Raw genomic sequence first — 48447 nt, 5'->3', positions numbered from 1 at the left:
GGCAGTCGTCGAGGCGGCGGGCCGCTTCGGCGGCGGGGATGCCCAGGGCCGCGCAGACCGGACGAGGAACAGCCCGCGTCCGCACTCGTCGTCGGGTGCGGCGGCACGGACGGAGGGACGCCCGGCGCCGGCGTCGTGCACCTCCAGCCGAAGCCGGTCACCGGCGAGGGCGAAGCGGACCTCGATCAGCCGGTCGGCAGGCGCGTCGCCGTGCCGGACGGCATTGGCGAACAGCTCCCCGAGGAGCAGTTCCGCGACGTCGGCGTAGCGCTCTCCGGCGGGGAGCGCGGCGAGGTAGGCCCGGAGCAAGTAGCGGGCCACGGGCGTGGATTCGGTCCGCGAGTCCAGTCGAGCGACGAACGTGCGGGCGCAGTGGACAGTGAGCATGGCAAGTACCCCATGGAAAATGTCGACGAATGAGTGCGGCGTTACGCCACCCATGCCTGAAGGGACGTTGGCCGGCTGCTAGGGCTCGGTCGGGCCACGGAGGGCGGATCCGTCCTTCGGAGCGGTCCTCTCCGGTCCGCCACTGGCACCCTCGGGGCGCAGGTGGTCGGCCCGGACACCGTTTGCGGGTATGTCCGTCCCGACGCCGGCTCTGCCGGGGGCAGTGTCGTAGGCGAGGTCGCCGAGGCGGGGTGCCTGCAGTGGCGCAGGGTCGCGAGGCTTCCCGGGGGCCGCGTGTCGTCCACTCATACACACAGACGGTAGTTGCACGACTACTGTCGAATATGAATCGGCGGAATACTGCCCTATCCGTCCAGGTGGAAGCGGTCGGACATGTAGCGCAGCTTCTCGCGGGTGGCCGAGCGCTCGGCGTAGACGATCTTCCGCAGGGTGGCGCGGGCGATCGGGTGGTTGCGCACGAGCTGCGGGGCGGTCCTCTCCGCCGTCTCCAGGGCCCGAAGTGCCTTGTCGCGGTTGCCCTCCCACAGCCATGCGCGGGCCAGGTCCATGTGGTGGTGGCCCCGCCTGGACGCGGGGAGGGCGGCGACCTTCGCGGGGTCGGCACGCTCGTTGAGGATCAGTGCCTGGGCGTGGTCGCCCATCTCCAACTGGACCGACACTGCGTGGACCTGGACGTTGCCGCTGGAGAAGGTCAGCGAGTGCCGGTCGAAGGGCGGCTCTGCCCGGCTTCCGGCCATCAACTCGGCTGCCGCGTGGGCATGCCGGATGCGGTCCTCGGCCTCCGTCCGTCGGCCGGCACGTGCGGCGGACACGGCGGCGCGCAGGTGCATGGCGCCCCAAGCCCGCACGGCCAGGGGGTCGTTGGCGCGATAGCGGTCCTCGACGAGCCGAAGCGCCTTGTCGGACAGCGCCAGGGCATCGTCCCAGTCCGCAGTGGCCCACATGTCCCACACCCGCATCCAGTCCGCGACCGCTTCCATCACCGGGTCGCCGGACAGCCGGGCCGACCAGGCGGCCCGCTCGCAGGCCATGGCGATGAGTTCGGGGTGGCCGAGGGTGTGTGCGGCAGTGTGCGCGAACTTGCACTCGATCGCGTAGATCGCGAACGCCTCCTCACGCTCGTGGCCGGTGGACACCTCGGCCAGCGTGCGTGCTTCGCGAAGCATGTCCGGGAGCACCTTCAGGACGGCCACGTTGGCGGCCGCGTCCCTGAGCCGGTGCAGGAGCTCGGTTTCGCGCCAGAGCTGGGCCGACGACCGCGGCTCGCCGTCGAACACCGGTGTGAGGTCGTACCGGCGAAGCTCCCGCAGGATCGCGGCTGCCGACACCTGCCACTGGTTCTCCGATGCCTTGCCCGCGACGAAGGGCCTCTCGATGAGGTCGTTGGGGTGGCAGTGGAGCGCCGCCGCGATCTGGTTGATCGTGCCGGCCCGGTCGAGCTCGATCGTGCCCTTCTCGACCTTCGACACCCAGCCCTGCGTCCTGCCGATGGCGGCGGCCAAATCGGCCTGGGTCATCCCCAGCCGCAGCCGCGCCCGCCGCACCCGCTTGCCGATCGACTCCCGCTCCTCCAGCACAGCAACCCTCCCGCGCTCGCGCCCACCTGCCCGATCCGTGAGCCAGCGGTGCTACCAGGAAGCTACCTCGTTCCGGCGGGCCACGTCCCAGGCCGCAATCGGACGATCCCCATCCGCCCCCGCACCTTCGACCTGTCGCCGGCCTGCGATCGACTCCGACCCGACGCCGTGCCAGGCTGTGCCGTGGAGTGTCATCGTTCCCGGGATCAGCCAGGTGAAGGGACTCGGTATGAGTGAGAACGTCGGCCTGACGGATGCGTCCTGGCTCAAGTCCTCGTACTCAAACAACGGCGGTGACTGCGTCGAGGTGGCTCCCGGATTCCCCGGTGTGGCGCCCGTCCGCGATTCCAAGGACCCTCAGGGCCCGGCTCTCGTCTTCCCCGCCGAGGCCTGGGTGTCGTTCGTCGCCGCCGTCCGCAGCGGCGAGTTCGGCGACGTCTGAGCGAAAGCCCGGAACTCGCAGGCTCGGACCTGCGCGGTCCGGCCGGCGGCCCGGGCTTGGGCACAGGGACTGGTGGGTAGAGAAACCCGAAGCGATCAACTCCAGCCCGTGGGGGGCATCGTCCCCGCGGTCAGCCAGGCGGGAACGGACTCAGCATGAACGAGAACGTCGACTTGACGGACGCCTCCTGGGTCAAGTCCAGCTACAGCAACAACGGCGGTGACTGCGTCGAGGTGGCTCCCGGATTCCCCGGTGTGGCGCCCGTCCGCGATTCCAAGGACCCTCATGGCCCGGCTCTCGTCTTCCCCGCCGAGGCCTGGACGTCGTTCGTCGCCGCCGTCCGCTCCGGCGAGTTCGGCGACGTCTGAGCCGAAGCCGGAACCGCGTGCCTCGGCAGGCCGCCTGACGGGGCCGAGCCGCCGGGGAACGGGCGGCTCGGTGTCCTCGCGATCCCCTGCGGCCCGACCCGCAGCCGCAGCCGCAGCCGGTGCGCCCATGCCACCTGGAGGACCCCGCGTGACCGTCGACCTGCGCCACCACACCGCCCTGGCCGCCGAGGCCAGGCAGGATCTGCTGGCCGTCTACGCCGAGGTGCGCGCCCCGCTGCTGCACCTGCCGAACTACAGCGTCGCCACCTTCGCCGAACGCCTCGACCGGTACGCCGCCGAGCCCGGCTTCGCACTGGTCCTCGCCCACGACGGCCGGGTACCGGTCGGCTACGCCTACGGCAACACCGTCGAGCCCGGCGACCGGTACTGGACGCGCTTGGCCGAACCCCTGCCCGAGGGCTTCGCCGACACCCCGGCGCTGGCCCTCAGGGAGATCGGCGTCCGCGCCCCGTGGCGCGGCACCGGCACCGCCCGCCGCATCCACGACGCGCTGCTGGCCGGCCGTACCGAGGGCCGGGCCGTGCTGATGGTGAACCCGCTGGCCGGGGACGGGAAGGTCCAGCGCCTCTACGGGACTTGGGGATACCGGGCGTTCAACGCGCAGGAGGCCTCACCGGATTCGCCCCGCCTGACCGCGATGGTCCGCCCCGCCGCCCGCTGACCCCCGCCCGCTGACCCCGCCCGCTGTCGAACGCGCTCGGCGACGGCCACGCCGCGTGGGAAGTCGGCGGGATCGACTTCCCACGCGCGTCCGGGGGTTGGGCCAGGCCGTGCCGCTACGGGAGGGGGACCGTGCCCGGCTTCTGCTTCAGGCTCTGCAGGCACAGGGTGTACTTGTCGCCGCCCCGCTTGTAGGTGAAGTAGCCGTCGGCGGCGGGGAAGGACGTGCGGCACACGTTCTCGCCGTCGCTGGTGTCGTCCTTGCGGCCCAGGACGCGGGCCTCGGCCTTCGGGTCGGAGCAGGGCACCACCTGGACGTCGGGGTTGTTGTCGATCGCGCCGGGCAGGACGATCGGGTTGCTGTTGTGGATGCAGTCGCCGGCCTTGGCGAACTCGGGGTCGTCCTTCTCCACGAGGACGATCAGCGAGACCAGGACCGCCGGGATGAGCACGCCGAGGATCGTGGGCCGCAGGTACACCGGCTTGCCGGGGTCCGCCGGCGGGCGGGGTGATCCGGGCAGCGGCTGCGGCAGCTTGTTGACCTTCAGGCGCTGCGGGATGTTGAGCAGCATGACGATCGGGTTGACGATCATCGAGGGGATGCCCCACCAGCCCTGCCAGAGGCTGTCGGAGGTCATGTCGCGGTGCGCGGCGATGCCGCAGCTGCGGCAGAACGGCCCCCGGCGCTTGAGGTACCTGAGGACCACGATGAAGCCCTGGTGTCCGCGGAAGGTCGCGTCGACGGCCGGGACGGAGCCGCAGTTCTGGCAGCTGAGCTGCTCCTCGCCGGGGACGGGCAGGTCCGGGGCGGCGGCATGGGAGGCGGGCGCGGCGTCGGAAGCGAGCGCGGCGTCGGAAGCAGGCGCGGTGGGAGCGGGCGCGGCGGGCTGAGTGGAAATGGTGGATCCCCCGTGACGATCAAGAGTGTGTGCGCCCGAAAACCTACCGTTGCCCGAACGCCAGGACGGGCGGTCGGAGCCCCCGGCGGTCGAAAGGTCGCCAAACCGTGATCACGCCCCGGTCGCCCGCCGCCGGGGCCCATCGCCGGGGCCCCGACGGGCGCGGAGAAAATGTGGACCGGGGCTCTCGGGTCCGCCCGCAACGGCCCCGTACGCGCCCTGGGCGGGGGCGTGGCCGTGCTGCGGCGGCGGTCGCGGCCGGCTGGGGCGGCGGCCTTCGGGCGGGCGCTCACGCACCCGTCCACGCCGTCGCCACATAGGCTCTGACCTGGTGTTATGGCGAAATTCGCCTAGGCTGTGGAGCTCTGCCGGCCATTTTCGGAGGGGACACCGTGAGCCAGGAATCCACCGCGTACGACGCCGCCCGCATCCAGGTGTTGGAGGGGCGGGAAGCCGTGCGCAGGCGGCCCGGGATGTACATCGGCTCGACCGGTGAACGCGGTCTGAGCCACCTGGTGTTCGAGGTCGCCGACCGGGCGGTGAACGAGGTCCTGGCCGGTGTCGGGAGCCGCGTCGACGTCACTCTCCTGCTCGACGGCGGTGTTCGTGTCGCCGACGACGGCGCGGGCGTCCCCCTCCACGAGGCGCGGGGCGGCGGTCCCGCCCTGGAAGCCCTCCTGACCCGCACGTGGGCCGGGGTCGGTCCCGGCGGCCGCCACGATGTGGCGCTGGGCGGCGTCGGGCTCTCCGTCGTCAACGCCCTGTCGGGCCGGATGACGGCCGAGGTCCGGCGTGAGGGGGCCCGCTGGGTCCAGGAGTACGCGCGCGGCGTGGCCCTCACCCCGCTCACCGAGGCGGGGCCGGCGGCCGCGAGCGGGACCACCCTCACCTTCTGGCGCGACACCGACATCTTCCCGACTGCCGGGTACTCGTTCGACGCGCTGGCGGAGCGGTTCAGGGAACTGGCCCTGCTGAACCGTGGCTTGGAGATCTCGTTGACCGACGAGCGCCGCCCGGGCGACCGCCGGTCCGTTCGCTTCCGCTTCCCCGGCGGGACGCGGGACTTCGTCGCCCTCCTCGACGCCCGGGATCCGGCGCCCGCGGCCACGGCCGTCATCGGCGTCGAGGGCGAGGACCCGCGGATGGCGGGGACGGTGGAGGTGGCGCTGCGCTGGCGCGACGCCGGTGAGGAGCGGATCCGCAGCTTCGCCAACAGTCGGCCCACCGCCGGCGGCACGCACGTGGTCGGCTTCCGGGACGGGGTGGCGGCCGCGGTCACCGCCTACGCGAGGAAGCGGCTCCTGCCGGGCGCGACGGACCCCGGCCTCACCGCCGAGCAGGTCGGCGCGGGCCTGACGGCGGTGGTGTCGGTGAAGCTCGACGACCCCGAGTTCGAGGGCTGCATCCGCGACCTGCTGGGCAACACCGCCGTGCGCGCGTGCGTCGCCCGGGCCGTCCGGGACCGCCTGGGCGCCTGGCTGGAGGGGCACCCCGAGCAGGCCGCCGCCATCGTCGGCCGCCTCGTGCGGGGCGCCTGAGCAACCCCGGCCCCGGCCCCGGCCCGGCCCGCCCCCGCCCCCGCCGGTTACAGCTTCGCCGCCGCGAAGGTGTCGCACTGGCCGAGGTCGCCGCTGCGGTAGCCGGTGGTGAACCAGGCCTTGCGCTGCTCGGAGGAGCCGTGCGTCCACGCCTCCGGGTTGGTCCGGCCGGTGGCCTGCTTCTGGATGCGGTCGTCGCCGACGGCCGCGGCCGCGTCCAGGCCCTGGGCGATGTCCTGGTCGGTGAGGGAGGCGATCAGCGGGCGGCCGGTGGAGGGCTGCGGGGTGGTGGTGGCGTGGTGCGCCCACACCCCGGCGTAGCAGTCGGCCTGCAGTTCCAGGCGCACCGAGCCACTGCTCGCACCCTGGCGGTCGTTGCCGACCTTCTGCATGGCCCCGGTGAGGGTCTGGATGTGGTGGCCGTACTCGTGCGCGACGACGTACGACTCGGCGAACGGGCCGCCCTTGGCGCCGAAGCGGGAGGAGAGTTCGTCGAAGAAGCCGAGGTCGACGTAGGCCTTCTTGTCGCCGGGGCAGTAGAACGGGCCCACCGCCGAGGTCGCGGACCCGCAGGCGGTGGAGACCTGGCCGGTGAACAGCACCGTCTCGGCGTTCTTGTACGGGAGGTTGGTGCGGCGCGGCAGTTCGGTGCGCCAGAACTCCTGCAGGCTGTTGGTGACCGCCACGATCCGGCAGTCCTGGCGCTTGTTGGCGTCCGCGCCGGTCTTGCAGGCCTGCTGCGCCTGGCCGGCGGTGCGCGCGCCGGAGGAGGAGGCGGAGCCGCTGCCGGAGGACAGGCCCAGCAGTTGCGGGTCGACGCCGAGGACGACGGCGAACAGCACCGCGATCAGGCCCACGGCCCCGCCGCCGATGGCGACCTTCCCGCCGGGGATGCCGCGCCGGTCGTCCACCTGTGAGGTGTCGAGGTCGCCCTGGTCGTCGAACTGCATGGCCCCTGCCTGCCCGTTTCTGTCGCTCGGTCGGTCGGTTTTGTCCGCCTGGTGGCGGTCTGTGCCGCGGCGGCCCGCCCAGCCTACGGGCAGCGGCGCCTGCAGCACCGCAGCAGGGGCCCGGGCACCGGCGGGGCCGGGCCGGCGCCGGGCCGGTGCCTCGAAGGGGCCGGTGCGCCTACGGCGTCGCGAAGCGCAGGACCGGCGCGGACCAGCCGTCGTCGCCCACTCCGGCGTCCAGCGCGGCGCCGATGGCCCGTTCCTCGTACGCGAAGTGGGAGTCCATGATGGCGGCCAGGCCGTCGAGTTCGCGGCCGATCGCCGCCAGGTCGGCCGGGCCGGGCGGGCCGGTGTCGGACGATCCGGCGGCCGGTGCGGCACGCGCGGCGAGGTCGGCGAGTTCGGCGAGTTCGCGCACCCGGGCGAGGATGGCGGAGATGAACCCGTGGTCCTCGACGAGTTTGGCGACGGTGGGTGCCAAGTCCGGTCGTTCGAGGAGGAGTTGGGCGAAGAGCCCGTCGTCCTCGCCCTGGTGGTGGTTGGTCAGGGCGGTGCAGAAGGCCAGGCAGTGGGTGAGGAGCGTGTCGTCGTGCGGGCGCCGGCGGCCGAGGTTCGTGCGGACGTCGGCGAGGCGGCGGCGCAAGTCCTGGTGCGCGCGGGAGAGTTGAAGGCTGAGGGCGGCCGTACGGCCGTTGTCGCGGGAGGCCACGGAGGCGGTCCCTTCGGTCGTGCACCTCCATGCCTGACGCAGTCCGCCACCGGCACGCGATGCCGGCGCCATCCGATCACGCGCCCCGGCCGGCGGGCAAGCGCGCACCGGCGGCGGCCCCGGCGACGGCGGTGCCGGTAGCGGCGGTGCCGGTAGCGGCAGGCCCGGGACCGGGGCCGGGCCCGGGCTCGGCTGCCCGGCCGCGTGGCCGCCCGAGGAGGATCCCGGCGGCCACCAGGGCCAGCCCCGCGCCCTGCCGCGCCCCGAACGCGTCGCCGTCCAGCGCGGTGCCCAGCAGCACCCCGGCCAGCGGGTTGAGCAGCCCGAGCAGGCCCACCGTCCCGGCGGGCAGGTGGCGCAGCCCGGCGAACCAGCAGGTGAAGGCGAGGGCGGTGGCGATCAGGGTGACGTAGCCGAAGGCGAGCAGGGTGGGGGTGTCCATCGGCGGGGGCGCGCCTTCGGCGGCGGCGGCCAGGGGCAGGAGCATCAGGCCGCCGGCGGTCAGCTGCCAGGAGGTGGCGGCCAGCGGGTCGGCGCCCTCGCGCCAGCGGACGGCGAGCACGTAGCCGACGGAGGAGACCAGCATCGCCGCCGCCGAGGCCGTCAGGCCGGTCCAGCCGATGCCCTCTCCCGTCCCGAGCAGGGTCAGTGCGACCCCGGCCAGGCCGACCACGGCGCCGGCCAGGTGGGCGGGGGGCGGGCGCCGGCCGGCCAGGGCCCAGGCGGTGAGCAGCATGGTGAGCGGGGAGGCGGCCATGACGGTGGCGGCGGCGCTGGTGGGCAGCAGTTGGGAGGCGAGGTAGAGCAGGACGAAGAAGACGGCGGTGTTGAGCAGGCCGAGCAGGGCGCTGCGCCACCACCAGGCGCCGTGGGGGCGGCGGCGGGCGAGGGCGAGCAGGAGCAGTCCGGCGGGCAGGGCGCGCAGGGCGGCGCCCCACAGGGGGCGGTCGGCGGGCAGGTAGGCGTGGGTGACGTGGTAGTTGGCGCCCCAGGCGAGCGGGGCGAGGGCGGTGGGCAGGACCCAGCGCGCGTTGGCTTCCATGGAAGACAATATAGCTTCCCGGGAAGCTACCGTGGGTAGGATGGCCGCATGGAGCACGCCGATCACCAGCCGGGCCGCCAGGCGGCGCAGCGCCCGGGGCCGCACGTGGCGCAGCGGCCGGGGCAGCACCCGGACCGCCGTCCCGGGCAGCCCGCCGACCACGTCGCGCAGATCCAGGCCGAGTGGCGGCGCGAGCGCCCCGACCTCGACGTGTCCCCGCAGGCCGTCATCGGCCGCCTGCACCGCCTCGCCGCCCGCCTGACCGCCGAACTCACCCTGGTCTACCAGCGCTACGGCCTCGGCGAGGGCGAGTTCGACGTGCTCGCCGCACTGCGCCGGGCCGGCGCCCCGTACGAGCGGGCCCCGGGCGAGCTGGCCGCGCACACCATGGTCACCACCGGCGCGATGACCAAGCGGATCGACCGCCTGGAGCGCGCCGGGCTGGTCACCCGCCGCCCCGCCGAGGACGACCGGCGCGGGCGGGTGGTCGCCCTCACCGACGCGGGGCGGCGCCTGATCGACGAGGCGTTCACCGCGCACATGCGCAACGAGCACCGCCTGCTCGCCCACCTCGCCCCCGAGGAGGCCGCTGCCCTGCAGACCCTGCTCGCCGCCTGGCAGGACCGCCTGGACGGCGCCGGGCCCGAGCCCTCCCCACGCCCCGGACGCCCCTAGCCGTCGTCCGGGCACCCGGCCCCCTGCCTCCGGGCCCGGGCGCCGGGCGCCGGGCCGCCACAATGTGACCCATGACCAGCGCGCCTCCCCCGCCCTCCCCGCCGCCCTCCCCCGCGTCCCCGCCCGGCTGGGAGAACCCGGCCGTGCGGGCCGACCGGCGCCTGGTGGAGCTGCTGCAGGAGCTGCGGGTGCTGCAGACCGGCGTGCAGATCGTCTTCGCCTTCCTCCTCGGCGTCGCCTTCACCCCGCGCTTTTCCGGACTCACCGACGCCCAGCAGGACATCTACGTCGCCACCCTGCTGCTGACCGTCATCGCCGCGGCCGTTCTCGCCACCCCCGTCGCCCTGCACCGCGGCCTGTACCGCCACCCCGGGAAGGAGCGGATCGTCACCGTCTCCGCCCGCATCGCCCAGGCCGGCCTGCTGCTGCTCGCCACCGCGCTGACCGGCGCCGTGCTGCTGGTCCTGGACGTCGTCCTGGGGGCGGCGGTGGCGGTGGCGATCACCTGCGTCGTCGCGCTGGTCTTCACCGCGCTGTGGTTCGTCCTGCCCTGGGCGGTACGCCGCGCCACCACGGGCGACCGGTCCTGACCCGCACGGCCGGTCAGGCCGGCCCCGGCGGCGCGGGAGGGGGCCCCGGCCTGACCGCCGCCCGCTTCTCCGCCGCCCGCACCGCGCGGTGCGGGCGGCGGACCCGCGGACCGGGCCTTGGGCCGGCTGCCGACGCCGGGGGCCGGGCCGGAAGGCGGGCCTCGGCCGCCTCCCCACCCCGCAGAGCCCACCGGCGCCCCGGACCGCTTACCAGCCGGACCGCCGCTTACCGCCCGGACCGCTCACCACCCGGACCGCTTACCGCCCGGGCCGCTCACCGCGCCCACCACCCGATCCGCGGACCGCCCGCGCCGCCCCGGCCGCTCACCGCCCCCGCCCGTCCGGTCGCCCGCCCCGGCGCCTACCGTGCCCGTATGCACACCGACGACAGCCCGTGGGACGTCCTGCTGATCGGCGGCGCCTCCGGCCTCGGCAAGAGCCGCGCCGCCGCCCGCCTCGCCGCCCGGCACGGGGCGTTCACGGTGGAGTTCGACGACGTGGTCGCCGCCCTGCGGGCCGCCACCACCGCGGCCACCCACCCCGGCCTGCACCACTTCGGCACCCCGGGCCCCGCCGCGAGCGCCGACCGCGTCCTGGAACTGCAGATCGCCACCGCCCACGCCCTGGACGACGCCCTGCTCGGCGTCGTCCGCAACCGGCTCACCGTGGACGTGCCCGCCATCGTCGAGGGCGACTACCTCACCCCGCGCGCCGCCGCCCGCGCCGCCGCCGAAGCCGCCGCGCAGGGCCGGCGCGTACGCGCGGTCTTCCTCCACGAGGGCGATCCGGCGCGCATCGCCGCCAACTACGCCGACCGCGAACCCGCCGACGGCCCGCAGCCCGAGCGCGCCGCCGTCAGCGCCCGCTACTCCGCCTGGCTCGCCGACCGGGCCGCCGCCCACGCCCTGCCCGTCCTCGACTGCCGCCCGTACGCCACCCTGCCCGCGCGCCTGGCCGCCGCCCTCGCCTGACCCGGGCCGGGGCGGCGACGTCCTTCCCGCCGCCCACCCGCCCCTCCCGCCCCTCCCGCCGTCCGCGAGGGGACGCCCTTCGTTCACGGGGCGTTCGAATCACCGGTAGCCTGCCGACCCATGACGCGCCGTCCGTGGATGCTGCCGCTCCTGTTCGTGCTGATCGGCTCGGTCGCCGCGGCCGGCCTCGCCGCCCGGGGCGGACCCGTGCCGGCCGCGGTGTTCCTGCTGATGTTCGTCCTGCTCGCCCTCGTGAACTCGCCTCTGCCGTTCCCGAAATCCGTCGGCGCGGCCGAGGCGCGGCGCCGCAGCGCGGCCGACGGGCGGCCGGTCGTCTACTGGCGGCCGGGCTGCAAGTACTGCCTGCGGCTGCGCCTGCGACTGGGCCGTGACGCCCGCCTGGTGCACTGGGTCGACATCTGGCGCGACCCGGAGGGCGCGGCCGCGGTGCGGGCGGTGAACGACGGCAACGAGACCGTGCCGACGATGCTCGCCCCCGGCCCCGGCGGCGAGCAGACGGCCACGACGAACCCGTCCGTTGCCCAGGTGAAGAGCGCCCTGGCGCTCTGACTCCCCCACCCGCCCGGGCGCACCCCGCCCGGCTGCCGAGCGGGGAGCCGGCCACGTCCGCCCGGCCGTCTCGCCATCGGCGACGGCCACGGCGACGGCGACGGCCACGGCCGCTCCCGCTCGCCGCCCCGGCCACCACCGCCCGCGCGGCGCGGCCCGTCCACACCCTGCGCAACGTTCGCACCCGGACCCGCCTGCACCACGCCGACGGGACCAGCCAGGTGAGCCTCGAAGTGGGCGGGCCGGTCGCCGGGCAACGCTGGGAGCTACGGTCGGAGGGCACGACCACCAACCTCGCCGGGCCCAGGACCCGGACGGCGGCTTCACCGGCTGCGTGACCGTCGGCGACTTCTGGAACGCCCGCCTGGGCCAGTGCCGCACCAGCGAGGAGGCCTGGACCGTCACCCCCGGCGCGCACGCCCGGATCATGTCCGAGTCCGGCCTCAACGGCAACGACCTCTACCTGACGGAGGCCCAGCCCGGCCGCGACGCCGCCGCTCCGGACCGGACGGTGATGCCCTGAGCCCTCCTGAGCCGTCCGGGGCTGGGGCACGCAGAACGCCCGGCCGGGAAACCCCGGCCGGGTGTTCGTACGAACCGTGCCCGGACCGTCCTACAGGTGACGGCAGCCGGTCCAGTTGCCGATGTAGTCGTACACGTTCCACAGCATGGCGCTGCGCGTGGCCGGACCGTAGATACCGTCCGGGGACAGGTTGTGCCCCTGCTGGAACGTCCGGACGGCGCTCTCCGTGTCACCGCCGTACTCGCCGTCCGCGCCCCACCGGCCCACGCTGATGCCGTTGCACTCGGCGAGGCTCCGCTGGAGCTGCACCACGTCGTCCCCGCTGGAGCCGTTCTCCATGAGGCACGAGGTCGAACCGCCGCTCGTGCTGGGAATCAGCGAACGACCGATCCCGTACGGGACCGAGACGGCCGTGCTGCAGTAGCCGTCCGCCGCGGAGGCGGCGGGAGCGAAAGTGATGAGCCCGGCGACAGTGGCTGCCGCTGCTCCGAAGGCCGCGAGTTGGCGCTTCAAGAAATCCCCCTAGATGAACTGCGGACACACCCGTGTGAGGTGGCCCGGCCAAGCGACGTTGATCCTAGGAGGAGATCGAGGCGGCGAGCAAGATCACACCGGGTCGGGCCCGGTTCGTCGGCACCAGGGATTGAGGGCGCGCCCGCCTGCTTCCGTCGGGGAGTTGAACGTCGAATCCCGAAAAACCGCGTACGGCGGCCGGCAGGAACCGTACGCCCGGTGACTGCTGTCTTTCATTCGGTGAACTCCTGGGAACGCCCCGGGGTGTGATCTGATGCCGCATCAGGCAACGTTTGTCCCGTCGTGGGGTGAGGCCCGCGCCGGGGGTGAGGCCCGCGCCGGGTCAGGGCGCAGGGCGGAAGCCGAGGTCGTGCTCGACGCCGGCCAGGGCGCAGCTGGCGTCCCAGAGTCGGGCGGCGACCTCGGTGTCGGTGAGCCGGCTGTAGAGGGGTTCCGGGCGTGGTTTGCCCCGCAGGCCGAGGACCCGGGGCCCCAGGAACTGTCCGCCCTGGACCTGCGGGTCGAGGACGGCCCGCACGGCGGGCCATGCTCCGGCGTACTTGCCCTGGACGAGGAGGCCGGCGGGCAGTCCGGTCAGTCGCTCGCCGGCGGTCGTCTCGTGGACGGCGGGGCGGGCGGGGGTGAGGGAGTCGAGGGCGCCGCCGGGGTGGGCCACGACGCTGATCACGGTGCTGCCGGCGGCCCGCAGGCGGCGGTCGAGTTCGAAGCCGAAGTACATCTGGGCCAGTTTCGAGCGGCCGTAGGTGCGCTTGGGCCGGTAGTCGTGGGTCGACTGCAGGTCGTCCAGGTCCAGGTGCTCGGTCTTCGCCGCGAAGCTGCCGACCGTCACGATGCGGGCGGCCGGCGCGGCGGACAGCAGGGGCGCCAGCCACCGGGTCAGCGCGAAGTGGCCGAGGTGGTTGGTCCCGAACATGAGCTCGTGGCCGTCCTTGGTTTCGCGGCGCGGCGGCTCGTCGAGCGCGACGCCGGCGTTGTGGACCACCGCGTCGAGGCGGTCGAGGTCCAGGGCGTCCACGGAGGTCCTCAGGGACGGCAGGTCGGCGAGGTCGAGCCGGAGGTGGCGCAGGCGCGCGCCGGGGACGCGGGAGCGGATCGAGGCCATGGCGGCCCGGGCCTTCGCGGGGTCGCGGCTGCCGAGGACGATGTCGGCCCCGGTTTCGGCGAGTTGTTCCGCGATGAAGTAGCCGATTCCCGCGTTGGCGCCGGTGACCAGGAAGGCCTTGCCCTCGGCGCGTGGCAGGCGGTGGACGTCCCATCGCTGGGGCTGGGGTCGGGGGGTCATCGGCGGCAGGCTCCTCGTGCGGGGGCGGCTGGACGGGTGCGGGCGGGCCGGAGCGCTCGTGCGTGGCGGCGCGCCCACACCTCAAGATCGCAGCCGCCACCTGCAGGCCGCCGACACCTCGCTGTCACCCCACCGGCAGCGGACGGCAGACGGCTGCGAACGGTGAAACGGCGGACGGCAGCGGACGGCTGCGGATGGGGCGCTCGGCCGGCCCGGGCCTGGTGCTTGACCGCGTGCAGGTCACGCCCGGGTGGGCGGGTTCGGCGGCCGTGGCCTCGTCCTGGCCGGCCGGCGGAGGGGCGCCGCCGGCCGGGGCGCCGCGCGGCCCGGGGGCTCAGGCCGGGGTGGTGGCGGCGAGGAGGGCGTCGGTGTCGGTGACGGTGACGCCCAGGTCGCGGAAGGCCTGGAGGGCGGCGGTGTGGGCCGGGGCGGCGAGGGCGGTGACGGCGTCCTCGACGACGGTGGTGGGGTAGCCGAGGGTGACGGCGGTGCGCACGCTCTCGCCGACGCCGTACTCGGTGGTGATGCCCGCGACGACCAGGGCGGTGGCGCCGAGGCGGCGCAGGCGGTCGGCGAGGTCGGTGCCGTCGAAGGCGTCGATGCCGTACTTGGTGACGACCTCGTTGCCGGGGCGGGCGGCCACGTCGGGCGCGAAGCGGTTGAACGCGGAGTCGGGGCCGCCGTCGCTGCCGTCCGTCCGGGCGTAGCGGACGAGGACGACGGGCAGGCCGGCGCTCTCGAAGGCGTCCTTCAGCCGGGCGGCGGAGCGGACCACGGCGGCGCCGGTGAGCGGCGCGGAGGGGCGGTTGACGATCCAGTGCTGGAGGTCGACCAGCACCAGGGCGGTGCCGGGGGCGAGGGCGGCGGGGGTCTCGGTCATCGAAGGGCTCCGTGGGTGGTGGGGACGGCCGGGGAGGGTGGGTTGCCCGGCGGGTGCGTCCCGCGGGTGCTGCGGTCGCTCGCCGGTGCCGGTCGCGTCCCCGGCCGCCCCCCTGGGGCCTGGGATTTTCCGGGCCTGACGCTACCTCAGTGCCGCTGGCGCCCTGCCGGGCGGGGAGCCGCCAGGCAGGGCGGCGCCGCCGGACCGCGTGCGAGGATGGGCCGATGGGACCGGAACTGCCGTTCGGGGAGATGCTGCGGGCCGGACTCGGCGCGCCTCGGGGGCCCGCCTGCTGGACAGCAGTCCGCGGTCGCGGGTGTGGCGGGTGGAGCTGTCGGGTGCGCCGGCGGTGGTCAAGCAGCTGGTCGACGGCCCGGAGGCCGCCGAGCGGTACGCCCGGGAGGTGACGGCGCTGCGGCTCGCCTCCCGGGTCGAGCCGGCCGTGGTGCCGCGGCTGCTGGGCACCGATCCCGCCGAGCGGGTCCTGGTCCTCGAACACCTCGACCACCGGCCGCCCGGCGAGGACTGGCTGGTCGACTACGCCTCGGCGCTGGCCCGCCTCCATGCGGCCACCGGCGCGGGCGACGCGGGGGCGCTGCCCGTCTGGCGGGGCCCGACGGCGGGTGACGTCGACTCCTTCCTGGCCTTCGCCGGCGCCGTCGGGGCGAGCGTCGCGCCGGGTGTGCGGGGCGAGTTGGAGGCCCTGGTGGAGCGGCTGCGCGCGTTGCCGGGGCACGCCCTGCTGCACGGCGACCCGTGCCCCGGCAACGACATGCACACCCGTGGCGGGGTGCGGTTCATCGACTTCGAGCAGGCGTCGCTGGGCAGCGGGCTGGTCGAACTCGCCTACCTGCGCATCGGTTTCCCGACGTGCTGGTGTTCCACCGCCCCGCCCGCCGCGCTGCTGGACGCGGCGGAGGCCGCCTACCGGGCGGCGTGGCGCGCGGCGACGGGCGCGCAGGTGGGGGGCGGTGTCGCCGATGCGTGCGCGGGCTGGCTGCTGCGGGGGGACGCGCTGGTCCAGCGGGCCGAGCGCGGCGGGGTCGACCACCTGGCCAGGGTCCGGGAGCAGGACTGGACGTGGGGGACGGCGACGGCCCGCCAGCGGCTGGTCCACCGCCTGGGCGTCGTCGCCTCGACGGCCGACGAGGACGGCGGCCTGCCGGGTCTGGGGCGGTTGGCCGCGCAGGTGCGCGGGGGCATGCTCGCGCGGTGGCCCGGGCTGCGGCCGCTGCCCGCGCGCCGGCCGTAGGCGCTCGCCCGTCGCGGGCTCCTGGGCCGATTCGGTGGCAGCGGCGGCCCGCGGGCGGCGAGACTGCACGGATGGACACTCCCGTACCGGACCTGCGCGTCCGTGATGTCGTGCCCGACTACGCGGCCATGCACCCCCTGGTCGCCGACCTGGTGCTGCCCGAGGGCGCGCCGATGCCCGTCATGAGCGCGTTGGAGACCTCCCGCGAGCTCATCCGGCATTCCTACTACCGGTACGAGTTCGCCACCGTCGCCGTCGCCCATGCCCTGTGCGCCGTGGAGCAGGTCCTCGCCGAGCGGCTGGCCGTCGAGGCCCCGCTGGAGGAGCTGATCGGGCGCGCGAGCGGGGCGGGGCTCGTCTCGGCTTACCTGGCGGGCGAGTTGGAGCGGGGGGTACGGCTGCGCGAGCGGCTCGCGCGGGGCACGGCGACCAGTGCCGCCGTCAATCCGGTCAGGGCCGTGGACCTGGTGCGCGCCGTGTTCGACACCGTCGACCTGGTCCTGCACCCGCCCGCGGCGGCCGGGGCCGCACCGGCACCGGCACAGGACGGGCCGGGCGGGCCGCAGGAGCGGCTCGCCCGGCTGTGGGAGGAGCACCGGCGTGCCCCGTTCCCCGCGAGCTTTCGCGGCGTGGGCATCGAGGGCGCGGACCTGGTCGCCCTGGACGCCGACGTCGCCGGCCTCGTCCGGCGGGAGCTGGACGGCGGGCTCGACGCCGACGGCGTCGCCGACCTGTGGGCGTGCGTCGCCGGCCTCGGGCGGGTCGTGCCCCTGCTCGCCGAGGAGTACTGCGCCGCCTACTTCACCCGGCTGCGCACGCTCGCCGAGCTCGCGGCGGCACGCCACCTGCCCGACGCGACCTGACCGCCGGCCGGCCCGGCGCAGCCGGCGCCCGTGCCCGACGTGCCCGACGTGCCCGACGTGCCCGCCATAGCGTTCACCTCGCTCCATTGCAATGAACCGTACGTCCTGACGTTGCGTTACCGTCAGGGCGGTTGCAACATTTTACCGGCCATGGCCAGCGCAGATACCGAAATGACGCAACATCATCGTTGCCCACAATCAGAAAGCAACGTAGCGTTTCCAATGTCAGAAACAACGACCGAACGCCGGAGAGCGCCATGCAGACCTTCGCCACCCCCGCCCCGATCACCGCCGTCCTGACCGTGCCCGCCGGCCGGGTCGAGTTCGTCGCCGCCGACCGCGCCGACACCGCCGTCGAGGTCCGCCCCGCCGACCCCGCGAAGAAGCGCGACGTGCGCACCGCCGGGCAGACCGCCGTCTCCTACGCCGACGGCATCCTGCGGGTCCAGGTGCCCGAGCCCGCCAACCCGCTCCTCGGCTCCCACGGCGCCGTGGAGGTCACCGTCCGGCTGCCCGCCGGCTCGAACGTCGAAGCCACCGCCGCCGCCTGCGAACTGCGCGCCGTCGGCCGCCTGGGCGACCTCGCCTTCGACGGCGCCTACCGCCGCATCAGCGTCGACGAGGCCGCGTCGGTGCGCCTGAGCGCCGTCGACGGCGACATCGAGGTCGGCCGCCTCGACGGCCCCGCCGACATCGCCACCACCCGGGGCGACATCCGCATCACCCGGGCCCGGCGGGGCGCGGTGCGCCTGCGCACCCAGTGCGGCGACATCACCGTCGGCGCCGCCACCGGCGCCTCCGCCGCCCTGGACGCCTCCACCGCCTACGGCCGCATCAGCAACGCCCTGCGCAACGACGGCTCCACCGGCCTGGACATCCGCGCCACCACCTCCCGCGGCGACATCACCGCCCGCAGCCTCTGACGGCCCCGGCCCCGGCCCTGGCGCCGGCCCTGGCCCCGGCCTCGGTGTCCGGGCCGGGCCGGGCCGGGCCGGGCCGGGCCGCAGGAGAGCACCCCGCGCGGGACGCCGGCCCCCGCCACCGCCGCCCCGATGCGCACCGGCTCCTTCGTCCTGATCGGCAGCGAGACTTCGCGCCGGACCACGTCTACGACGGGTCGGTCGTCACGCTAGACGGCGCCAACCGCCGGTTGCCGGGGCGCCGGCCGCTAGGCGCGTACCTGCGGGCGGGGTGGGCCGGCTTGCAGGCCGCCCTGCGGGGTGTCGGCCCGCTCGCCCCGCGGGGCCGCCGCCCGCCGGTAGGCCGCGTACAGCAGCACCGCGACGGCTGCGCCCTTCACCGCGCCGCCCGCCAGCGCCGCGGCCTGCAGCAGCGGGTAGGAGGAGGGCCTGGGGTACACGCCCGCGGCGGTCAGCGGCAGGGAGGTCAGCACTGCGGACGCCAGGGCGTCGAGCACCACGACCGGCAGCACCCAGGCGACCGTGCGCCACGAACCGTGAGTCAGCCGCCAGGCCCGCCGCACGCCCCGGCCCTCCAGCAGCACCGCCATCGGCAGCAGCGCGGCGGCGAACACCAGGTACGCGCAGGACAGGGCGACCGCCTTCCACACGGGCGAGAAGACCAGCCCGGCGAAGGCGTCGACGTCGATGTCGGCGATCAACCCCAGCACGCCCGTCACGTTCAGCAGCACCAGCCAGCCCCCCAGGCGCGCCACCCGCGCGACGTCCGGGCGCAGTGCCGACGCCAGGCCCGTGCCGCCGTCCAGGATTCGCAGTCCGGCGCTCCAGCACCAGGCGGCGGCAAGGCCGTGGACGGCCAGTGCGGCGATGTCGCGGGTGTGCCACAGTCCGGCTTCGCCGAGCCGCTCCCACAGTTTCAGCTCGCCCCAGCCGACCGCCGCGAACACCAGGTGCACGGCCAGCAGCCGCCACCCGCACTGCGCGGTCTTCCCCCGTACCAGGGCCCACCCTCGGGTGTCGGCCCCGTCCCTCAGTTCAGTGGTCATCGCCGGGGACTCTAGTTCACCGTGTCCGCGCGGCCGGCGGGGGCGGGGACGGGGGCCGGACGGGGAAACCTGGTGCGGGTGGCGTGCGCGGCGGGCACACTGTGCCGATGCTCGTCGACCACTGGCCCCTGATCGGGCTGCGCGTGACCACCCCCCGCCTGGAGTTGCGGCTGCCCGTCGAGGAGGAGCTGGGCGAGGTGGCCGACCTCGCCGCCCGCGGCGTCCACCCGCCGCAGGTGCGTCCCTTCCTCGTCCCGTGGGGCGAGCTGCCGGCCGCCGAGCGGGCGCGGCACGTGCTGCAGATGCACTGGCGGCGCCGGGGGCGGTGGACGCCGCAGGACTGGGCGCTGGACCTGGCCGCCTTCCACGAGGGCCGTCCGGTGGGCGTGCAGGACATGCGGGCCACGGATTTCGGTGTGCGCCGCGAGATCGTCTCCGGGTCGTGGGTGGGCCTGGAGCACCAGGGGCGCGGCCTGGGCACCGAGATGCGCGCCGCGATGCTGCACCTGGCGTTCGCGGAGCTGGGCGCGCACTCGGCGACCTCGGTGTCCTTCGCCGACAACCACTCCTCCCTCGCGGTGTCGGCCAGGCTCGGCTACCGGCCCGACGGCATCAGCCGCGACGTGCTGGACGGCCGGGTCGTGGAGTCCCGGCGCCTGCGGCTGGGCCGCGAGGACTGGGAGCGCCACCGGCGGACGCCGGTGACCGTCACCGGTCTGACGGACGGTTGCCGGGCCCTGTTCGGCGCCGACGCCTGAGGGACGGGCCCGCTCGGCTCCCGGGCCAGGCGGCGGGCGGGGCTACGGCGGGGCTACGGCCGGGGCGGCGGGGTGGCGGCGGCCGGGGTGATGTCCGGGGCGGTGTCCAGGGCGGCGGGCAGGGCGGCGAGGGAGTGCAGGACGCGGATGCCGGGGGCGGGCGGGGCGGGCGGGGCGGTGCGGGCGCTGCGGTCGAGCCAGAAGGCGTGCAGGCCGGCGTCGCGGGCGCCGAGCGCGTCGAGGTCGTACTTGTCGCCCACGTAGGCGACCTCGTGCGGGGCCAGGCCCAGCCGCTCGCAGCCGGCCCGGAAGATGCCGGGGGCGGGCTTGGCCTCGCCGTGCTCGTCGGAGCAGACCAGTGCCGCGTCGTCGAAGTGGTGCAGCAGGCCGATGGCGCGCAGTTTGCGGCGCTGGTGGCCGGTGGAGGAGTTGGAGACGATGCCGAGGCGGTAGGCGGGGGCGAGCGCGGCCAGCACCGGGGCGGCGTCGGGGAAGGCGGCCCAGGCGGCGTCGCGGCGGGCGGCGTAGTCGGCGAACCAGGCTGCCGCCTGTTCGTCCGTCAGGCCGTGGGCGCCGTCCTCGCCCAGGTGGGCGAGGAAGCGCCGGGTGCGTTCGTGCTGCTGGCCGGTGAACGTCAACTCCCCGGTCAGGAAGCGCGCGTACTGCACTTCCATGATCTCGCGCCACAGGGTGAGCGCGGCTTCGGGGGTGGGGAAGCGTTCCAGCAGGCCCACGGCCCGCAGGTGGGCGAGGAGGCCGGCCCCCTCCGAGCCCGAGTAGTCGAACAAGGTGTCGTCGACGTCGAAGAGCACGCCCCTGATCGGCACGTTCCGTCCTTTCCGCGGTGCCGGCGCCCCGGGTGCGCCCGGGGCCGTCGAGGACCCTATGCGGGTGCGGCCGGGTGTCGGGGGGCGGGTGGCGGGGCGGCGGCCAGCAGGGCGTCGAGCAGGCCGGGGAAGCGGGTGTCGAGGTCGGCGCGGCGCAGGCTGACGAAGCGGTTGCGGCCGGCGACGCGGGTGGTGGTGACGCCGGCTTCGCGCAGGACGCGCATGTGGTGGGAGACGGTCGACTTGTGGAGGTGGTCCAGGCCCAGGGCGCGGGGGTCGCAGGAGTGTTCGGCGTCGTCGGCGTAGCCGAGCAGCAGGGTCATGCGGACGGGGTCGCCGAGGGCGTGCAGGACGGTGACGAGGTCGATGTCGGCGGTGGCGGGCTGGGGCAGCCGCTCGTCGTCGCTCATGGCGCACAGCCTCCGGGCGCTGGACGGTGGATGGTTTGACAATCATCCACCCATCCCCGAGTGTTTGACGAGCGTCAAACTGTTGCACGTCCGTCAAACGATTTCGCCCCGGGGGGCCCGCCCGTGCCCGTACGTCTGCTCCTGCTCGCCCTCGGCACCTTCGCCATGGGCACCGACTCGATGGTCGTCGCCGGCATCCTCGGCCCGGTCTCCGCCGACCTGGGGGTGTCGGTGCCGGCCGCCGGCCAGCTGGTCACCGTCTTCGCGCTCGGCTACGCGCTGCTGGCCCCCGTCCTCGCCACGCTCACCGCCCGCTGGCCGCGCCGGCGCCTGCTGCTGACCGCGCTCGCGGTGTTCAGCGCCGCCAACGCGCTCAGCGCCCTCGCCCCCACCTACGGCCTGCTGCTGGCCACCCGGGTGCTGGCCGCCGCCGGCGCCGCCCTCTACACGCCGACCGCCAACGCCGTGGCCACCACCCTGGTCGCCCCCGAGCGGCGCGGCCGGGCGCTGGCGACCGTGCTCGGCGGGATGACGGCGGCCACCGCCCTGGGCGTGCCGCTGGGCACCTGGGTGGGGCGCGGCGACTGGCGGATGACGATGTGGCTGGTCACCGCGCTGGGCGTGGCCGCGCTGGCGGGCCTGGCCGCGCTGCTGCGCGACCTGCCCGCCCCCGCCACCGCCCCCACCCTCGCCGCCCGCCTGGCCCCGCTGGGCCGGCGCCGGGTGCTGGGCGCGGCGGCCACCACGCTGGTGTTCTTCCTCGCCTTCCAGAGCGTCTACATCTACCTCGCCACCGCCGTGGCCGGGGCCACCGGCGGCGACGCGGACCGGCTGAGCCTGATCCTGCTGACCACCGGCGTCATGTCGGTGGCCGGCAGCTGGCTGGGCGGGCGCCTGGTGGACCGGGCGGGGGTGCGGCGCGTCCTGCTGACCGGCTCGGCGGTGGCCGCCGCCGCGTTCGCCGCGCTGCCGTGGCTGGGGCGCTCCATGCCGGGGGCGCTGGTGTACGCGGCGGTGGTGCCGCTGGCGGGGTGGGCGGTGTCGGTGGCGCTGCCGCACCGGCTGGCGTCGATCGACCCGGCGAGTGCGCCGCTGCTGATCTCGTTGAACAGCAGTGCGCTGTACCTGGGGACGGCGGCCGGGGGTGTGGCGGGGTCGACGGCGATCGCGGTGCTGGGCGGGCGGTGGTTCCCGTTCGCCGCGGCGGTGCTGGCGGTGGCGGCGTGCGCGGTGGCGGCGGCGGCCACCCGCGACGAGCGCCCCGGCGCGGCCGCCCGCGCAGCGGTGGCCGCCCGGGCCTGAACACCCGGGGACGCGCCCGGCCGCCGGCGACGCCGCCCCGGCGCCGGGGCGGCGTCGCCGGCGGGCCGTCAGCTCCCGAGGACCTCGCCGACCAGGGCGCGGGCCTCGTCCTGGACGCGGGCGAGGTGGTCGGGGCCGTGGAAGGACTCGGCGTAGATCTTGTAGACGTCCTCGGTGCCGGAGGGGCGGGCGGCGAACCAGGCGTTGTCGGTGCAGACCTTGATGCCGCCGATGGCCGCGCCGTTGCCGGGGGCCTCGGCCAGGACGGCGGTGACCTTCTCCCCGGCGAGTTCGCCGGCGCCCACCCGGTCCGGGGACAGGCGGGCCAGGCGGGCCTTCTGCTCGCGGTCCGCGGGGGCGTCCACGCGGGCGTAGGCGGGGGCGCCGTGGCGCCCGGTCAGCTCGCCGTAGTAGGTGCTGGGGGTGGTGCCGGTGACGGCGGTGATCTCCGAGGCGAGCAGGGCGAGCAGGATGCCGTCCTTGTCGGTGGTCCACACCCCGCCGTCGCGGCGCAGGAAGGAGGCGCCGGCGCTCTCCTCGCCGCCGAAGCCGATCGAGCCCTCCAGCAGGCCCTCGACGAACCACTTGAAGCCGACCGGGACCTCCACCAGGGTGCGGCCGAGGTCGGCGGCGACGCGGTCGAGCATCGAGGAGGAGACGAGGGTCTTGCCGACGCCCGCGTCGGCGGGCCAGTCGCCGCGGTGGCGGTACAGGTAGTCGACGGCCACCGCCAGGTAGTGGTTGGGGTTCATCAGCCCGCCGTCGGGGGTGACGATGCCGTGCCGGTCGGCGTCGGCGTCGTTGCCGGTGGCGACGGCGTAGTCGCCGCGGCGGCCGATGAGGGAGGCCATCGCGGACGGGGAGGAGCAGTCCATGCGGATCTTCCCGTCCCAGTCGAGCGTCATGAACCGCCAGGTCGGGTCGGTGTGGGGGTTGACGACGGTCAGGTCCAGGCGGTGGGTCTCGGCGATGCGCGCCCAGTAGGCCACCGACGCCCCGCCCAGCGGGTCGGCGCCGATGCGCAGGCCCGCCGCGCGCACCGCGTCCAGGTCCAGGACCGAGGGCAGGTCCTCGACGTAGGCGCCCAGGAAGTCGTGGCGGGCGGTGGTGGCCGCCGCCAGCGCCCGCGCGTAGGGGACCTTGCGCACGCCGCGCAGGCCCTCGCGGATCAGCTCGTTGGCGCGGTCCTGGATGCGGCCGGTGGCCTCGGAGCCGGCCGGGCCGCCGGTGGGCGGGTTGTACTTGAAGCCGCCGTCGCGCGGCGGGTTGTGCGAGGGGGTGACGACGATGCCGTCGGCCAGCGCCCGGGGGCTGCGCCGGTTGTGGGCGAGGATGGCGTGCGAGACCGCCGGGGTGGGGGTGTAGCCGTCGGCGGCGTCGATCAGCACGTGCACGCCGTTGGCGGCCAGGACTTCCAGGGCGGTCGCCTTGGCCGGCTCGGACAGGGCGTGGGTGTCGGCGCCCAGGAACAGCGGGCCCGCGACGCCCTGTTCGGCGCGCAGCTCGCAGATCGCCTGCGTGGTCGCCGCGATATGGTCCTCGTTGAACGCCGCGTCCAGCGACGAGCCCCGGTGCCCCGAGGTCCCGAACGCGACCCGCTGGCCGACCTCCTGCGGGTCCGGGTGCAGCGTGTAGTACGCCGTCACCAGCCTCGCCACGTCCACCAGGTCACCGGGCTGCGCCGGCTGCCCGGCCCGTGCGTGTGCCATTCGTCTTCTCCCGCCGATGTCCGACTGTGGGTGCCGTGTCCGTCCGTGCCCCGTGCTCACCGATCGTAGCCAGAACGCGACCGTGCCCCGAACCGCGCGGGGCGGTGCGGGGCACGGCGTGGCGCCGGGGACGCCCCCGGCCAGGGCGGGCGGCTTCGGCTCAGGCGGGCAGGTGCTGGCGGTGGGCGTCCAGGACGGGGGCGGTGGTGGTGGCGAGGAACTCCGTCACCCGGTACTGCGTCAGCCCCGCCCGTACGAACGGGTCGGTGGCCACCAGCGCATCGATCGCGGCCCGGTCCTGCCCCACCGCCAGGATGACCCCGCCGTCACGCGGCACCTTGCGCCCCGAGGCGAGGAAGGTGCCCGCCGCGTAGTGCGCCTGCAGCCACTCGACGTGCTGGGGCAGCGCGGCGTCGATCTGCTCCAGCGGGGCGGTGTAGTCCAACTCCAGTACGAACATGCGTCCCAGGCTAGACCCGGGCCGCCCGGGCGCCGCCACAGGGGGCGCGCCCGCCGGTCAGGGGCGGGGCGGGGCGGTCAGCCGATCTCCATCTGCGCCATCATGCCCATCGCCGAGTGGTCCAGCAGGTGGCAGTGGTAGGGGTAGCGGCCGCGGTAGGAGTCGAAGCGGGCCTGCAGGCGCACGCTCTCACCGGGCAGCAGGCGCACGGTGTCCTTGAGGCCGCCCTCCTCGGGGCCCGGGGGCAGGCCGTTGCGTGCCAGGACGCGGAACTGCACCAGGTGCAGGTGGAAGTTGTGGGGGATGTCGGTGTTGGCGTTGACGACCGTCCAGATCTCCGAGGTGCCGAAGGCCACCGCCGCGTCCACGCGTGCCGGGTCGTACACCTTGCCGTCGATCAGGCCGCGCGGGGCGGCGCCGGGGTTCTCCTCGACCTTGAGCACCACGGTGCGCTCGCGTGCCGCCGCGCCCAGGGCGGGCAGGGTGCGCAGCCGGTCGGGGACGCTGCTGGGGTCGGCGGCGGAGCGCACGACGTCGAAGCGCAGCACCTGGCCGACGTGTTCGGCGGGGCCGGGGGGCAGGGAGTTGGTCAGGACGACGGAGGTGCCGACGCGGTAGCGGGAGAAGTCGATGACGACGTCGGCGCGTTCGCCGGGCGAGAGGTCGACGGTGTCGGTGGTGTGGGGGCGTTCGAGCAGGCCGCCGTCGGAGCCGATCTGGGTGAGGGGGCCGCCGTCGGCCAGGCGCAGGGAGAAGAAGCGCAGGTTGGAGGAGTTGAGCAGGCGCAGCCGGTAGCGGCGGGCGGCGACCTCGACCTTGGGCCAGGGGCGGCCGTTGGCGAGGATGGTGGTGCGGTTGAGGGGGTCGTCCATGCGGTAGACGAGGGCGCCGGAGGCGTCGAAGCGGGCGTCGCGCAGGGCGATGGGCAGGTCGTAGCGGCCCGTGGGCAGCGGCAGGGCGCTCTCGGTGGCGTCGGTGATCAGGTAGGTGCCCGCCAGGCCCCGGTAGACGTGCTCGGATTCGCTGTGGTGGGCGTGGTCGTGGAACCACAGGCTCGCGTGGGGCTGGTCGTTGGGGTAGGTGTAGGTGCGGGTGGCGCCGGGGGCGAGCAGGTTCATCGGGCCGCCGTCGCTCTCGGTGGGCACCCGGGCGCCGTGCAGGTGGACGGAGACGGCGTCGTCCAGCAGGTTGGTCTGGCGCACGATCACGGGCCGTCCGGAGCGGGCGCGGATGACCGGGCCGGGGAAGGCGCCGTTGTAGGTGAGGACCGGGGTGCGGTGCCCGGGCAGGATGCGGGCGTAGGAGGGGAGCATGGTGACGGCGTAGGTGTCGGCGCCGTCGTCGGTGGAGACCGGGCTGAGCACCGGGGGCAGCGGCAGCGCGGTGGTGAACTTCTCGACCAGGGCGGGGCCGGCGTCGGGGCCCGGGTCGGGGGCGTCGGCGCCCGGGGAGTGGCGGTGCGCGGCGGCGACGTCGGCGGCGGCCTCGGCGTCCGGCACGGAAGCGGTGGCGGAGGCGGCCGGGCGCAGGGTGGTGCGCGCGAGCAGGACCCCTCCCCCGGTCGCCAGGGCGGCGCCGATCATCCTGCGTCTGGTCACCATCGCGTGTTCCTCCCGCATGGGGCTCCCCCGCCGGCCCGGCGGGTGCCGGGGCGGCCTCGGCCGGGCGTGTTTGGGGGTGATTGCAGCAGGGCCGCCTTGGGTGCCGCTGGGGTCCGGGTGGGGCGGTGCCCGGGGCGGTGCGCGGGGGGCGGGGGCGGTGCCCGGGGTGCGGGCGGGCGGGTGCGGGCGGGCGGGGTGCGGTGAGCTGGGCGTGTTGCGGGCGCCTTGCGCGGCGTCTCCACCGTGGCTCGGGACGCACTCAAGGAACGCTCGCAACACCAAGGAGCCCCGGGCCCGGCGGGCTCGCGGAGCACTCGAAGGGAAGGGCCGGAGCGTGGACCTGCGGTACTGGCTGCCGAGGGCGGCCGAGGTGGCCGAACGGTGGGGGGAACGGTTCGGGGCCTTCGCCGCGCACCCCTCCCACCGGGTGGACGAGGCGGACTTCACCGCCGCGTTCGAGCGCTTCGCCAAGCGCCTGGAGCACAACTACCCGTTCTTCCACCCGCGTTACGCCGGGCAGATGGTCAAGCCCCCGCACCCGGCGGCGCTGGTCGGCTACCTGGCGGCGATGCGCTTCAACCCCAACAACCACGCCTACGAGGGCGGGCCGGCCACCAACGACATGGAACGCGAGTGCGTGGCCGCGCTCGCCGCCATGTTCGGGCTGCCCGCCCACGTGGGGCACCTGACCAGCAGCGGCACCATCGCCAACCTGGAGGCGCTGTACGTGGCGCGCCAGAGCCACCCCGGGCGCGGGGTCGCCTACAGCAGCCAGGCCCACTACACCCACAGCCGGATGTGCCACGTGCTGGGCGTCACCGGCCACGCGGTGCCCGCCGACGCCGACGGGCGCATGGACCCGGGGGCGCTGGAGGAACTGCTGCGCACCGGGCGAGTGGGCACGGTCGTCGTCACCTGCGGCACCACCGGGCTCGGCGCGGTGGACCCGGTGCACGAGGTGCTGGCGCTGGCCCGCAGGTACGGGGCGCGGGTGCACGTGGACGCCGCCTACGGCGGGTTCTTCGCGCTGCTGGCCGGCGACCGGGCGCAGGCCCGGGAGCTGGGCATCGACACCGCGCCGTGGCGGGCCGTGGCCGGCTGCGACTCGGTGACCGTCGACCCGCACAAGCACGGCCTGCAGCCCTACGGCTGCGGCGCGGTGCTGTTCGCCGACCCCGCCATCGGCCGCCACTTCGCCCACGACTCCCCGTACACCTACTTCACCGACGCCGACCTGCACCTGGGCGAGATCAGCCTGGAGTGCTCGCGCGCCGGCGCCTCGGCCGCCGCCCTGTGGCTGACCCTGCAACTGCTGCCGCTCACCGCGCAGGGCCTGGGCGCCGGCCTGGCCGCGAGCCGGCGCGCCGCCCTGGCCTGGGCGGAGCGGATCGAGGAGAGCGGCGAACTGACCCTGCACCAGCGCCCGCAGCTGGACATCGTCACCTACTTCCCCACCCCCGCCGGGGCGCCCAGCCTGTCCGCGATCGACGCCGCCAGCGAGCGCGTGCTGCGCCGGGGCATGGCCGACGAACACGACCCCGTGTACCTGAGCGTGCTGCGCGTGGACGCCGCCGACTTCGCCCGCCGCCACCGGGGCGTGGCGGCCGACGCCGACGGGGCGCGGGTGCTGCGCAGCGTGCTGATCAAGCCGGAGGCCGAGGCGTGGGTGCCGCGCCTGCACGCGCGCGTCGCCGCCCTGGCCGCCGAACCGCCCGCGCCCGCGCCCGCCGCCTCGCCCGGCCCTGTACCCGTCCCCTCGCCCGTCCTCTCGCCCGAGGAGAGTGCCCGTTGACCACCGCCACCGCCCTGTCCGCCGCCGCGGGCACCGCCCCGCGCCCCGCCGCACGCACCGCCGTGCGCCGGGCCCGCCCCGAGGAGGCGCCCGCCCTGGCCCGGCTGCTGGCCGACGCCTTCGCCGACGACGCGCTGATGCTCTGGGCCTTCCCCGACCCCGACCACCGCGCCCGGGTGCTGCCCGCCTTCTTCCGCGTCCACGTCGAGCAGTGCCTGGCCCACCAGGGCGTCATGGTCGCCCACGAGGACGCGCCGTACGGGCGGCTGCTGGGGGCGCTGCTGTTCCTGCCCCCGGGCGTGTGGGAGGACCCGGGCCGCGACGACGGCGCCGCCGCCCGCGCCCTGGCCGAGGCCGTCGACGCCGGGCAGCACGGCGACTGCGCCCGCCGCCTGGCCGCCATCACCGACCTGCAGGCGCGCCGCCACCCGCGCCACCGCCCCCACTACTACCTCGCGTTCGCCGGGGTGCGGAGCCAGGCCCGTACCGCCGGCGCCGGCGAGGCGATGCTGGACGCCGTCCTGGCGGAGGTCGACGCCGCCGGCCAGGCCGCCTACGCCGAGACCAGCTCCGAGGGCGGCGCCCACCTGTGCGCCACCCACGGCTTCACCCGCTTCGGCGAGGCCATCGCGTTGCCCGGCGGTGGCCCGCGCCTGGCCCCGGTGTGGCGGGGGCCCCGATGACCGCCCCCGCCCCCGCCCCCGCGCACCCGCACCCGCACCCGCACCCGCACCCGCACGCCACCGCAGCCGCAGCCGGGGTCCGGGGCGGGGGCGGTGCCCTGCGCCTGTTCAGCGCCGAACGCATCGACGCCGGCGACGCCGCCGCCCACCCCGAGGCCGCGCACGTCCTCGACTGGGCCCGCCGCTTCCTCACCACCGCCCACCCCGACCTGGGCCGCAGCGGCCCGGTCTGCCCCTACACCCAGCCCTCGCTGCGCCGCGGCCTGTTCCACCTCGCCGTCGCCGAGGACGACGGCACGGGCGCGGGCGGGGGCGGCGGCGAGGGCAGTGACCTGCCGGCGCTGGTGGCCGAACTGCGCGCCCGCTACGACGGGTTGCTGGCGGAGCTGACCGAGGAGTCCGACCGCGAGCTGCTGACCGTCCTGCTGGTGCTGCCCGGCGTGGACCGCGCCGACTCCACCGCGCTGGACGAGGCGCAGCGCAAGGCCAAGGACGAGTTCGTCGAACAGGGCCTGATGATCGGCCAGTTCCACCCGGTGTGCGAGGAGCCGGGCCTGTGGAACCGCTCCTTCCGTCCGCTGCGGGCGCCGGTGCCGCTGCTGGCGGTGCGCAAGCTGCTGGTGTTCGACCTGCCGTTCCTCACCGGTGACGAGACGCACCTGAACCACTACCTGGCCCGTTTCGCGCCCGAGGTCCCGGCCCGTATCCGCGACCAGCTGGTCACCAGTGTGCGCGCCCACCAGCGGGCCGCCGCCTGATACCCCCCTCCCCCTGCGCGCGCGGGGCCGGCCGGCGCCCGGCTCCGCGCGCGCCTTCTCTTTCCCCGGCCCCCGGCCCCGTGCCGGTCATCACCGCCGGTCACCGCCGCGGGTCACCGCCGCGGGCGCCCGCGGGGCGTCGAGGCGAGCTCACACGGGGTCTCCGGGGCAGAACACCTCGGTGGACGCTTCCTCGGTCTTGGTACCGGAACTCACGTCCGTGCCGACGGCGAACACCGAGTCGCCGCAGGCGAGTGCGGGCCTGACCATCGCACTCCACTGGGCGAACCCCTTCTCGTTCACCGCCGCACTGCCTTGCGCCAAGGGCCGGCCGCCACCGCCTGCGCCGGTGACCACGAAACGGGCCTCGCCGCCCGGCGTGAAGCCCTCACCCTCGACTCCCAGTGAGGTCCCGTGGTGGCCAGGACCAGGGGTGGCGTCGTTGCCGGCGTCAACGTCTACGATCCGCGGGCGAGTTGACATGCTGCAACCTCGCATCGGCTTACGGGTCCACCGGGTCCGAGCACCTGGACCCTCCTGTTTCCAGTGTCCGCCGGGCCCGGTGGCCCTGCAATGCAGGCGTGGACGGGCGCGGCACCCGACGACCGATCGCGGCATCGCCACGGGCCCCGGCGCGCGGCGGGGGCGCGGTCCGGGGCCGGTCCGGGGCCGGTCCGGGGCCGGTGGCCCGGTGCGGGCGGGGCGGCAGGCCGGCCGCCGGCAGCGGAGCCCGCCACCCCGAAGGCAGGTGGCGGGCCCCTTCTCGCGGGCTCCTTCTCGCGGTTTCCCCCTCCCGGGCTGCGGTGTGCTCAGGCCCGGCGCAGCGCGCGGCGCAGCCACAGGGCGCCGGCTCCCAGCGCCGTCAGGGCGAGGCCGGCGCCCAGGAGGCCGGCGGTGTGGTCGGCGCCGGTGGCGGCGAGCTGGGCGGACGCGGGCGCCGCGGGCTGCGCGGCGCCGGCCGCGGGGTCCTGCGAAGCGGCGGTGGCGGACGGGGCCGGGGCGCTCGGGGAGGCGGCGGAGGCCGGTACGGCGGGGACGGCCGGGGCGGTGGACGCCGTGCCCGCGGGCGGCGACGTGGGCGGGGTCGGCTTCGGCGTCGTCGTGGCGGGCGGCAGGACCTGCACCGTCGCCGCGGTGGAGCACCGGGTGGTCCCCTGGAACGGCCGGCCCTCGTTGACGAACACGCACGGGCTGACCGCGGTGGCGCCCGCGGGAGTCGTCGCGTCGTAGGAGATCCGCACCCGGGTGACGGTGTGGCCGCCCGCCCGGAGGCTGGAGTCGCGGCCCTGGAGGTACACGCCGTTCGGGTCCTGGGGGGTGGTGCCGGGCAGCTTGGCCAGTGTGCGCCAGGTCCCGTCCGCCGTCCGCACCTGGACGCTCGCGTGCCGGTCGACGAACAGGACGTCGCCGAGGTCGGTGTAGTCGGAGGGCGTGGGGTTGTCGAGGACGGCGTCGAACTCGATCGGCGCGCCTGCGGCGACGGCGGTGGCGGGCACGTGGGCGAGCGAGCTCGTGATCGAGGTGACGGCGATGGAGCGGGTCGCCTCGGCCTGGGCCGTGCCGTGGCTCGCGGGGGTGGTGAGCGCGGAGCGCAGGGAGATCGACCGGAAGCCGCCGTTGGAGGCGCCGTCGTGGGGCAGGCCCATCGGTGCGCCGATCCGCAGGTCGACGGTGAGGGTCTGGCCGGCCGGGACGGTGAGCCCGGTCACCGTCCCGGCGTACACGACGTTCCCGGGGCCGTCGGTCATGACCAGCGGCACCGGCTTCCACGTGCCGTCGGCCGGGTCCTTGTAGTCGATGACGATCGCGTGCGGCGGCGTTCCGGCCTCGGTGGTGGTCGTCAGTTCCAGGTCGTAACGGGTGTTCTCCGGCCCCGGGTTGGTGATGTCCTCGGTGAACGCGACGGGTCCGCCGGCGCCGCCGACCGAGGCCGGGGCCCGGACGGTGAGGGAGGGCTGCGCGGGCTGCGCCGCGAAGGCCGCCGGGGCGGCCGCGGCCGATCCGCAGGCGGCCGCTGCCCCCAGGGCGGCAGCGGCGGTGACGACCCGACGGGTATGGCGGATACGGGCGATGGCGGACATGGTTCCCCCCGGAACCGGGCTGTGGGCACGCCACAGCGGTGCGCTGGTGATCGGTGACGGATCGAGAGCCGGCTGCAGACTCGTCTGCGCCCCGGGAGACCGATCGCGGCTCCCTGCGTCTCACTGGGATAGACGCGATTCCCGGCGAACGGTTGCAGGCCTGCGAAGAAAATTTCCTTCGATCCCCCGGGCGCCCACCGGCCGGACCCGGCGGATCTTTTGATGGGGCGTCAGGCGCGCGACGGGCTAGCGGGCCAGGCGGCCCAGGAGGGCGGAGGCGGCGGCGATGCCCGCCAGGGCGGCGGCGGTGAGGACGGCGAAGTCCAGCGGCAGGTGGGAGGGGGTGCCGATGAGCAGGCCGCGCAGCGCGTCGACCTGGTAGCTGAGCGGGTTGGCCTTGCTGACGGCCTGCAGCCAGCCGGGCATCAGGTCGACGGGGTAGAGGGCGTTGGAGCCGAAGAACAGCGGCATGGTGATGGCCTGGCCGATGCCCATCAGGCGGTCGCGGGTGAGCACGATCCCGGCGATGGCCATGGACAGGCAGGAGAAGAACGCCGAGCCGAGGAGGACCGCGACGACGACGCCGAGCAGGCGCAGCGGGTTCCAGGTCATGGCGACGCCCAGGACGGCGGCGATCAGCACCACGACCGCGGCCTGCAGGACGGCCTTGACGCCGGCGGCGAAGGCCTTGCCGGTGACCAGGGCCGCGCGGGGGGTGGGGGTGACGAGCAGTTTGGTGAGGACGCCGGAGTCCCGCTCCCAGATGATCATGATGCCGTAGAAGATCGCGATGAACATCGCGGACTGGGCGATGATGCCGGGGGCGAGGTAGTCCAGGTAGGGGATGCCGCCGGTGGGGATGGCCTTGAGGCGGGTGAAGGTCTCCCCGAAGATCAGCAGCCACAGGGCGGGCTGGACGGCCCGGGTGTACAGCTCGGTGCGGTCGTGGCGCAGCTTCTGCAGTTCGACCGCGCACATCGCGCCGACGCGGGCGGGCACCAGGCGCCAGCCGGTGCGGGCGCGCGGGGGCACCAGCAGCAGGGACAGGTCGGGGGCGCCCGCGGGGGGTTCAGCCGACGCGGCCTGCGGTGCGGCGGGTACGGCGGACATCGCCGAAGTCTCCTTCCGTGGCGTCGGCCAGGTCGCGGCCGGCGAAGTGGCGGAACACGTCGTCCAGGGTGGGGCGCTCCTGGCGGGGGTCCTCCCGGCGCACGCGGTCCTTGAGTTCGGCGGGGGTGCCCAGCGCGCGGATGCGGCCGCGGTCCATGAGGGCGATGCGGTCGCAGTGGCGGTCGGCTTCGTCCATGTAGTGGGTGGTGACCAGGACGGTCATGCCGGTGGCGCGGCGCACGGCGTCCACGCGTTCCCACACGCCGGTGCGGGCGATCGGGTCCAGGCCGATGGTGGGTTCGTCCATCACCAGCAGGCGCGGGGCGCTGACCAGGGCCTGGGCGAGTTCGAGGCGGCGCACCATGCCGCCGGAGTAGGTGGCGGCCATCCGCTCGGCGGCCTGCGTGAGGTCGACGGCGGCCAGTGCCTGGGCGACGCGTTCGGCGCGTTCGGCGCGGGGGACGTCGAAGACGCGGGCGAACAGGGCGACGTTCTCGCGCCCGGTCAACCCGGAGTCGGCGGACAGCTGCTGGGGCACGTAGCCGAGCAGCCGGCGCACCTGCATGGGGCGGCGCGCCGCGTCGTGGCCGAAGACGCGCACCATGCCGGCGCCCACCGGCAGCAGGGTGGTGATCGCGCGGATCGTGGTGGTCTTGCCCGCGCCGTTGGGGCCGAGCAGGCCGAACACCTCGCCGGTGCGCACCGTCAGGTCGATGCCGTCGACGGCCCGCGTCGGACGGCCCTTGCCCTTGCCACGGCCGTGGCCGTGGCCGTGGCCGTGGCCGTGGCCGAAGGTGTACTCCAGGCCGCGGCACACCACGGCCTGGCCGTCGCCGGTGTCGTCCATCACTCCTCCTCGGGCAGGTCGCGCAGGCCCTGCGCGAGGGAACGCAGCGCGGGCAGCGCCTGGGCCAGGGCCTGCCGCTCCTGCCCCGGCAGGGCCCGGACCAGGTCCTCCATCAGCTCCAGGCGCCGGCGGCGCCAGGTGCCGATCCGCTCGACGGCCGCGTCCGTCGCGTACAGCAGGGCGGCGCGGCGGTCGGCGGGGTCCGCCTCGCGGCGCAGCAGGCCCTGGGCGGCGAGCTGGTTGACGAGGGTGGAGACCGAGTTCCCGGCCAGGCACAGCTCCCCGGCGGCCTCCGAGACCCGCAGCCCGGGCCGGTCGGCGACCAGGCGCAGCAGTTCGACCTGGGCGCCGCGCAGCGGCGGCTGCTCCAGGCCGTGGCGCAGGCGGCGGCGGACCAGGCGCTGGATCGCGACGAGGAGGGTGGAGAGTTCGTCGGCCGGCTCGGTGGTGGCCATACCCCCCATTTTAGCTCTCAGTGAGAGCTATCCGTCGAGGGGCGGGGCGGATCCTCGGGGCCGGTCGGTGCGCCGGGTCAGTCGATGCGCTGGCCGTGCAGGAGGACGGGCAGGGTGCGGTTGGCGAGGGCTTCGGTGACGCGCGCGCACTGGGAGGGGGCCATGGTGTCGGGCAGGTCGCGCACCGGCACGAAGCGGGCGCCGAGCAGGCCGCTGCGCTGCTGCGGGGGCACGGTGAGGGGGGTGTCGTCGCGGACGGTGCCGCCGTCGAAGACCAGGTTCAGGCGCTCCAGGTGGCGGTCGGCGGGGGTGAAGTCGACCGCGACGACGTCGGTCAGGCGCAGGTGCAGGCCGGTCTCGGCGTGCAGGTGCCGGGCGGCGGCCAGGTTCGGCGGCTCGTTGGGCTTGGCCGCGCCGCCGGGCAGGATGAGGCCGTCCATGTAGTCCGGGTCGACGAGCAGGACGTCCCCGCGCCGGTTGCGCACGAGGACGAGGCAGCCGAGCCGGCACACCGGCGGCTTGGCGAGGAGGCGGGGGTCGCGCATGGCGGGGGGTTCACTTCCTGAGAGCGGCGAGGAGCACGAGGGAGAAGCCCGCCCACCAGAGCAGACGGGCCAGGGCGTCAGTCGTCATACGTCAGGCGCTCGTAGCGCAGCCCCTTGCGCAGGAGGTCGACGATGCGCAGGAGGTCGAGCGGGCGGGCCGTACCGAGGTCGACCAGGTAGTCGCCCGTCAGGCGCCCGTACTCCCAGTCCACCTCGACGCAAGGCAACTTCGTCCCGCCCAGGGCGAGGACGGAAGTCAGGTCTTCGACCACACAGGCGGCCTGCCGGCGCTGCTCGGCCGTCACCCGGGAGAGGATGGAGGACACGCTCACTCCCCCGGCCGCTTGTGGACCTCGAACAGGCGCCAGGCGTTGTAGGCGTCGGAGAAGAAGGTGAACTCCTGCGGTTCACCGGTCGGTTGGCGCAGCCACTCCCCCGTCGTCTCGTTACGGACCCGGTAGCGCCGGGCCTCGGGGTCGAAGCGCACCCCGTAGCCGTGGAGGCGGGGGGACTGGTTGTCGGCCATGGATGGGCACCCTCTGCGATCGGAGTTTCACGTTCTGTACCCATGATGGCGTGGCAGCGCCTACGATCGGAAGCAGCTTGCTACTTGCCTTAGGGCCGGTCAGGAGTTGAGGACTGCCATGAACAAGAAGAAGATCGACCCGGAATCCAGCCCCTGGGCGCCCTTCGGGATCCAATTGCGCAACTTCCGCGAGGCCAAGGGCATCCTCCAGGAGGATCTGGCTCCGCTCCTCGAGTGCTCCCCCTCGCACCTCTCGTACATCGAACTTGCGCACCGGCCCCCGAGTCGCAAGCTCGCCGAACTCGCCGACGTCGCACTCGACACCGGCGGCACTCTTCTCCTGATGTGGTATCAGCTGAAGAACGCCGCGATCCTGGAGGGCTTTCCGGAGTACGCCCGCTATGAGGCTCTCGCGGAACAGATCAGGATCTTCGAGATCGATATCATCCCGGGGCTTGTACAGACCCGGGCGTATGCGACCGCGATCGAGATGGGTTACGTCAGGCAAGGCAACGGGACCGAGAAACTGGCCGAGGAGCGCATCGAGTTCAGACTTGCCCGACAGAGGATCACGGAGCGGACCCCTCCTCCGCTCGTGCACGTGGTGCTGGACGAGAGCTGCCTGAGAAGGGTGGTCGGTGGACAGGACGTGATGGTCGAGCAGCTGCTCCACCTTGAGAAGTTGGCCGATCGACCCGAATTGATCATTCAGGTAGTACCGTTCTCCCTCGGCGAGAACCGGCCGTTTACCCGCGTGGTGCATCTCCTTACCATGCCGACGCGCAAAATTCTTGCCTATGGAGAGATTGAACAGCGTGGCTACATCGATCGCGATACCAAGTCAGTTTCCGTGCTGGCCAAGAGCTACGATCGGCTTGCGGTCGAGGCCCTTGGCCGGGCCGAATCGCTGGCTTTCATCCGTGCGGCAAGGAGGGACCTGGAGTGGATGTCGACCTGACTGACGCTACCTGGCGGAAGAGTTCGTACAGCGGCGGGGGCGGCGGCGCGTGCATCGAGGTCGCCGACGGCATCCCCGGCGCCATGCCCGTCCGTGACTCCAAGGACCCCAACGGGCCGGCCCTCATCTTCCCCTCCCGCGCCTGGCAGTCCTTCGTCACCGCCGTCCGCACCGGCGAATTCGGCTCCCGCTAGGCCTACTTCACGTCGGAGAGGGGAAGTCGACCCATCGACTTCCCCTCTCCGTTCGCACTGCCCGACCAGGAGGCCCGCCATGGACCCCGCCTACACCACCACTTGGCGCAAGAGCTCGTACAGCGGCAGTGGCGGCCAGTGCGTCGAGGTCGCCGACGGCATCCCCGGAGCCATGCCCGTGCGCGACTCCAAGGACCCCGACGGGCCGGCCCTCACCTTCTCCGCCGCCGCCTGGCAGTCCTTCGTCACCGCCGTGCGCACCGGCGAGTTCGACGCCCGCTGAGCAGGAAGTCGCTTCCACCGGCTTCCTGCTCCTCCCCCGCCTCGGAGGGAATCGCCATGGACCCCGCCCGCCTCACCACCTGGCGCAAGAGCACGTACAGCGGCCCGAACGGCGGCCAGTGCGTCGAGGTCGCCGACGGCATCCCCGGAGCCATGCCGGTGCGTGACTCCAAGGACCCCGACGGCCCGGCCCTCACCTTCTCCGCCGCCGCCTGGCAGTCCTTCGTCACCGCCGTGCGCACCGGCGAGTTCGACGCCGGCTGACGGTGCGGGTGCGCCGCCGCCCTCCTGTGGGGGCGGCGGCGTCCTCGTGCCGGGGGTGGCTGCGGTGCCGGGCGTCGGGGGGCGGTGCCGGGCGTCGGCGATCTCGCCGTTCCGGCTCGCGGCGGCCTTCGGCCGGGGTGTCAGCCCTTGACGTACCAGTCGGTGACGAATCCCTTGTGGGTGCGGTCGCGGGACCAGGTCGTGACGCCGTCGGAACCGAGGGCGTTGATGGTGAAGTTGAGGTCGTTGAGCTTCTTGGTGAACGTCACCTTGCCGGTGAAGTAGCCGCCCAGCGAGTTCCAGCCGCTGTGGGTGGTGCGGAACCAGACGGCGTGGTCGAGGCCGATGACGAAGTCCACCCAGTCGCCGGAGTTCAGCGGCCACAGGCTCTCGCCGTCGCCGTAGGCGCCTCCGCAGTAGAAGCTGCCGTTGTCGAAGCCGTGCTTGCTGGTGCAGATCTGGGGGAGGTCGCCGGCGTGGGCGGGTGCGGCGCCCAGGGCTGTGGCGCCGAGGAGGGCGAGGGTGGCGAGCGCGGTCCTGGTCTTGTGCACGGCGGCCTCCTGCGGGGTGGGACGGGTGGCTTGGGGCGCCGATCCTCGCGCAGCGACCGGTCCGTGATCAACGGGTGGCGCCGGCGGATGTCCGTACGCGGACCGGCATTGCCCTGGGAGGCAGTCCTGCTGCCCGGTCCGGCGGTCGGGTGAACCTGGCGGCGCCTTCGGGCCGTTGTGCGGTGACGGGGGCGGGCCCTGCGCTCGGGCGCCCGGTCACGGCAGGGCCCTCCCGCCGGCGGGCGGGCGGGTCACAGGGCGCGGGTGTGCCGGAACCGGGCCGGGGTGGTTCCGCAGGCGTCGGTGAAGACGCGGTAGAAGCGGCTGACGGAGCCGAAGCCGGCGGCGGCGGCGACCTGGCCGGCGGGAAGGTCGGTGGTCACCAGCAGGCGGCGGGCTTCGGCGAGCCGGTAGAGCTTCACGTAGTCGCCGATCGTGGCGCGCACGACTTTGCGGAACTGGGTCATGGCGTAGGTGGGGTGGACGTTGGCGGCCGCGGCGACGTCCGCGACGGTGATGGGCTCGCGGAAGTGGCGGGCGATGTGCCGGGCCATGGAGACCGCCTGGCGCAGGGCCGGGTCCTCGCCGGTGTAGCGGGGGGCCGGGTCGTCGGCGGTGGCGAGTGCCAGGCGCCGCACGCGGGCGTGGATCTCCAGCATCGCGATGCGGTGCAGTTCGCCGTCGCCGGTGGCCAGGTCGGCGGCCCACTGGGTGAACCGGGCCGGGTCGCCGGCGTCGGCGCGGGCCGCGGAGGTGACCACGGGGGCGCCGGAGAGGACGCGGGCGAGCAGCGACTGCGGCAGTCCCCAGGCCAGGAACCGGTCGAAGGGCACGTGCAGCCAGTGGACGCGCGTCGCCGTGCTCGCCACCAGCTGGTGCGGGATCGCGGCCCAGAACACGGCCAGGGCGCCCGGGGCGACCTCGAGGAGTTCCCCGCCGTACAGGTAGAGCATCGGGCCGCCGCCGGCCACGAAGTTGATCTCCAGGTCGTCGTGGCGGTGGGCCGCCGCCATCAGGGTCGGGCGTCCGGACCAGCCGCGCAGGGAAGACGGCTCGTCGACCAGGGCGTCCTGAGGATCCAAGAAGTTCTCGCTTCGAAACGGTGCAGACATCGCGTCTCCTCGGATCCTATCGTCGGGGAGCGGGGCCGCGGGCCCGTCCCCCCGGGGCCGGGCCCGTCCCACCGCCTGCCCTCTGCCGCCTTCCTGATGGAGTCTTCGCGTGTTCTCACTCGGCATCGTCGGCGCCGGCCAGTTCGCCGGCTCGTTCGCCAAGCTCTGGCGCCTGCACCCCGACGTCGGTGACATCACGGTCACCGACCTGATCCCGGAGCGCGCCGAGCGGCTCGTCGCCGAGCACGACCTGGCGGGCACGCTCGCCTCCTTCGAGGACATGCTCGACTCCGACCTCGACGCCGTCGCCCTGTTCACCCAGCGCTGGACGCACGGCCCGCTCGCCGTGCGGGCGCTGCGCGCGGGCAAGGACGTCTACAGCGCGGTGCCGATGGCCGTGACCGAGGCCGAGATCGCGGACATCATCGCCGCGGTCGAGGACAGCGGGCGGATCTACATGATGGGCGAGACGAGCCACTACCACCCGGCGACCGTCTACGCGCGCGACCGGATCGCCTCGGGGGCGTTCGGGCGGCTCTTCTACGCCGAGGGCGACTACGTGCACGACATGGACTGGGGCTTCTACGACGCGTACCGCTACAGCGGCGGCGAGAACTGGAAGGCCACCGCCAGCTACCCGCCGCTGCTCTACCCCACCCACTCGATCGGCGGGATCCTGGGCGCCTGGCGCACCCACGCCGTGAGCGTGTCGGCGATCGGCGTGGTGGACGAGCGCGGCGACGGCGTGTTCGACCGCGAGGTCAGCCAGTTCGACAACGACTTCTCCAACGCGACCGCGCTGTTCGAGGTGGCGGGCGGGGGGAGCTTCCGGACGAACGAGTTCCGCCGGGTGGGGTACATCGGCAAGGAGTCGCGGTTCCGCTTCTTCGGCACGGAGGGGGTCTTCGAGCAGCTCGATCCGGTCAGCGTGTGGCAGGACAAGAAGGGCTCGCACGACGTCACCGCGCACCTGCACCCCGCGCCGACCCTCGGCCCGGACGACCCGGCGCTCGCCCACCTCGCCCCGGAGCTGCGCGCCGCGTTCGCCTCCGGCACCGCGCCCGTGCACGACCGCTCCCGGCTGCCGCGCGAGTTCGCGCACGCGCCCAACGGCCACGAAGGCAGCCACCACTTCCTCGCCGACGACTTCGCCACCGCGGTCACCACGCGCACGCCTCCGGAGCTGAACGCCTGGACCGCCGCCCGCTACACCCTGCCCGGCATCGTCGCCCACCGCTCCGCCCGCCAGGGCGGGGTGCGCCTGCCCGTGCCCGACCACGGCGACGGCCCCCGCTGACGCCCGGCGCGCCCCGGGGCGGGGTTCAGCGTGCGGTCGCCCAGGCGGGGGCCCAGGTGCCGGGGGCGTCGTGGGCGGGGGCGGTGGCGGCGAGGTGGGCGCGCAGGGCGGCCAGGGCCGGGTGGGGGTTGTCGCGGTGCCACAGCAGGGAGTGCGGGTAGACGGGGGTGGGGCCGGTGACGGGGATGCGGCGCAGGCCGTGGCCGGCGGGCCAGATGAGGCGGGTGTGGGCGCCCATGAAGGTGGCCAGGGCGGGGGTGTCGGCGATGGTGTCCAGGAGGGCGTCGGAGCCGAAGTTGGGGCCGGTGGCCTCGATGGTGAGGCCGAAGCGGGCGGCGAGGTCGTCGTAGTAGGCGCCCCATTCGCTGCCGGGGACGATGCCGGGCATCCAGATCCGGTGGCCCGCCAGGTCGGCCGGGGTGAGCGAGGCGGCGCCGGCGAGCGCGTGGGCGGGGCCGGTGAGCAGGTCCAGCGGCTCGTCGCCGGCCCGCAGGCGGGCGATGTCCTCGGGCAGGGGCCGCCCGGGCGCGGCGACGGCGCGGAAGGAGGCGTCGATCGTGCCGGAGTCGATGGCGGCCAGGGCCGTGTCGATGTCGAGCAGCATCAGCACGTCGAGGTCGGTGTCGGGGTGGGTGCGGTGGAAGCCGCGCATCAGGCCCGCCGCGGCGCCCCGCGAGTTGATCACGTCCACGCGCAGCGGGCGGCTGCCGGGGCGCACGGAGGCGGCGGCGCGCTCGGCCGCGCGCAGCAGTTCGCGGGCGTGGGGCAGGAACGCCCGGGCGTCGATGGTGGGTTCGGCGCCGCGGGGGGCGCGGGTGAACAGGCGCACGCCCAGGTCGCGTTCCAGTGCGGCGATGCGTTTGGAGACGGCTTGCTGGGTGAGCGACAGGTCGGCGGCGGCCTTTTGGAACTGGCCCGCGTCGACGACGGCGGTGAAGGTGCGTACGGCTTCGAGGTCCATGCCGGTCCACCTTAGGGAACAACCGTCGGTTGTGCGTCCTGGGTGGTCGGGTTGTTCGACCTGCCGGTATGGGGGCCGGTGGGCTCGGGGTGGTCAACGCCGGATTGTCCGGACGGGGCGTTGGGGGGTGTGCCGGGCCGGGGGTGCCGGGCGGGGCGGGGGTGCGGGGTCCGGCCGGTCGGCGGCGGTGAGGTCAGCGGGCGGCGGCCGGCACCGGGCCCGCCGGATCCGCCGTGGCCGCCGTGGCCGCGGGGTCCGCCGGGGCCGCCGGGGCCGCGGGGGCCGGGGTGGGTCGGTGGGTGAGGCAGTCGTCGGTGAAGGCCAGGGCGCGCAGGTGGTAGGGCCGGGCGGCGTGGCCCAGGGAGAGGTTGTGGCCGGCGCCGCGGGCGGTGGTCAGGCGGGCCAGGCCCGGGGGGAAGGCGGCGGTCAGGGCGGTGCGGGCGGCGGTGTCCAGGCGCCACCAGTGCTCGTGTTCGGCGAGGGTCAGGCGCACGGGCACGCGCACGCGGGCGGCGAGGGTGCGGTAGCGCTCGGGCCAGGTGGCCAGTTCGCGGGATTCGAGGGCGGGGACGGGGGTGAGCAGGGTGCGGGCGGCGTGGAAGGTGCCGGGCGGGTAGAGGTGCAGGGGGCCCCAGTTGAGGCGGCCGCCGCCGGCGAGGTCGTCGGGGTGTTCCCACGCGCCGGGGGCGTAGTGCTGGGCGAGGCCGTTGATGTCGGCGCCGAGCAGGGGCAGGCGGGGGTGGTGGGGCCAGTGGGCGGCGAGGTGGAGGGCGATCTTGCCGCCGAAGGAGTGGGCGAGGAGTTGGACGCCGGCGCCGACGGGGTGGGCGCGGGCGTAGTCGGTGAGGGCGGCGTGGACGGTGGCGCCCTGGTCGGCGATGAGCTGGCCGTGGGGCAGGCGGTGGGCGGAGGCGCGGTGGCCGGGGCGGTCGACGGCCAGCACGGTGTAGCCGAGGTCGGCGGCGAGGGTGAGCAGGCTGGTGTCGGGGTGGGCGGGGCCGGCGAAGTAGGCGGCGCGCATGCCGCGGCCGTGGATGGCGAGGATGACGGCTTTGGGGGCGGTGTGTTCGGGTTCGGCGACCAGGGCGGACAGCGGGATGCCGCCGGCGTCCAGGACCAGGGAGCGGGTGCGCGGGGCGGCGGTGGTCATGCGGGGGCTCCGGTGCGGGCGTCGTCGAGGGCGGTGAGCCAGGCGGTGAGGTCGCCGGCGCGCATGAGGGAGGTGCCGATGAGCAGGGCGGCGTAGCCGGCGTCGAGGAGGCGGGCCGCGTCGGCGGGGTCGGTGATGGCGGAGGCGGAGACGGGGACGCGGCAGCCGGCGGCGCGTAGGGCGGGCAGCAGGCGCAGGCTGCGGGTCAGGTCGCCGCGGTCGCGTTCGCGGGTGCGGATGTCCTTGTTGTTGACGGCGACGACGCAGTCCTGGGGGTCGGGCAGGGCGGCGAGTTCGCGTTCGTCGGTGATCTCGACGAAGGGGGTCAGGCCCAGGTCCAGGGCGCAGGCGACCAGGCGGCGCAGGGAGGCGGCGGGCAGCAGGGCGGCGGTGAGCAGGACGGCGGAGGCGCCCAGGGCGTGGGCGGCTTCGAGTTGGGCGGGGCGGGTGAGGAAGTCCTTCTGCAGGACGGGCAGGGTGGTGGCGGCGGTGACCTCGCGCAGCAGGCGGGTGGTGCCGCCGAACCAGCGGCCGGTGACGACGGACAGGCAGGGGGCGCCGGCGTGTTCGTAGTGGGCGACGAGGTCGGTGACGGTGCGGGGGCCCAGGAGGTCGGTGCCGTGGGGGTCGCGGAGTTTGACTTCCATGACCAGGGGGCGGTCGGCGGTGAGCAGTGCGTCGGCGAAGGGGGTCATGCGGGCGTCTCCTGGGGGCGCGGGTGCCAGGCGCGGGTGAGGGCGGTGACGGCTGGGCGGGTGAGGCGGCCGGTGCGGTCGCGGGCGGCGGTGTCGATGTCGGCGCCGGCGTAGAGGGGGTGGTCGGTGACGGTGCGGTAGGTGTCGCGGTTGGTGGTGTCGAGGCCGCCGGCGAGGAGGAAGGGGGTGTGCAGGCGTGGGAGGAGGGCGTGGACGTGGGCGGGGTCCAGGGGTTGGCCGGTGGAGCCGACGCGGCCGTCGTCGGTGACGGTGTCGAGGAGGAACAGGTCGGTGCCGGCGCGTTCGTAGGCGGGGGTGAAGGCGCGTTCCAGGCAGCGTCCTCGGGAGAGGTGGAGGACTTTGACGAGGACGGCGTAGGGCAGGCGGGCGCGTAGGTCGGCGACGAGGGCGGGGCTCTGGTAGGCGTGGAGCTGGATCCAGCGGATGCCGGTGGCGCGGGCGAGGCGGGCCAGGTGGGCGGCGTCGTCGAGGAAGGTGACGAGGACGGGTTCCAGGCCCAGGCGGATGGCGGTGGCGGCGAGGTCGGCGAGGTCGTCGCCGGGCAGGTCGGCGGGGCCGCCGGGGATGCCGTGCCACAGTCCGACGAGGGTGGGGCCGGTGTCGGCGAGCAGGGCGAGGTCGGCGCGGGTGCGGGCGCCGCAGACTTTGAGGTGGCCCGGGCGCACGGGGGCCGGTGCGGCGGGGGCGCTCACGTGCCCAGTCCGAGCATGGCGGCGATGCGGTTGTACTGGATCTCGTTGCTGCCGGAGTAGATGGTGCCGGCGACGGCGTTGCGGACGTCCTTCTCCAGTCCGTATTCGGACATGTAGCCGTTGCCGCCGAAGACCTGGACGGCGGCGAGGGAGGTGGCGAGGTTGGATTCGCTGGTGAGGAGTTTGGCGATGGCCATGTCGATGGTGACGTTGTCGCCGGCTTCGAGGCGCTGGGCGGTGTCGTAGAGCCATTTGCGGGCGGTCTCGAGGCGGATCTTGGTGTCGACGACCTTGTTGGCGACGGACTGGTAGGAGCCGATGGGCTTGCCGAAGGACATGCGGGTCTTGGCGTAGTCCAGGCAGCGTTGCAGGCGGTGCTGCATCTCGCCGGTGTTGACGATGAAGGAGTAGAGGATCTCGCGTTTCATGACGTGGTCCAGGACCATGAAGCCGCCGCCGACGCGGCCCAGGACGCGGTCCCTGGGCACGCGGACGGCGTCGAGGTGGAGCTCGGACAGGGGGGAGGTGCGCAGTCCCATCTTCTTGATGGGGTTGCCGGTGCTCAGGCCGGGGGTGTCGGCGTCGAGGAGGAAGGCGGTGACGCCCAGGGCGCCGCCTTGGGGGTGGGTGCGGGCGTAGACGACGATGACGTCGGCGACGGGGCCGTTGGAGACGAAGGTCTTGGTGCCGGTGAGGACGAAGTGGTCGCCGTCGCGTACGGCGCGGGTGCGCATCCGCATGGCGTCGGAGCCGCTGTCGGACTCGGTGATGGCGTGGGCGCCGATGGCGTCGCCGGAGGCGATGCGCGGCAGGTAGGCCTCTTTGAGGGCGGGTGAGCCGAAGGCCTGCAGGGGGACGCCGGTGGAGGCGAGGGAGGTGGTGACGGAGAAGTTGAGGCCGCCGTCGCGGCAGGCGTGGCCGAGGCCTTCGAGGACGTACATGGTGGTGAGCAGGGACTGGCCCAGGCCGCCGTAGCGTTCGTCGAAGGGCAGGGAGAGGATGCCGGTCTTCTGGATCAGGCGCCATTTGTCGTGGGAGAAGGCGGCCTGTTCGTCGCCTTCGATGTGGCCGGCGCTCAGGTCGTCGCCGAAGCGGGCCAGGCCCTCGCGCAGGGCCTTCTGGTCGGCGTTCCAGCGGATCACGGTGTGCCGCCTTCCTCCCGGGCGCGCCGTGCGGGGGGCCCGGGGTGGCAGGCCGGCGCGCGGGTGCCGCCGGCGTTTCGTCTGGACGGGAGGTGCCTCGCCCGGGGCCCGCCCGCCCCCGCCGGGGGGTTGTTCCCCCGGCGGGGGCGGGCGGGCCTGTTCTTGCTAGTAGGCGGAGGAGGAGTGGGCGTCGAGCTGGTGGACCTCGTCGCCGCGCAGGGCCGGGGAGAAGACGCAGACCAGGCGCAGGTCCTCGTGGGGGGCGGCGACCAGGTAGTGGGCGTCGTGCCGGTCGAGGGCGTAGAGGCGTCCGGGGGTGATGGGGTGGGAGGTGCCGTCCATGTCGATGACTTCGCCGGAGCCGGCGATGCAGTAGCACGCCTCCAGGTGGTTGCGGTATTCCAGGCGGGACTTGGTGCCGGCGTTGACGATGGTGTCGGTGAGGCTGTAGCCGAGGCCGTCGGCGGCCACCAGGAAGCGGCGGGACAGGCCGTTGCCCCATTCGACGGTCTTCACGTCGTCAAGGTCGCGGATGAGCATGGCGGTTGGTCCTCTCGGGTCGTGGTGCTGGTGGGGGTGGGGGCCGGCGGCATCGGCGGCACCGGCGGTGCGGGCGGTGCGGGTGGTGCGGGTGGTGCGGGTGGTGCGTCCGCCGGGGGCGTCCGGGTGGGGGGACGGTGGGGGCGGAGGTCGGTGAGGAAGTCCCGCAGTTCGGTGACGGGGTCCAGGCCGTGGGTGAGGGCGTGTTCGAGGCGGGCGACGGCGGCGGAGCCGACGATCGCGGTGTCGGCTCCGGCGGCGGCGACGGCCTGCAGGTCGGCGGCGGTCCTGACGCCGAAGCCGACGGCGACCTGGACGCCGGGGGCGGCGGCGCGCAGGGCGGTGACGGTGTCGGCGAGGGCGCGGTGGCCGGTGGCGGGGGTGGTGCCGGAGCGGCCGTAGTGGGCGACGAGGTAGACGTAGGCGCCGGTGGCGCCGCGGGCGGCGGCGGTGAGGACGTCGGGGGTGGAGGCGGGGTAGCAGGTGGTGACCTGGGGCAGGGCGGCCTGGCGCAGGGCGTGCTGCCAGGTGGGGCGCAGGCGCGGGGGCAGGGCGTGGACGAGGAGGGCGTGGGCGCCGGCGGCGGCGATGGCGGCCGTGGTGGCGGCGGGGTCGCGGTGGCGCAGGCTGTGGCTCCAGTCGGCGAGCAGGGCGACTTTGAGGCGGTGCAGGCGGGGGGTGAGGTCGGCGAGTTCGGCCAGGACGGTGTCCAGGGTGGTGCCGGCGTGCAGGGCGCGGGCGGCGGAGCGGCGGATGACGGGGCCGTCGGTGGGTGAGTCGGGGAAGGGGACGGCGAGTTCGAGGACGTCGACGCCGTGGGTGTCGAGCATGAGGGCGAGGTCGGTGAGGCGGCCCGGGGGGTCGCCGGCGTTGAGGAACAGCGCCAGGCCCGGGGTGGGGGCGGGTGGGAGGGGTTCAGGCACGGACGCTCTCCCGGGCTCGGGCGCGCAGGCGTTCGGCCAGGGCGCGGGGGGCGCCGTCGGCGAGGGCGTCCAGGGCGGCGGTGTAGGCGGTGGCCCAGCGGGTGTGGCGTCCGGAGGCGATCGCGAGGGCGGCGGTGTTGAGGGCGATGGTGTGGGTGGCGGTGGCGCCGGCCCGGCCGGTGAGGGCGCGCAGGAAGTGGCCGGTGAGGTCGTCGGGGTGGGGGGCGAGGTCGGCGAGGGTGCCGGTGGCGGGGGCGAGGGTGCCGGCGGGCAGGTGGACGGTGGTGTCGGGGGTGTGGAGGGTGTTGTCGGCGAAGGGCAGGAGTTCGTCGGCGCCGGCGCTGTTGTGGGCCAGCCACAGGGTGCGGGCGGTGGTGGGGGCGAGGCGGCGCAGGGCGTCCAGGGCGGCGGTGGTGCTGGTGCCGGTGAGTTGGGCGGTGACGGGGACGGTGGCCAGGAGGGGGCCGAGGGTGTTGAGGAAGGCGCCGAAGGGTTTGAGGGTGAGGGGGTGGAGGATGCGGGCCAGGCGGGTGAGGGCGGGCGGGTAGACGTGGGGGCCGGCGAAGGCGATGCCGTGGTCGGCGAGGTGGTCGGCGGTGGCGGTGTGGCTGGAGGTGAGGGTGATGCCCAGGCGTTCGAGGAGGTCGACGGAGCCGGCGGTGCTGGTGTAGGCGCGGGAGCCGGTCTTGACGACGGGGATGCCGATGCTGGCGGCGGTCAGGGCGGCGGCGGTGGACAGGTTGAAGGTGGCCGGTCCGCCGCCGGTGCCCACGATGTTGACGCTGGCGGGGTGGGCGGGTCCGGGGTGGGGGGCGCGTTCGGTGAGGGAGGTGGTGAGGGCGGCGAGGGTGGCGGGGTCGGGCAGGCGGGTGGTGAGGCTGGCCAGCAGGGCCGCCGCCTGGGCCCGGTCGCTGTCGCGGGCCGGGCCCAGGGTGCGGTGTTCCAGCTGGTCCCACCACGAGCGCCAGGCGTCCACGGGGACGGGGCGGCCGGCGAGCAGGGCGGTGAGGGCCGGGTGCACGGGTCAGCCGCCCACCGTGGCCGTGGCCGTGGCCGAGGCTGAGGCGGTGGTGGCGGCGGTGCGGCGTTCGGTGATGAAGGCGTCGATGGCGGTGACCGAGCGGAAGTTGTTGGGGTCCAGGTCGGTGTCGTCGACGGGCAGGGCGAAGTGGTCCTCGACCCAGGCGATGAGCTTGAGGACGCCGAGGCTGTCGATGACGCCGTCGGAGAGCAGGTCGTGGTCGTCGGCGAGCTGCTCGGGGGTGACGTCGGGCAGGAACTCCTCGATGAGGAAGCGCTTGATCTGGGTGATGTTGCTCATGGCGGCAACTCCCTTGCGTGGGTGTCGGATCGGGACGGGGTGTTACGGCGCGGACGCCGGCTCGGGCGCCGCGGCGGACGCGGACGCCGGCGCCGCAGCGGCGGGCGCGGCGGCGGGCGCGGGTTCAAATGCGGACGCGGCGGCGGGTTCGGGCGCGGCGGCGGGCGCGGGTTCGGGTGGGGGTGGGGGCAGGACGGCCTTGCGGTCGACCTTGCCGGTGGCGGTCTTGGGCAGCGGGGCGTCGTGGACGGCGAGCTTGTCGGGGACGGCGGCGCGCGGCAGGTTGCGGGCCAGGTGCTCGCGCAGGGTGAGGGTGTTGAGGCGCGAGCCGGGGGCGCGTTGGACGGCGGCGTGCAGGCGTTTGCCGGTCAGCGGGTCGGGGGCGGCGGCGACGGCGGCTTCGCGGACCTCGGGGTGGGCGAGCAGGACGCGTTCCACCTCGGCGGTGTTGACGGCCACGCCGCGGACCTTGACCTGGAAGTCGGCGCGGCCGGTGAGGTGGACGCGGCCCTGCTCGTCGCGGGTGACGAGGTCGCCGGTGCGAAACCAGCGCCGGCCCGTTCCGGCGCCTTCGGGCCGGGTGGTGAAGCGGCCGGCGTCGCGGGAGCGGTCGAGGTAGCCGGCGGCCTGGAAGGGGGTGGAGACGTACAGTTCGCCGCTGCCCGCGCCGTGCACGGCGGTGCCGTCGGGGGCGGCGATGAGGGTGCGCACCCCGGGCAGGGGGCTGCCGATGGGCACGGGCAGGGCGGCGGCGGCGTCCAGGCGGTCCAGGCGGTGCAGGAAGCTGTCGTTGGTCTCGGTGCAGCCGTAGACGTTGTACAGCCGGGCGGCGGGCAGCAGGGCGGGCAGGGCGGCCAGGGTGCGGGCGTCGATGGCGTCGCCGGTGAACGCGGCGTGTTCGACGCTGTCCAGGACGGTGCCGGGGCCGGCGGCCTGGACGAGCAGGGCGTAGGCCAGCGGGACGGCCTGCAGCACGTGCGGGCGGTGGCGGGTGAGCTGGGCGAGCAGGTGGCGGGCGTTGAGGGCGTGGGCGGGGTCGATGAGCAGGCAGGTGCCGCCGGCGGCGAGGGTGGCCCACACGTCGAGCAGGGCGAGGTCGAAGTTCAGCGGCGCGTAGTTGGCGACGGTGCGTCCGGGGCCGAGGTCGAAGGTGTCGTGGGCCCAGGCGGTGAAGCGGTCGACGGCGCCCTGCGCGAGCGGGACGATCTTGGGCAGGCCGGTGGAGCCGGAGGTGGTGAGCAGGAAGGAGGTGCCGGCCGCCAGGGTCGGCACCGGGGCGGCGGGGGCCGGGGCGGGCAGGGCCGGGGCGTCCTGGCCGCGGGGGGTGAGCAGGCGCCGGGCGCCGGCCTGGGCGAACAGGGCGGCCAGCAGGGCCGGGGCGAGCTGCGGGGAGGGCAGCAGGAACGGGCGGCGCTCCAGCAGGCAGGCCAGCACCAGGGCGATCGCCGCGGGCGACTTGACGGCGAGCAGGCCCACCGGCTCGCCCGGCGCGAGGTCCAGCGCGGCCAGGCGGGCGCGTTCGGCGTCGGCGAGGGCGGCGAGTTCGCCGTAGCTGACGCTGTGCTCGTGCCACAGCAGGGCGGGCGCGTGGGGCCGGGTGCGGGCGTGGGCGGTGAACGCGTCGGGCAGCGACAGCGGCGCCACGGCGGGCGCCCCGGCGGGCTCCCCGGCGGCGGTGGCGGCGGGCGCCCCGGCGGCGGTGGCGGGGGCGGGTGCCCCGGGCCCGGGGGCCGGGTCGGCGGCGGGGGCGGCGGCGGCGG

General features: G+C 75.0%; 57 protein-coding genes. 22 read left to right on the top strand and 35 right to left on the bottom strand.

The features are described 5' to 3' along the window. Together IF30_RS0131285 and IF30_RS0131280 are read right to left on the bottom strand one after the other, a co-directional pair. A partial coding sequence (locus tag IF30_RS0131285) for an ATP-binding protein (protein WP_051711636.1) occupies positions 1 to 387 on the bottom strand: 387 nt, incomplete at its 3' end. A gap of 365 nt (positions 388 to 752) precedes the next feature. Further along, complete coding sequence (locus IF30_RS0131280; RefSeq protein ID WP_030244734.1) at positions 753 to 1985, bottom strand: helix-turn-helix domain-containing protein; 1233 nt, start codon at positions 1983 to 1985, stop codon at positions 753 to 755. A gap of 229 nt (positions 1986 to 2214) precedes the next feature. On the opposite strand from IF30_RS0131280, the gene IF30_RS0131275 reads away from it, so the two are divergent. From IF30_RS0131275 to IF30_RS0131265, 3 genes are all read left to right on the top strand, one after another. Beyond that, positions 2215 to 2427, top strand: coding sequence for a DUF397 domain-containing protein (locus IF30_RS0131275; protein WP_030244733.1), 213 nt, complete (start codon positions 2215 to 2217; stop codon positions 2425 to 2427). 155 nt (positions 2428 to 2582) lie between these two features. Beyond that, positions 2583 to 2795, top strand: coding sequence for a DUF397 domain-containing protein (locus IF30_RS0131270; RefSeq protein WP_030244732.1), 213 nt, complete (start codon positions 2583 to 2585; stop codon positions 2793 to 2795). A 127-nt stretch (positions 2796 to 2922) separates the two neighbouring features. Beyond that, positions 2923 to 3477, top strand: coding sequence for an acetyltransferase (locus IF30_RS0131265; protein WP_030244731.1), 555 nt, complete (start codon positions 2923 to 2925; stop codon positions 3475 to 3477). Between the two features lie 115 nt (positions 3478 to 3592). Here IF30_RS0131265 and IF30_RS42250 read toward each other — a convergent pair whose 3' ends face one another. After that, the gene (locus IF30_RS42250) at positions 3593 to 4183 is read right to left on the bottom strand and encodes an LppU/SCO3897 family protein (protein WP_158835617.1); all 591 of its coding nucleotides are present in this window, start codon (positions 4181 to 4183) and stop codon (positions 3593 to 3595) included. A 584-nt stretch (positions 4184 to 4767) separates the two neighbouring features. On the opposite strand from IF30_RS42250, the gene IF30_RS42245 reads away from it, so the two are divergent. Further along, a complete protein-coding gene (locus tag IF30_RS42245; protein WP_030244727.1) occupies positions 4768 to 5913 on the top strand; it encodes an ATP-binding protein in 1146 nt (381 codons plus the stop codon). Positions 5914 to 5960: 47 nt separating this feature from the next. Here IF30_RS42245 and IF30_RS0131245 read toward each other — a convergent pair whose 3' ends face one another. The 3 genes from IF30_RS0131245 to IF30_RS0131235 form a co-directional block, all read right to left on the bottom strand. Then, entirely contained in the window at positions 5961 to 6863 is a 903-nt protein-coding gene (locus tag IF30_RS0131245) for a neutral zinc metallopeptidase (protein WP_030244725.1), read from the bottom strand. A 178-nt stretch (positions 6864 to 7041) separates the two neighbouring features. After that, positions 7042 to 7572, bottom strand: a complete 531-nt coding sequence (locus IF30_RS0131240; protein WP_030244723.1) for a hemerythrin domain-containing protein — start codon at positions 7570 to 7572, stop codon at positions 7042 to 7044. Positions 7573 to 7648: 76 nt separating this feature from the next. After that, complete coding sequence (locus IF30_RS0131235) at positions 7649 to 8614, bottom strand: DMT family transporter (protein WP_051711629.1); 966 nt, start codon at positions 8612 to 8614, stop codon at positions 7649 to 7651. A 48-nt stretch (positions 8615 to 8662) separates the two neighbouring features. Here IF30_RS0131235 and IF30_RS0131230 point away from each other — a divergent pair, with 48 nt between their 5' ends. From IF30_RS0131230 to IF30_RS0131210, 5 genes are all read left to right on the top strand, one after another. Continuing rightward, positions 8663 to 9289, top strand: a complete 627-nt coding sequence (locus IF30_RS0131230; RefSeq protein WP_078891856.1) for a MarR family winged helix-turn-helix transcriptional regulator — start codon at positions 8663 to 8665, stop codon at positions 9287 to 9289. Between the two features lie 71 nt (positions 9290 to 9360). Further along, the gene (locus IF30_RS0131225) at positions 9361 to 9879 is read left to right on the top strand and encodes a DUF6328 family protein (protein WP_037901728.1); all 519 of its coding nucleotides are present in this window, start codon (positions 9361 to 9363) and stop codon (positions 9877 to 9879) included. A 374-nt stretch (positions 9880 to 10253) separates the two neighbouring features. Further along, a complete protein-coding gene (locus IF30_RS0131220; RefSeq protein WP_030244716.1) occupies positions 10254 to 10850 on the top strand; it encodes an AAA family ATPase in 597 nt (198 codons plus the stop codon). Positions 10851 to 10970: 120 nt separating this feature from the next. Next, entirely contained in the window at positions 10971 to 11420 is a 450-nt protein-coding gene (locus IF30_RS0131215) for a glutaredoxin domain-containing protein (protein WP_051711627.1), read from the top strand. 334 nt (positions 11421 to 11754) lie between these two features. Further along, a complete protein-coding gene (locus IF30_RS0131210; protein WP_030244712.1) occupies positions 11755 to 11943 on the top strand; it encodes a hypothetical protein in 189 nt (62 codons plus the stop codon). Positions 11944 to 12033: 90 nt separating this feature from the next. Here IF30_RS0131210 and IF30_RS45775 read toward each other — a convergent pair whose 3' ends face one another. The 3 genes from IF30_RS45775 to IF30_RS0131195 all read right to left on the bottom strand — a co-directional run bounded on the left by IF30_RS45775 (position 12034) and on the right by IF30_RS0131195 (position 14639). Beyond that, on the bottom strand, positions 12034 to 12456 hold the full coding sequence (locus IF30_RS45775) for a peptidoglycan-binding domain-containing protein (RefSeq protein WP_078891855.1): 423 nt from the start codon (positions 12454 to 12456) through the stop codon (positions 12034 to 12036). Between the two features lie 343 nt (positions 12457 to 12799). Then, positions 12800 to 13759, bottom strand: coding sequence for an SDR family NAD(P)-dependent oxidoreductase (locus tag IF30_RS0131200; RefSeq protein WP_030244709.1), 960 nt, complete (start codon positions 13757 to 13759; stop codon positions 12800 to 12802). Between the two features lie 334 nt (positions 13760 to 14093). After that, on the bottom strand, positions 14094 to 14639 hold the full coding sequence (locus tag IF30_RS0131195) for a cysteine hydrolase family protein (RefSeq protein WP_030244707.1): 546 nt from the start codon (positions 14637 to 14639) through the stop codon (positions 14094 to 14096). 325 nt (positions 14640 to 14964) lie between these two features. Between IF30_RS0131195 and IF30_RS0131190 the strand changes: the two genes are divergently transcribed. From IF30_RS0131190 to IF30_RS0131180, 3 genes are all read left to right on the top strand, one after another. After that, a complete protein-coding gene (locus IF30_RS0131190; RefSeq protein WP_234322913.1) occupies positions 14965 to 15891 on the top strand; it encodes a phosphotransferase in 927 nt (308 codons plus the stop codon). A gap of 71 nt (positions 15892 to 15962) precedes the next feature. Beyond that, positions 15963 to 16754, top strand: a complete 792-nt coding sequence (locus tag IF30_RS45770) for a hypothetical protein (protein ID WP_234322912.1) — start codon at positions 15963 to 15965, stop codon at positions 16752 to 16754. A gap of 257 nt (positions 16755 to 17011) precedes the next feature. After that, positions 17012 to 17677, top strand: a complete 666-nt coding sequence (locus tag IF30_RS0131180) for a DUF4097 family beta strand repeat-containing protein (RefSeq protein WP_030244702.1) — start codon at positions 17012 to 17014, stop codon at positions 17675 to 17677. Between the two features lie 245 nt (positions 17678 to 17922). On the opposite strand, the gene IF30_RS0131175 is transcribed toward IF30_RS0131180, so the two are convergent. After that, entirely contained in the window at positions 17923 to 18720 is a 798-nt protein-coding gene (locus tag IF30_RS0131175; RefSeq protein ID WP_030244700.1) for a hypothetical protein, read from the bottom strand. Positions 18721 to 18827: 107 nt separating this feature from the next. Between IF30_RS0131175 and IF30_RS0131170 the strand changes: the two genes are divergently transcribed. Continuing rightward, positions 18828 to 19478, top strand: a complete 651-nt coding sequence (locus IF30_RS0131170; RefSeq protein ID WP_030244698.1) for a GNAT family N-acetyltransferase — start codon at positions 18828 to 18830, stop codon at positions 19476 to 19478. Between the two features lie 53 nt (positions 19479 to 19531). Here IF30_RS0131170 and IF30_RS0131165 read toward each other — a convergent pair whose 3' ends face one another. Together IF30_RS0131165 and IF30_RS0131160 are read right to left on the bottom strand one after the other, a co-directional pair. Continuing rightward, complete coding sequence (locus IF30_RS0131165; protein WP_051711622.1) at positions 19532 to 20305, bottom strand: HAD family hydrolase; 774 nt, start codon at positions 20303 to 20305, stop codon at positions 19532 to 19534. Positions 20306 to 20361: 56 nt separating this feature from the next. Then, positions 20362 to 20715, bottom strand: coding sequence for an ArsR/SmtB family transcription factor (locus IF30_RS0131160; protein WP_030244696.1), 354 nt, complete (start codon positions 20713 to 20715; stop codon positions 20362 to 20364). A 123-nt stretch (positions 20716 to 20838) separates the two neighbouring features. Between IF30_RS0131160 and IF30_RS0131155 the strand changes: the two genes are divergently transcribed. After that, entirely contained in the window at positions 20839 to 22017 is a 1179-nt protein-coding gene (locus IF30_RS0131155; RefSeq protein WP_037901725.1) for an MFS transporter, read from the top strand. 68 nt (positions 22018 to 22085) lie between these two features. On the opposite strand, the gene pgm is transcribed toward IF30_RS0131155, so the two are convergent. The 3 genes from pgm to IF30_RS0131140 form a co-directional block, all read right to left on the bottom strand. Next, a complete protein-coding gene (gene pgm, locus IF30_RS0131150) occupies positions 22086 to 23726 on the bottom strand; it encodes a phosphoglucomutase (alpha-D-glucose-1,6-bisphosphate-dependent) (RefSeq protein WP_030244692.1) in 1641 nt (546 codons plus the stop codon). A gap of 160 nt (positions 23727 to 23886) precedes the next feature. After that, positions 23887 to 24186 (bottom strand): YciI family protein, encoded by a 300-nt coding sequence (locus tag IF30_RS0131145; protein WP_030244690.1) that lies wholly within the window; start codon positions 24184 to 24186, stop codon positions 23887 to 23889. Positions 24187 to 24263: 77 nt separating this feature from the next. Then, entirely contained in the window at positions 24264 to 25787 is a 1524-nt protein-coding gene (locus tag IF30_RS0131140) for a multicopper oxidase family protein (protein WP_030244689.1), read from the bottom strand. A 334-nt stretch (positions 25788 to 26121) separates the two neighbouring features. On the opposite strand from IF30_RS0131140, the gene IF30_RS0131135 reads away from it, so the two are divergent. From IF30_RS0131135 to IF30_RS0131125, 3 genes are read left to right on the top strand one after another with little or no spacing between them, the layout of a single operon-like run. Further along, entirely contained in the window at positions 26122 to 27579 is a 1458-nt protein-coding gene (locus tag IF30_RS0131135; protein ID WP_078891854.1) for a pyridoxal phosphate-dependent decarboxylase family protein, read from the top strand. Continuing rightward, positions 27576 to 28262 carry a hypothetical protein gene (locus IF30_RS0131130; protein WP_051711620.1) on the top strand — a complete coding sequence of 229 codons (687 nt, stop codon included), beginning with the start codon at positions 27576 to 27578 and terminating at the stop codon, positions 28260 to 28262. The genes IF30_RS0131135 and IF30_RS0131130 overlap by 4 nt, the downstream gene beginning before the upstream one ends. Then, entirely contained in the window at positions 28259 to 29020 is a 762-nt protein-coding gene (locus IF30_RS0131125) for a DUF6875 domain-containing protein (RefSeq protein ID WP_158835614.1), read from the top strand. The genes IF30_RS0131130 and IF30_RS0131125 overlap by 4 nt, the downstream gene beginning before the upstream one ends. 150 nt (positions 29021 to 29170) lie before the next feature. On the opposite strand, the gene IF30_RS48165 is transcribed toward IF30_RS0131125, so the two are convergent. From IF30_RS48165 to IF30_RS0131085, 8 genes are all read right to left on the bottom strand, one after another. Then, entirely contained in the window at positions 29171 to 29323 is a 153-nt protein-coding gene (locus IF30_RS48165) for a hypothetical protein (protein WP_158835611.1), read from the bottom strand. A 506-nt stretch (positions 29324 to 29829) separates the two neighbouring features. After that, complete coding sequence (locus IF30_RS0131115; protein WP_051711619.1) at positions 29830 to 31101, bottom strand: hypothetical protein; 1272 nt, start codon at positions 31099 to 31101, stop codon at positions 29830 to 29832. A gap of 246 nt (positions 31102 to 31347) precedes the next feature. Continuing rightward, positions 31348 to 32211 carry an ABC transporter permease gene (locus IF30_RS0131110; protein WP_030244682.1) on the bottom strand — a complete coding sequence of 288 codons (864 nt, stop codon included), beginning with the start codon at positions 32209 to 32211 and terminating at the stop codon, positions 31348 to 31350. Beyond that, on the bottom strand, positions 32171 to 33058 hold the full coding sequence (locus tag IF30_RS0131105) for an ATP-binding cassette domain-containing protein (RefSeq protein WP_078891853.1): 888 nt from the start codon (positions 33056 to 33058) through the stop codon (positions 32171 to 32173). Before IF30_RS0131105 ends, IF30_RS0131110 begins: the two co-directional genes overlap by 41 nt. Beyond that, the gene (locus IF30_RS0131100) at positions 33058 to 33513 is read right to left on the bottom strand and encodes a MarR family winged helix-turn-helix transcriptional regulator (protein WP_030244679.1); all 456 of its coding nucleotides are present in this window, start codon (positions 33511 to 33513) and stop codon (positions 33058 to 33060) included. The genes IF30_RS0131105 and IF30_RS0131100 overlap by 1 nt, the downstream gene beginning before the upstream one ends. A 77-nt stretch (positions 33514 to 33590) precedes the next feature. Next, a complete protein-coding gene (locus IF30_RS44075; RefSeq protein WP_051711617.1) occupies positions 33591 to 34058 on the bottom strand; it encodes an NUDIX domain-containing protein in 468 nt (155 codons plus the stop codon). Between the two features lie 77 nt (positions 34059 to 34135). After that, on the bottom strand, positions 34136 to 34384 hold the full coding sequence (locus IF30_RS0131090) for a hypothetical protein (RefSeq protein ID WP_030244675.1): 249 nt from the start codon (positions 34382 to 34384) through the stop codon (positions 34136 to 34138). Positions 34385 to 34386: 2 nt separating this feature from the next. Further along, positions 34387 to 34584, bottom strand: a complete 198-nt coding sequence (locus IF30_RS0131085) for a hypothetical protein (RefSeq protein ID WP_030244673.1) — start codon at positions 34582 to 34584, stop codon at positions 34387 to 34389. 118 nt (positions 34585 to 34702) lie between these two features. Between IF30_RS0131085 and IF30_RS0131080 the strand changes: the two genes are divergently transcribed. The 4 genes from IF30_RS0131080 (at position 34703) to IF30_RS0131065 (ending at position 36282) form a co-directional block, all read left to right on the top strand. Further along, on the top strand, positions 34703 to 35542 hold the full coding sequence (locus IF30_RS0131080; protein ID WP_030244671.1) for a helix-turn-helix domain-containing protein: 840 nt from the start codon (positions 34703 to 34705) through the stop codon (positions 35540 to 35542). After that, the gene (locus IF30_RS0131075) at positions 35527 to 35736 is read left to right on the top strand and encodes a DUF397 domain-containing protein (protein ID WP_234322911.1); all 210 of its coding nucleotides are present in this window, start codon (positions 35527 to 35529) and stop codon (positions 35734 to 35736) included. Before IF30_RS0131080 ends, IF30_RS0131075 begins: the two co-directional genes overlap by 16 nt. 79 nt (positions 35737 to 35815) lie before the next feature. After that, on the top strand, positions 35816 to 36019 hold the full coding sequence (locus IF30_RS0131070; RefSeq protein WP_030244667.1) for a DUF397 domain-containing protein: 204 nt from the start codon (positions 35816 to 35818) through the stop codon (positions 36017 to 36019). Between the two features lie 56 nt (positions 36020 to 36075). Continuing rightward, entirely contained in the window at positions 36076 to 36282 is a 207-nt protein-coding gene (locus IF30_RS0131065) for a DUF397 domain-containing protein (RefSeq protein ID WP_030244666.1), read from the top strand. 140 nt (positions 36283 to 36422) lie between these two features. Here the strand turns inward: IF30_RS0131065 and IF30_RS0131060 are convergent, their stop codons facing one another. Then, the gene (locus IF30_RS0131060; RefSeq protein WP_030244664.1) at positions 36423 to 36833 is read right to left on the bottom strand and encodes a hypothetical protein; all 411 of its coding nucleotides are present in this window, start codon (positions 36831 to 36833) and stop codon (positions 36423 to 36425) included. Between the two features lie 251 nt (positions 36834 to 37084). Next, positions 37085 to 37945, bottom strand: a complete 861-nt coding sequence (locus IF30_RS50410; RefSeq protein WP_030244661.1) for a helix-turn-helix domain-containing protein — start codon at positions 37943 to 37945, stop codon at positions 37085 to 37087. 109 nt (positions 37946 to 38054) lie between these two features. Between IF30_RS50410 and IF30_RS0131050 the strand changes: the two genes are divergently transcribed. Then, positions 38055 to 39242, top strand: a complete 1188-nt coding sequence (locus tag IF30_RS0131050; RefSeq protein WP_030244660.1) for a Gfo/Idh/MocA family protein — start codon at positions 38055 to 38057, stop codon at positions 39240 to 39242. A 25-nt stretch (positions 39243 to 39267) separates the two neighbouring features. Here IF30_RS0131050 and IF30_RS0131045 read toward each other — a convergent pair whose 3' ends face one another. The 10 genes from IF30_RS0131045 to IF30_RS0131000 form a co-directional block, all read right to left on the bottom strand. Then, positions 39268 to 40203 carry a LysR family transcriptional regulator gene (locus IF30_RS0131045; RefSeq protein ID WP_030244659.1) on the bottom strand — a complete coding sequence of 312 codons (936 nt, stop codon included), beginning with the start codon at positions 40201 to 40203 and terminating at the stop codon, positions 39268 to 39270. 193 nt (positions 40204 to 40396) lie between these two features. Continuing rightward, entirely contained in the window at positions 40397 to 41353 is a 957-nt protein-coding gene (locus IF30_RS0131040) for an alpha/beta hydrolase (RefSeq protein ID WP_051711615.1), read from the bottom strand. Continuing rightward, positions 41350 to 42048 carry an indole-3-glycerol-phosphate synthase gene (locus IF30_RS0131035; RefSeq protein WP_030244656.1) on the bottom strand — a complete coding sequence of 233 codons (699 nt, stop codon included), beginning with the start codon at positions 42046 to 42048 and terminating at the stop codon, positions 41350 to 41352. The genes IF30_RS0131040 and IF30_RS0131035 overlap by 4 nt, the downstream gene beginning before the upstream one ends. Further along, positions 42045 to 42761 carry an N-(5'-phosphoribosyl)anthranilate isomerase gene (locus IF30_RS0131030; protein ID WP_234322910.1) on the bottom strand — a complete coding sequence of 239 codons (717 nt, stop codon included), beginning with the start codon at positions 42759 to 42761 and terminating at the stop codon, positions 42045 to 42047. Before IF30_RS0131030 ends, IF30_RS0131035 begins: the two co-directional genes overlap by 4 nt. Next, positions 42758 to 43903, bottom strand: coding sequence for an acyl-CoA dehydrogenase family protein (locus IF30_RS0131025; RefSeq protein ID WP_030244653.1), 1146 nt, complete (start codon positions 43901 to 43903; stop codon positions 42758 to 42760). Before IF30_RS0131025 ends, IF30_RS0131030 begins: the two co-directional genes overlap by 4 nt. 165 nt (positions 43904 to 44068) lie before the next feature. Beyond that, a complete protein-coding gene (locus IF30_RS0131020; protein WP_030244737.1) occupies positions 44069 to 44443 on the bottom strand; it encodes an ectoine synthase in 375 nt (124 codons plus the stop codon). Beyond that, positions 44416 to 45366, bottom strand: a complete 951-nt coding sequence (trpA, locus tag IF30_RS45765; RefSeq protein WP_078891852.1) for a tryptophan synthase subunit alpha — start codon at positions 45364 to 45366, stop codon at positions 44416 to 44418. The genes IF30_RS0131020 and trpA overlap by 28 nt, the downstream gene beginning before the upstream one ends. Then, entirely contained in the window at positions 45359 to 46387 is a 1029-nt protein-coding gene (locus IF30_RS0131010; protein ID WP_030244648.1) for an anthranilate phosphoribosyltransferase, read from the bottom strand. The genes trpA and IF30_RS0131010 overlap by 8 nt, the downstream gene beginning before the upstream one ends. A 3-nt stretch (positions 46388 to 46390) precedes the next feature. Next, on the bottom strand, positions 46391 to 46687 hold the full coding sequence (locus IF30_RS0131005; RefSeq protein WP_030244645.1) for an acyl carrier protein: 297 nt from the start codon (positions 46685 to 46687) through the stop codon (positions 46391 to 46393). A 42-nt stretch (positions 46688 to 46729) separates the two neighbouring features. After that, a partial coding sequence (locus IF30_RS0131000) for an AMP-binding protein (RefSeq protein ID WP_063752859.1) occupies positions 46730 to 48447 on the bottom strand: 1718 nt, incomplete at its 5' end.

This window comes from Streptomyces sp. NRRL S-350, assembly GCF_000719705.1.
Classification (GTDB): domain Bacteria; phylum Actinomycetota; class Actinomycetes; order Streptomycetales; family Streptomycetaceae; genus Kitasatospora.
Note: the sequence above shows the minus strand (reverse complement) of the source record. Positions and strands in the feature narration are given on the sequence as shown.

Bases quoted from the DNA above. Each gene is read 5' to 3' on its own strand.
- IF30_RS0131275 (WP_030244733.1), top strand. From the start codon at position 2,215: ATGAGTGAGAACGTCGGCCTGACGGATGCGTCCTGGCTCAAGTCCTCG.
- IF30_RS0131270 (WP_030244732.1), top strand. From the start codon at position 2,583: ATGAACGAGAACGTCGACTTGACGGACGCCTCCTGGGTCAAGTCCAGC.
- IF30_RS0131265 (WP_030244731.1), top strand. From the start codon at position 2,923: ATGCCACCTGGAGGACCCCGCGTGACCGTCGACCTGCGCCACCACACC.
- IF30_RS0131245 (WP_030244725.1), bottom strand. From the start codon at position 6,863: ATGCAGTTCGACGACCAGGGCGACCTCGACACCTCACAGGTGGACGAC.
- IF30_RS0131235 (WP_051711629.1), bottom strand. From the start codon at position 8,614: ATGGAAGCCAACGCGCGCTGGGTCCTGCCCACCGCCCTCGCCCCGCTC.
- IF30_RS0131230 (WP_078891856.1), top strand. From the start codon at position 8,663: ATGGAGCACGCCGATCACCAGCCGGGCCGCCAGGCGGCGCAGCGCCCG.
- IF30_RS0131225 (WP_037901728.1), top strand. From the start codon at position 9,361: ATGACCAGCGCGCCTCCCCCGCCCTCCCCGCCGCCCTCCCCCGCGTCC.
- IF30_RS0131220 (WP_030244716.1), top strand. From the start codon at position 10,254: ATGCACACCGACGACAGCCCGTGGGACGTCCTGCTGATCGGCGGCGCC.
- IF30_RS0131215 (WP_051711627.1), top strand. From the start codon at position 10,971: ATGACGCGCCGTCCGTGGATGCTGCCGCTCCTGTTCGTGCTGATCGGC.
- IF30_RS0131200 (WP_030244709.1), bottom strand. From the start codon at position 13,759: ATGACCCCCCGACCCCAGCCCCAGCGATGGGACGTCCACCGCCTGCCA.
- IF30_RS0131195 (WP_030244707.1), bottom strand. From the start codon at position 14,639: ATGACCGAGACCCCCGCCGCCCTCGCCCCCGGCACCGCCCTGGTGCTG.
- IF30_RS45770 (WP_234322912.1), top strand. From the start codon at position 15,963: ATGGACACTCCCGTACCGGACCTGCGCGTCCGTGATGTCGTGCCCGAC.
- IF30_RS0131180 (WP_030244702.1), top strand. From the start codon at position 17,012: ATGCAGACCTTCGCCACCCCCGCCCCGATCACCGCCGTCCTGACCGTG.
- IF30_RS0131175 (WP_030244700.1), bottom strand. From the start codon at position 18,720: ATGACCACTGAACTGAGGGACGGGGCCGACACCCGAGGGTGGGCCCTG.
- IF30_RS0131170 (WP_030244698.1), top strand. From the start codon at position 18,828: ATGCTCGTCGACCACTGGCCCCTGATCGGGCTGCGCGTGACCACCCCC.
- IF30_RS0131160 (WP_030244696.1), bottom strand. From the start codon at position 20,715: ATGAGCGACGACGAGCGGCTGCCCCAGCCCGCCACCGCCGACATCGAC.
- pgm (WP_030244692.1), bottom strand. From the start codon at position 23,726: ATGGCACACGCACGGGCCGGGCAGCCGGCGCAGCCCGGTGACCTGGTG.
- IF30_RS0131145 (WP_030244690.1), bottom strand. From the start codon at position 24,186: ATGTTCGTACTGGAGTTGGACTACACCGCCCCGCTGGAGCAGATCGAC.
- IF30_RS0131140 (WP_030244689.1), bottom strand. From the start codon at position 25,787: ATGGTGACCAGACGCAGGATGATCGGCGCCGCCCTGGCGACCGGGGGA.
- IF30_RS0131125 (WP_158835614.1), top strand. From the start codon at position 28,259: ATGACCGCCCCCGCCCCCGCCCCCGCGCACCCGCACCCGCACCCGCAC.
- IF30_RS0131115 (WP_051711619.1), bottom strand. From the start codon at position 31,101: ATGTCCGCCATCGCCCGTATCCGCCATACCCGTCGGGTCGTCACCGCC.
- IF30_RS0131110 (WP_030244682.1), bottom strand. From the start codon at position 32,211: ATGTCCGCCGTACCCGCCGCACCGCAGGCCGCGTCGGCTGAACCCCCC.
- IF30_RS0131105 (WP_078891853.1), bottom strand. From the start codon at position 33,058: ATGGACGACACCGGCGACGGCCAGGCCGTGGTGTGCCGCGGCCTGGAG.
- IF30_RS0131100 (WP_030244679.1), bottom strand. From the start codon at position 33,513: ATGGCCACCACCGAGCCGGCCGACGAACTCTCCACCCTCCTCGTCGCG.
- IF30_RS44075 (WP_051711617.1), bottom strand. From the start codon at position 34,058: ATGCGCGACCCCCGCCTCCTCGCCAAGCCGCCGGTGTGCCGGCTCGGC.
- IF30_RS0131085 (WP_030244673.1), bottom strand. From the start codon at position 34,584: ATGGCCGACAACCAGTCCCCCCGCCTCCACGGCTACGGGGTGCGCTTC.
- IF30_RS0131080 (WP_030244671.1), top strand. From the start codon at position 34,703: ATGAACAAGAAGAAGATCGACCCGGAATCCAGCCCCTGGGCGCCCTTC.
- IF30_RS0131070 (WP_030244667.1), top strand. From the start codon at position 35,816: ATGGACCCCGCCTACACCACCACTTGGCGCAAGAGCTCGTACAGCGGC.
- IF30_RS0131065 (WP_030244666.1), top strand. From the start codon at position 36,076: ATGGACCCCGCCCGCCTCACCACCTGGCGCAAGAGCACGTACAGCGGC.
- IF30_RS50410 (WP_030244661.1), bottom strand. From the start codon at position 37,945: ATGTCTGCACCGTTTCGAAGCGAGAACTTCTTGGATCCTCAGGACGCC.
- IF30_RS0131045 (WP_030244659.1), bottom strand. From the start codon at position 40,203: ATGGACCTCGAAGCCGTACGCACCTTCACCGCCGTCGTCGACGCGGGC.
- IF30_RS0131040 (WP_051711615.1), bottom strand. From the start codon at position 41,353: ATGACCACCGCCGCCCCGCGCACCCGCTCCCTGGTCCTGGACGCCGGC.
- IF30_RS0131035 (WP_030244656.1), bottom strand. From the start codon at position 42,048: ATGACCCCCTTCGCCGACGCACTGCTCACCGCCGACCGCCCCCTGGTC.
- IF30_RS0131020 (WP_030244737.1), bottom strand. From the start codon at position 44,443: ATGCTCATCCGCGACCTTGACGACGTGAAGACCGTCGAATGGGGCAAC.
- IF30_RS0131005 (WP_030244645.1), bottom strand. From the start codon at position 46,687: ATGAGCAACATCACCCAGATCAAGCGCTTCCTCATCGAGGAGTTCCTG.